The sequence below is a fragment of the Nocardioides cavernae genome, assembly GCF_016907475.1.
In the GTDB taxonomy this organism is placed as follows: Bacteria; Actinomycetota; Actinomycetes; order Propionibacteriales; family Nocardioidaceae; genus Nocardioides; species Nocardioides cavernae.
This window is the reverse complement of record NZ_JAFBCA010000001.1, coordinates 168,029-223,020: the sequence shown is the minus strand read 5'-3', so window position 1 is coordinate 223,020 and position 54,992 is coordinate 168,029. Positions and strand designations below refer to the sequence as shown.

The 54,992-nt window shown below is 72.8% G+C and carries 55 protein-coding genes (2 of these 55 running past the window's edge); 33 read left to right on the top strand and 22 right to left on the bottom strand.

Annotated elements, in window-relative coordinates; all coding sequences use genetic code 11:
• On the bottom strand, positions 1–1,313 hold the 5' portion of the coding sequence (locus JOD65_RS01115; RefSeq protein WP_191194155.1) for an ATP-binding protein. Its footprint begins 811 nt before the window's first position; 1,313 of the gene's 2,124 nt are visible here — the first part of the coding sequence; the start codon lies at positions 1,311–1,313; the stop codon falls past the left edge of the window.
• 181 nt (positions 1,314–1,494) lie between these two features.
• Here JOD65_RS01115 and JOD65_RS01110 point away from each other — a divergent pair, with 181 nt between their 5' ends.
• Positions 1,495–2,118: a hypothetical protein gene (locus JOD65_RS01110; RefSeq protein WP_191194156.1), complete on the top strand. Its 624-nt coding sequence runs from the start codon at positions 1,495–1,497 to the stop codon at positions 2,116–2,118.
• A 71-nt stretch (positions 2,119–2,189) separates the two neighbouring features.
• Here JOD65_RS01110 and JOD65_RS23545 read toward each other — a convergent pair whose 3' ends face one another.
• The 4 genes from JOD65_RS23545 to JOD65_RS01090 form a co-directional block, all read right to left on the bottom strand.
• Positions 2,190–4,604 carry an FtsX-like permease family protein gene (locus JOD65_RS23545; RefSeq protein WP_191194157.1) on the bottom strand — a complete coding sequence of 805 codons (2,415 nt, stop codon included), beginning with the start codon at positions 4,602–4,604 and terminating at the stop codon, positions 2,190–2,192.
• Positions 4,604–5,353, bottom strand: coding sequence for an ABC transporter ATP-binding protein (locus JOD65_RS01100; RefSeq protein WP_191194158.1), 750 nt, complete (start codon positions 5,351–5,353; stop codon positions 4,604–4,606). The genes JOD65_RS23545 and JOD65_RS01100 overlap by 1 nt, the downstream gene beginning before the upstream one ends.
• Before the next feature lie 204 nt (positions 5,354–5,557).
• Positions 5,558–6,250, bottom strand: a complete 693-nt coding sequence (locus JOD65_RS01095; RefSeq protein ID WP_307820871.1) for a response regulator — start codon at positions 6,248–6,250, stop codon at positions 5,558–5,560.
• Complete coding sequence (locus JOD65_RS01090; RefSeq protein WP_191194159.1) at positions 6,247–7,410, bottom strand: sensor histidine kinase; 1,164 nt, start codon at positions 7,408–7,410, stop codon at positions 6,247–6,249. The genes JOD65_RS01095 and JOD65_RS01090 overlap by 4 nt, the downstream gene beginning before the upstream one ends.
• 93 nt (positions 7,411–7,503) lie before the next feature.
• Between JOD65_RS01090 and sp36 the strand changes: the two genes are divergently transcribed.
• The 5 genes from sp36 to JOD65_RS01065 are packed head-to-tail and all read left to right on the top strand — an operon-like array spanning position 7,504 to position 10,392.
• Positions 7,504–7,659, top strand: coding sequence for a Sp36 family protein (gene sp36 / locus JOD65_RS01085; RefSeq protein ID WP_191194160.1), 156 nt, complete (start codon positions 7,504–7,506; stop codon positions 7,657–7,659).
• Between the two features lies 1 nt (position 7,660).
• The gene (locus JOD65_RS01080; protein WP_191194161.1) at positions 7,661–8,116 is read left to right on the top strand and encodes a RidA family protein; all 456 of its coding nucleotides are present in this window, start codon (positions 7,661–7,663) and stop codon (positions 8,114–8,116) included.
• Between the two features lie 9 nt (positions 8,117–8,125).
• Positions 8,126–8,986 (top strand): NUDIX hydrolase, encoded by an 861-nt coding sequence (locus tag JOD65_RS01075; protein WP_191194162.1) that lies wholly within the window; start codon positions 8,126–8,128, stop codon positions 8,984–8,986.
• On the top strand, positions 8,983–9,813 hold the full coding sequence (locus tag JOD65_RS01070) for an MBL fold metallo-hydrolase (protein ID WP_224747150.1): 831 nt from the start codon (positions 8,983–8,985) through the stop codon (positions 9,811–9,813). Before JOD65_RS01075 ends, JOD65_RS01070 begins: the two co-directional genes overlap by 4 nt.
• A gap of 42 nt (positions 9,814–9,855) precedes the next feature.
• Positions 9,856–10,392, top strand: coding sequence for a TIGR03086 family metal-binding protein (locus tag JOD65_RS01065; RefSeq protein ID WP_191194163.1), 537 nt, complete (start codon positions 9,856–9,858; stop codon positions 10,390–10,392).
• A gap of 95 nt (positions 10,393–10,487) precedes the next feature.
• Here the strand turns inward: JOD65_RS01065 and JOD65_RS01060 are convergent, their stop codons facing one another.
• The 3 genes from JOD65_RS01060 to JOD65_RS01050 all read right to left on the bottom strand — a co-directional run bounded on the left by JOD65_RS01060 (position 10,488) and on the right by JOD65_RS01050 (position 12,990).
• Entirely contained in the window at positions 10,488–11,756 is a 1,269-nt protein-coding gene (locus JOD65_RS01060) for a TolB-like translocation protein (protein WP_191194164.1), read from the bottom strand.
• Positions 11,753–12,244, bottom strand: coding sequence for a SigE family RNA polymerase sigma factor (locus JOD65_RS01055; RefSeq protein ID WP_191194165.1), 492 nt, complete (start codon positions 12,242–12,244; stop codon positions 11,753–11,755). Before JOD65_RS01055 ends, JOD65_RS01060 begins: the two co-directional genes overlap by 4 nt.
• 68 nt (positions 12,245–12,312) lie before the next feature.
• Positions 12,313–12,990, bottom strand: coding sequence for a Crp/Fnr family transcriptional regulator (locus JOD65_RS01050; RefSeq protein ID WP_191194166.1), 678 nt, complete (start codon positions 12,988–12,990; stop codon positions 12,313–12,315).
• Positions 12,991–13,143: 153 nt separating this feature from the next.
• Between JOD65_RS01050 and nth the strand changes: the two genes are divergently transcribed.
• From nth to JOD65_RS01030, 4 genes are all read left to right on the top strand, one after another.
• On the top strand, positions 13,144–13,872 hold the full coding sequence (nth, locus tag JOD65_RS01045) for an endonuclease III (RefSeq protein ID WP_307820869.1): 729 nt from the start codon (positions 13,144–13,146) through the stop codon (positions 13,870–13,872).
• Positions 13,869–14,495, top strand: a complete 627-nt coding sequence (locus tag JOD65_RS01040) for a TlpA family protein disulfide reductase (protein ID WP_191194167.1) — start codon at positions 13,869–13,871, stop codon at positions 14,493–14,495. The genes nth and JOD65_RS01040 overlap by 4 nt, the downstream gene beginning before the upstream one ends.
• A gap of 61 nt (positions 14,496–14,556) precedes the next feature.
• The gene (locus JOD65_RS01035; protein ID WP_307820868.1) at positions 14,557–15,309 is read left to right on the top strand and encodes an NUDIX hydrolase; all 753 of its coding nucleotides are present in this window, start codon (positions 14,557–14,559) and stop codon (positions 15,307–15,309) included.
• Between the two features lie 6 nt (positions 15,310–15,315).
• Entirely contained in the window at positions 15,316–16,491 is a 1,176-nt protein-coding gene (locus tag JOD65_RS01030; RefSeq protein ID WP_191195411.1) for a MarP family serine protease, read from the top strand.
• 70 nt (positions 16,492–16,561) lie between these two features.
• On the opposite strand, the gene JOD65_RS01025 is transcribed toward JOD65_RS01030, so the two are convergent.
• The gene (locus tag JOD65_RS01025; RefSeq protein ID WP_191194168.1) at positions 16,562–16,966 is read right to left on the bottom strand and encodes a phage holin family protein; all 405 of its coding nucleotides are present in this window, start codon (positions 16,964–16,966) and stop codon (positions 16,562–16,564) included.
• A 163-nt stretch (positions 16,967–17,129) separates the two neighbouring features.
• Here JOD65_RS01025 and nhaA point away from each other — a divergent pair, with 163 nt between their 5' ends.
• Positions 17,130–18,506 (top strand): Na+/H+ antiporter NhaA, encoded by a 1,377-nt coding sequence (gene nhaA / locus JOD65_RS01020; RefSeq protein ID WP_191194169.1) that lies wholly within the window; start codon positions 17,130–17,132, stop codon positions 18,504–18,506.
• 129 nt (positions 18,507–18,635) lie between these two features.
• Here nhaA and acs read toward each other — a convergent pair whose 3' ends face one another.
• The 4 genes from acs to JOD65_RS01000 form a co-directional block, all read right to left on the bottom strand.
• A complete protein-coding gene (gene acs, locus JOD65_RS01015) occupies positions 18,636–20,591 on the bottom strand; it encodes an acetate--CoA ligase (protein WP_191194170.1) in 1,956 nt (651 codons plus the stop codon).
• A gap of 122 nt (positions 20,592–20,713) precedes the next feature.
• Positions 20,714–22,321 carry a monocarboxylic acid transporter gene (locus JOD65_RS01010; protein WP_191194171.1) on the bottom strand — a complete coding sequence of 536 codons (1,608 nt, stop codon included), beginning with the start codon at positions 22,319–22,321 and terminating at the stop codon, positions 20,714–20,716.
• On the bottom strand, positions 22,321–22,662 hold the full coding sequence (locus JOD65_RS01005; RefSeq protein ID WP_191194172.1) for a DUF485 domain-containing protein: 342 nt from the start codon (positions 22,660–22,662) through the stop codon (positions 22,321–22,323). The genes JOD65_RS01010 and JOD65_RS01005 overlap by 1 nt, the downstream gene beginning before the upstream one ends.
• Before the next feature lie 167 nt (positions 22,663–22,829).
• A complete protein-coding gene (locus JOD65_RS01000) occupies positions 22,830–23,753 on the bottom strand; it encodes an MEDS domain-containing protein (protein ID WP_191194173.1) in 924 nt (307 codons plus the stop codon).
• Positions 23,754–23,972: 219 nt separating this feature from the next.
• Between JOD65_RS01000 and JOD65_RS00995 the strand changes: the two genes are divergently transcribed.
• Genes JOD65_RS00995 through JOD65_RS00975 form a run of 5 tightly spaced genes read left to right on the top strand, consistent with a single transcriptional unit; the run spans position 23,973 to position 29,889 of the window.
• On the top strand, positions 23,973–25,445 hold the full coding sequence (locus JOD65_RS00995) for an MFS transporter (RefSeq protein ID WP_191194174.1): 1,473 nt from the start codon (positions 23,973–23,975) through the stop codon (positions 25,443–25,445).
• 11 nt (positions 25,446–25,456) lie between these two features.
• A complete protein-coding gene (locus JOD65_RS00990; RefSeq protein ID WP_191194175.1) occupies positions 25,457–27,499 on the top strand; it encodes a molybdopterin oxidoreductase family protein in 2,043 nt (680 codons plus the stop codon).
• Positions 27,492–28,934, top strand: coding sequence for an FAD-dependent oxidoreductase (locus JOD65_RS00985; RefSeq protein WP_191194176.1), 1,443 nt, complete (start codon positions 27,492–27,494; stop codon positions 28,932–28,934). The genes JOD65_RS00990 and JOD65_RS00985 overlap by 8 nt, the downstream gene beginning before the upstream one ends.
• Before the next feature lie 53 nt (positions 28,935–28,987).
• Complete coding sequence (locus JOD65_RS00980) at positions 28,988–29,482, top strand: hypothetical protein (RefSeq protein WP_191194177.1); 495 nt, start codon at positions 28,988–28,990, stop codon at positions 29,480–29,482.
• Complete coding sequence (locus JOD65_RS00975) at positions 29,479–29,889, top strand: VOC family protein (RefSeq protein WP_191194178.1); 411 nt, start codon at positions 29,479–29,481, stop codon at positions 29,887–29,889. Before JOD65_RS00980 ends, JOD65_RS00975 begins: the two co-directional genes overlap by 4 nt.
• Here JOD65_RS00975 and JOD65_RS00970 read toward each other — a convergent pair.
• Positions 29,867–30,286 carry a GNAT family N-acetyltransferase gene (locus tag JOD65_RS00970; RefSeq protein WP_204810893.1) on the bottom strand — a complete coding sequence of 140 codons (420 nt, stop codon included), beginning with the start codon at positions 30,284–30,286 and terminating at the stop codon, positions 29,867–29,869. The two genes, JOD65_RS00975 and JOD65_RS00970, sit on opposite strands and share 23 nt — an antisense overlap.
• A gap of 68 nt (positions 30,287–30,354) precedes the next feature.
• On the opposite strand from JOD65_RS00970, the gene JOD65_RS00965 reads away from it, so the two are divergent.
• Positions 30,355–30,810 (top strand): SRPBCC family protein, encoded by a 456-nt coding sequence (locus JOD65_RS00965; RefSeq protein WP_191194179.1) that lies wholly within the window; start codon positions 30,355–30,357, stop codon positions 30,808–30,810.
• Here JOD65_RS00965 and soxR read toward each other — a convergent pair.
• Entirely contained in the window at positions 30,807–31,277 is a 471-nt protein-coding gene (gene soxR / locus JOD65_RS00960) for a redox-sensitive transcriptional activator SoxR (protein WP_191194180.1), read from the bottom strand. The two genes, JOD65_RS00965 and soxR, sit on opposite strands and share 4 nt — an antisense overlap.
• A gap of 49 nt (positions 31,278–31,326) precedes the next feature.
• Here soxR and JOD65_RS00955 point away from each other — a divergent pair, with 49 nt between their 5' ends.
• From JOD65_RS00955 to JOD65_RS00940, 4 genes are all read left to right on the top strand, one after another.
• The gene (locus JOD65_RS00955) at positions 31,327–32,025 is read left to right on the top strand and encodes an SDR family NAD(P)-dependent oxidoreductase (protein WP_191194181.1); all 699 of its coding nucleotides are present in this window, start codon (positions 31,327–31,329) and stop codon (positions 32,023–32,025) included.
• Positions 32,022–33,071: an S-adenosylmethionine:tRNA ribosyltransferase-isomerase gene (locus JOD65_RS00950; RefSeq protein ID WP_191194182.1), complete on the top strand. Its 1,050-nt coding sequence runs from the start codon at positions 32,022–32,024 to the stop codon at positions 33,069–33,071. Before JOD65_RS00955 ends, JOD65_RS00950 begins: the two co-directional genes overlap by 4 nt.
• A 73-nt stretch (positions 33,072–33,144) precedes the next feature.
• Positions 33,145–34,008, top strand: a complete 864-nt coding sequence (locus JOD65_RS00945; RefSeq protein ID WP_191194183.1) for an MEDS and STAS domain-containing protein — start codon at positions 33,145–33,147, stop codon at positions 34,006–34,008.
• Complete coding sequence (locus JOD65_RS00940) at positions 34,005–34,931, top strand: anti-sigma factor RsbA family regulatory protein (RefSeq protein ID WP_191194184.1); 927 nt, start codon at positions 34,005–34,007, stop codon at positions 34,929–34,931. Before JOD65_RS00945 ends, JOD65_RS00940 begins: the two co-directional genes overlap by 4 nt.
• Positions 34,932–34,938: 7 nt before the next feature.
• Here the strand turns inward: JOD65_RS00940 and JOD65_RS00935 are convergent, their stop codons facing one another.
• Positions 34,939–36,330: a sensor histidine kinase gene (locus tag JOD65_RS00935; protein WP_191194185.1), complete on the bottom strand. Its 1,392-nt coding sequence runs from the start codon at positions 36,328–36,330 to the stop codon at positions 34,939–34,941.
• Complete coding sequence (locus JOD65_RS00930; protein ID WP_191194186.1) at positions 36,327–37,985, bottom strand: NAD(P)/FAD-dependent oxidoreductase; 1,659 nt, start codon at positions 37,983–37,985, stop codon at positions 36,327–36,329. The genes JOD65_RS00935 and JOD65_RS00930 overlap by 4 nt, the downstream gene beginning before the upstream one ends.
• Before the next feature lie 282 nt (positions 37,986–38,267).
• On the opposite strand from JOD65_RS00930, the gene JOD65_RS00925 reads away from it, so the two are divergent.
• The 4 genes from JOD65_RS00925 to JOD65_RS00910 all read left to right on the top strand — a co-directional run bounded on the left by JOD65_RS00925 (position 38,268) and on the right by JOD65_RS00910 (position 41,847).
• Positions 38,268–38,471 carry a cold-shock protein gene (locus JOD65_RS00925; RefSeq protein ID WP_191194187.1) on the top strand — a complete coding sequence of 68 codons (204 nt, stop codon included), beginning with the start codon at positions 38,268–38,270 and terminating at the stop codon, positions 38,469–38,471.
• Positions 38,472–38,606: 135 nt separating this feature from the next.
• Entirely contained in the window at positions 38,607–39,293 is a 687-nt protein-coding gene (locus JOD65_RS00920; protein WP_191194188.1) for a phosphatase PAP2 family protein, read from the top strand.
• Positions 39,290–40,204 carry an NAD-dependent epimerase/dehydratase family protein gene (locus JOD65_RS00915; RefSeq protein ID WP_191194189.1) on the top strand — a complete coding sequence of 305 codons (915 nt, stop codon included), beginning with the start codon at positions 39,290–39,292 and terminating at the stop codon, positions 40,202–40,204. Before JOD65_RS00920 ends, JOD65_RS00915 begins: the two co-directional genes overlap by 4 nt.
• A 68-nt stretch (positions 40,205–40,272) precedes the next feature.
• The gene (locus tag JOD65_RS00910) at positions 40,273–41,847 is read left to right on the top strand and encodes an alpha/beta fold hydrolase (protein WP_191194190.1); all 1,575 of its coding nucleotides are present in this window, start codon (positions 40,273–40,275) and stop codon (positions 41,845–41,847) included.
• Between the two features lie 7 nt (positions 41,848–41,854).
• Here JOD65_RS00910 and JOD65_RS00905 read toward each other — a convergent pair whose 3' ends face one another.
• Positions 41,855–43,312: a phospholipase D-like domain-containing protein gene (locus tag JOD65_RS00905; protein WP_191194191.1), complete on the bottom strand. Its 1,458-nt coding sequence runs from the start codon at positions 43,310–43,312 to the stop codon at positions 41,855–41,857.
• A 100-nt stretch (positions 43,313–43,412) separates the two neighbouring features.
• Between JOD65_RS00905 and JOD65_RS00900 the strand changes: the two genes are divergently transcribed.
• The 4 genes from JOD65_RS00900 (at position 43,413) to JOD65_RS00885 (ending at position 47,981) form a co-directional block, all read left to right on the top strand.
• On the top strand, positions 43,413–43,841 hold the full coding sequence (locus tag JOD65_RS00900; RefSeq protein WP_191194192.1) for an SRPBCC family protein: 429 nt from the start codon (positions 43,413–43,415) through the stop codon (positions 43,839–43,841).
• A 92-nt stretch (positions 43,842–43,933) separates the two neighbouring features.
• Positions 43,934–46,528, top strand: a complete 2,595-nt coding sequence (gene nirB, locus JOD65_RS00895) for a nitrite reductase large subunit NirB (RefSeq protein ID WP_191194193.1) — start codon at positions 43,934–43,936, stop codon at positions 46,526–46,528.
• The gene (gene nirD, locus JOD65_RS00890) at positions 46,525–46,875 is read left to right on the top strand and encodes a nitrite reductase small subunit NirD (RefSeq protein ID WP_191194194.1); all 351 of its coding nucleotides are present in this window, start codon (positions 46,525–46,527) and stop codon (positions 46,873–46,875) included. The genes nirB and nirD overlap by 4 nt, the downstream gene beginning before the upstream one ends.
• Complete coding sequence (locus JOD65_RS00885; RefSeq protein WP_191194195.1) at positions 46,872–47,981, top strand: uroporphyrinogen-III synthase; 1,110 nt, start codon at positions 46,872–46,874, stop codon at positions 47,979–47,981. Before nirD ends, JOD65_RS00885 begins: the two co-directional genes overlap by 4 nt.
• Before the next feature lie 9 nt (positions 47,982–47,990).
• Here JOD65_RS00885 and JOD65_RS00880 read toward each other — a convergent pair whose 3' ends face one another.
• Both JOD65_RS00880 and JOD65_RS00875 read right to left on the bottom strand, forming a co-directional pair.
• Positions 47,991–48,458, bottom strand: a complete 468-nt coding sequence (locus JOD65_RS00880; protein WP_191194196.1) for a hypothetical protein — start codon at positions 48,456–48,458, stop codon at positions 47,991–47,993.
• Between the two features lie 89 nt (positions 48,459–48,547).
• On the bottom strand, positions 48,548–48,988 hold the full coding sequence (locus tag JOD65_RS00875) for an ester cyclase (protein ID WP_191194197.1): 441 nt from the start codon (positions 48,986–48,988) through the stop codon (positions 48,548–48,550).
• A gap of 106 nt (positions 48,989–49,094) precedes the next feature.
• Between JOD65_RS00875 and JOD65_RS00870 the strand changes: the two genes are divergently transcribed.
• The 4 genes from JOD65_RS00870 (at position 49,095) to JOD65_RS00855 (ending at position 51,023) form a co-directional block, all read left to right on the top strand.
• Positions 49,095–49,328 carry a hypothetical protein gene (locus JOD65_RS00870; RefSeq protein ID WP_191194198.1) on the top strand — a complete coding sequence of 78 codons (234 nt, stop codon included), beginning with the start codon at positions 49,095–49,097 and terminating at the stop codon, positions 49,326–49,328.
• A gap of 66 nt (positions 49,329–49,394) precedes the next feature.
• Entirely contained in the window at positions 49,395–49,874 is a 480-nt protein-coding gene (locus JOD65_RS00865; RefSeq protein ID WP_204810891.1) for a MaoC family dehydratase, read from the top strand.
• A 43-nt stretch (positions 49,875–49,917) separates the two neighbouring features.
• Positions 49,918–50,328, top strand: a complete 411-nt coding sequence (gene arr, locus JOD65_RS00860; RefSeq protein ID WP_191194199.1) for an NAD(+)--rifampin ADP-ribosyltransferase — start codon at positions 49,918–49,920, stop codon at positions 50,326–50,328.
• A 14-nt stretch (positions 50,329–50,342) separates the two neighbouring features.
• On the top strand, positions 50,343–51,023 hold the full coding sequence (locus JOD65_RS00855; protein WP_191194200.1) for a VOC family protein: 681 nt from the start codon (positions 50,343–50,345) through the stop codon (positions 51,021–51,023).
• A gap of 195 nt (positions 51,024–51,218) precedes the next feature.
• Here the strand turns inward: JOD65_RS00855 and JOD65_RS00850 are convergent, their stop codons facing one another.
• The gene (locus JOD65_RS00850) at positions 51,219–53,306 is read right to left on the bottom strand and encodes an AGE family epimerase/isomerase (protein WP_191194201.1); all 2,088 of its coding nucleotides are present in this window, start codon (positions 53,304–53,306) and stop codon (positions 51,219–51,221) included.
• Positions 53,307–53,748: 442 nt separating this feature from the next.
• Positions 53,749–54,992, bottom strand: the 3' portion of a protein-coding gene (locus tag JOD65_RS00845) for a sodium/solute symporter (protein WP_191194202.1). The gene runs 271 nt beyond the window's last position; the window shows 1,244 of its 1,515 coding nt (coding positions 272–1,515); its start codon lies beyond the right edge, outside the window — the gene reads right to left on this strand; the stop codon is at positions 53,749–53,751.

The window sequence follows — 54,992 nt, the reverse complement described above, 5'->3', positions numbered from 1 at the left end:
TGGACGGGGAGCACGAGCCGGCCGACGCGCTCGTCCTGGTAGGCGATGTCGATCTCCTGCACCTCGGCCGGAGGGGTGCCGTGCGAGGCGGAGAGCAGACCGCCGTCGGGGGTGAGCACCTCGACCCGCACGTGCCGGACCTTGAAGGTGTCTGCCACCGCGGAGGCCAGGGCCGGCAGCTGTTCGTCGACCGTCCCGATGGTCTCGAGCCGGGCCGCCAGCGCGGACACCGCGCCGTAGCGGTCGTTGCGGCGGCCCAGCAGCAGGCGGTGGACGAGCCCGCCGAGCCAGCCGCGGAGGGGGCCGTAGACGACGACGGCCAGCACGAGCACGACGAGCGTGACGTCACGCTGGTCGAGCCGGTCGCCGAGCAGCGCGGTGCCGGCAGCGAGCACGGCGAGGTCGATGCCGACGACGATCGCGGCGACGACGGCGGTGGTCAGGGTCCAGGCGACCAGGGCGTCGACGTCGCCGAGCCCCGGGCGCAGCAGCCCGACGGCCACCGAGGCGGCCAGCGTGATCACCGCGACGTCGAGGAGCACGGTGGTGAGGCCCCCGCTGACCGAGAGCGTCGCGCCCGCGAGCACGAGCAGGACACACATGATCCCCGCCCACAGCAGCCATCGCAGCTGGGTGCGCTCGCGGCCGCTACCCCGTCGGTACCTGACCCGCAGCAGCGCGACGGCGACCACGATCGACCCGAGGGTGAGCACCTGCCCGACCCGCAGCACGGCCTCCGCGACCGGGTCCGGGACCGGGAGGCCCACCAGCTCGGTCGAGACGCCCGGCACGGGCGTGGTGAAGACGACGTCGTCCGGCGCGAGGACGAGCATGACCGGCAGGGCGAACGACGCCAGCAGCACGCCCACGGACATCGCCCGCCAGCGACCGGCGAGGAGCCTCCCGGTCGGGTAGAGCAGCAGCACGGCCACCAGCCCGGACAGCAGGACGGCCCCGAAGCGCGCCACGAACCAGAACGCGGGGTCCGTGCCGGCCGAGCCGTGCGCGTAGCCGTGGGCGAGCCATCCGGACAGGGCGCCGTCGACCGACCAGACCACGGCGACCGCGCCGAGCACGCGTCCGACCGCGTCTCCCGGCCGCTCGAGCAGGACCCAGGTGGCCGAGGCGGCGAGCACCAGCCCGGGCAGGGCCACGGGGAAGGCGAAGCCGATGTCGGCTGCGGTTCGCTCGGCGTCGGTGTTGGTCAGGTCGAGCCACACCGACACGACCAGGCAGACGACAGCGACGAGCACGGGGACGTACGCCGCCACCGCGGCGCGCGACCGGGCGCGCCCGGCGGTCGTCGTACTCACGCGAGCAGTATCGCCGCGGAGGTGTCCCGCCGTCAGGGGACCGGAGTCCCGTGTCGACGGGACGACGGAGGGGACCGGCGACGGGACCGCTCTCCCTGCCCGGCGGGTCGTCGGGACGGCGAACCTTCTGGCATGCCGCAACCCGCGGCCGACCCACCTCCAGATGACAGGAGTCACGACCGTGACGATCTCGCACTCTCCTGCTCCCGCTCGCTCCGACGTCGCCACCGCGACTCCGGGGACCGCGACGAGCCCCACCCGCCCCTTCCTCCTCCACGGCCGGGTCCTCACCGCCGGCGCCGTGGCCTGGTCGGCCTCGATCCTCGCCGTCGGCCAGGACCCGCAGGGCACCACCGGCCTCGTCGTCTTCGGGCTCGGGTCCGGCCTGTTCCAGGTCGGCCTGCTGTTCCTGCTCCGCGTGCTGTGGCGCACCCGCGCCCTGGGTGACGGCCGGATCGCCCGTGGCGTGATCCGCGTCGAGACCTTCGCTCTCAGCCTGGCGATGGCGTCGACGTTCGTGGACGCCATCGGGGTCTCCGACCTCACCCAGCCGGGCTGGCTCGTGCTCGACCTCTTCTGGCCGCTGTCGATGCTGGGCATGTTCCTCATCGGCATCCGGATCGCTATCGCCGGCCGGTGGAAGGGTGCAGCCCGCTTCTGGCCGATGGTCGCCGAGAGCTGGGCGGTCGTCACCGTCCCCGCGCTCGGCATCTTCGGCGAGACCGTCGGCATGTACGTCGGCGCGGTCCACCTGCTCGTGGGCTACGCCGTCCTCGGCGTGCTGGTCAGCCGCAAGCGCGACTGACGATCACCAGCCGAAGGCCCCGGACCCCTCCCCCGAGGAGGTCCGGGGCCTTCGTCGTGGGCCCGTCGTGGTCAGTCGAGCGCCAACCCGGCCGCCGGCGTGACGCCGGCGGCACGGCGGGCCGGCAGGACGCACGCGGCCAGGCCGGCGAGGGCGGCGACCGCGGCGACGGCCCCGACCTGCCACACCGGGACGGTGAACGCGGCGTCGTCGACGACGGCGGTCACCATCACCTGCACCCCGACCCAGGCGAAGGCCAGCCCGATGGCGGTGCCCAGCAGTGTCGCGACCGACGACAGGAGCAGCCCCTCCACCGCCATGGCCCGCCCGAGCTGGCGGCGGGTCAGCCCCATCGCGCGGAGCAGGGCGTTCTCCCGGCCGCGCTCGAGCACGGAGAGCCCGAGGGTGTTGGCGATGCCGACGAGCGCGATCACGATGGCGACGGCCAGCAGGCCGACGACCGACCCGGTCAGGATGTCGACCTGGAGGTAGACCCAGCTCCGGTTGCCGTGGCCGCCGTCGAGCTCGGCGCCGGCGGCCCCGGCCAGTGCCGCGAGGTCGCCGGACAGGTCCTCGGCGTCCGCGCCGTCGCTGGCCCTGGCCCACACGCCCATCGGCTGCGGGTCGGGGGTGAGACTCGCCAGCGTGGCGGCCGAGACCAGGCCGGACCGGCCCCACCCGCTGGCGGTCTCGACCTCCACGGTGTGCTCGCGGCCGTTGACCGTGACGGTCACCTGGCCGTCCTCCCACACCCGCTCGGCCGTCCGCGCCGGCAGGTCCTCGACGACGTCGTAGGGCAGCAGCAGCACACCGTCCTCCGGTGCGAGGTCGGCCCCACCGCGTACGACGTCGGGAGCCCGGCCCGCGCCGAGGAGCGCGACCTCGACCCGGCCGATGGTCGCCGTGGCGCCGTCCAGCCCGACCGCCTCGGCCACACCCGGGGTGTCGGCCACCCGGTCGACGAGGTCGGGGCCCAGGGGCGCTTCGCCCGCCGTGATGGTGGCGTCGAGCGGGTAGGAGCGGTCCATGTCCTTGTCGATCGCGGTCCGCGAGGACGCCAGCCCGGTGAGGATGGCGGTGGTCAGGGTGACCCCGACGAGGAGCGACGCCGCGGTGGTCGCCGTACGACGCGGGTTGCGCACGGCGTTGCCGGTGGCCAGCCGCCGGACGGGGCCGGCCCCGGGGAGCCCGCCGACCACGCGGATCAGCCGCGGCACCAGCACCGGCCCCAGGAGCAGCACGCCGACGAAGGAGGCGATGCCGCCGGCGAGCATCGCGGGCACCGAGCTCGCGGTGACCGCGAGGACGAGCAGCGCGACTCCGGCCGAGACGCCCAGCGCGGCGAGCGCCAGGCGCCAGCGACCGGCAGCCGAGCGGACGTCCACGCCGGTGTCGGGACGGAGCGCGGCCAGCGGCGCGACCTTGGTCGCCGACCGCGTCGGCAGCCAGGCGGCGGCGAGCGTCACCAGCGTGCCGACGGCGAACGCCGTACCGGTCCACACCGGGTCGAGCGCGGCCGGCCCCATGTCGGTGAACCAGCGGCGGACGAGCGCGACGAGTCCTGCTCCGGCGAGGGCGCCGACGGCGACACCGAGGGCAGCAGCCGCCACCCCGAGCGCGAGGGCCTCGAGGCGGATCGCGCGGCGCAGCTGGCGGCGGGTGACGCCCACGCAACGCAGCAGCGCGAAGTCGCGCATCCGCTGGGCGAAGAGGATGGAGAACGTGTTGGTGATGACCAGCACGCCCACGAACAGGGCGATGACCACGAAGAGCAGCGCCATGATCGCGATGACGTCCACGCCGCGGGAGATCTCCGCCTGGCGCGCCGCCACCCAGTCGTCGGCCGTCTCGACCGTCGCGCCGCGGGCGACCCGGGAGGCCTGCGCCTCGGTGCCACCCCACGCCACGGCGTCGACCCAGAGGGTGTCCTCGAAGCGCCGCAGGTCCTCCCACGGCACGTAGAGCGCAGCGCCCATGGCCGCCGGGCTGTCGACGAGCCCGACCACCTCGACGTCGGTGGCCGCCGGTCCGCTCCCGATGCGGACGACGTCGCCGATGGCGACGTCGTTGCTCTTCGCGCGGTTGATGTCCGCCAGCGCCTCGCCCGCCGCGGACGGGAAGCGTCCGTCCTCGAGGGCCTGCCACTGCAGGCGCGGGTCGAGGGAGACCTCCGAGACGTCCACGGACTGCGCGAGCTGCACGCCGTCGCGGGTGACCGGCTCCATGGCGTAGCCCAGCGTGAGGGCGGGGAAGCCGCCCTCGGCGGCCGCGTCGACGAGGCGCTCGACCTCACGCGGGGCGTCCGGGCTGACGACCAGGTCGACGCCGCTGACGGGCGCTCCGGCGTCGGCGGTCAGTCCCGCCCGGGTGGCTCCGGTGAGCATGCCGATGACGACGATGAAGGCGACGCCGATCACGACGGCCACCGATGCGGCGACGTACCTCCGGGTGTGGTGGCGCATCGACGCCACCAGCACGGTGCGCATCAGGCGCCCCGACCGCGCAGCGCGGCGACGAGCTCGTCCTGGCCGGGGTCGGTCAGGTGGGCCGTGACGGCACCGTCGTGGATGACGACCACGTCGTCGGCGTACGCCGCCGCGTCGAGCTCGTGGGTCACCATCACGACGGTCATGCCGAGCTCGCGGACCGAGCGGCGCAGGTGGCCGAGCACCTCGGCGCTGGCCTCGCTGTCGAGGTTGCCGGTGGGCTCGTCGGCGAACACGATGTCCGGCTGGGTGACCAGCGCGCGGGCGATCGCGACGCGCTGCTGCTGGCCGCCGGAGAGCTGGCTGGGCAGGTGGCCGAGGCGGTCGGCGAGGCCGAGCACGCCGACGACCTGGTCGTAGCGCTCCCGGTCGACCGGGCGGCCCGCGAGCTCGAGCGGCAGGACGATGTTCTGGCCCGCGGTCAGCATCGGCAACAGGTTGAAGGCCTGGAAGACGAAGCCGATGTGCTCGCGGCGGAAGATCGTCAGCGCGGTGTCGTCGAGGCCGGCGAGGTCGCGCCCGGCGACGGTGACCGAGCCGGACGTGGCGGCGTCGAGGCCGGCCAGGCAGTGCATGAGGGTGGACTTGCCGGAGCCGCTCGGGCCCATGATCGCGGTGAAGCGCCCGGCGGGGAGGTCGAGGTCCACGCCGCGCAGGGCGTGGACGGCGTTGTCGCCGGCGCCGTAGGTGCGGGTCAGGCCGCGCGCGGTGGCGGCCGTCCCGGTGGTCTGGTCGAGTGTCGTCGTCATGGGGACAACGCTCGTCGGGACCGGCCCCCGGGTCGTCGGCCTCCGGCACGGACCGGGCGTCGGTCCGCGGTCGCACGCCGCTGGTCGTCGTACGACCGGGGGAGGACGCCGGCGCGGACTGTGCACCCGAGTCTCCCGCCTTGCACCCGAGATCTCGGTCGCCCAGTGGGAAAGTCACCGGATATCCGGGGACTTCATTGGGGCTCAGGCGGTGACGAGGCCCGTCTCGTAGCCGAGCACCACGAGCTGGACGCGGTCGCGCGAGCCGGTCTTGGCCAGCACCCGGCCGACGTGGGTCTTCACGGTCGTCTCGGCGACGACGAGGTGCTGGGCGATCTCGGTGTTGGTCAGGCCGCGGGCGATGAGGGTGAGCACCTCGACCTCGCGCTCGGTCAGCGGCGCGAGCCGGTCGTCGTACGCCGTCGGCTCGGCGGGGTCGGGAAGGGCGGCGAAGTGGTCGAGCAGCCGTCGGGTGGTGCTGGGCGCGACGACAGCGTCGCCGGCCATCACCGCTCGGATCGCGCCGAGCAGGTCGGGCGGGGCGGCGTCCTTGAGGAGGAACGCCGAGGCGCCCGCGCGGATCGCGGCGAAGGCGTACTCGTCGAGGTCGAAGGTCGTCAGCACGATCACCCGGGGCGCCCGGCCCTGCTCGAGCAGCCGCCGTGTGGCCTCGACGCCGTCGACGCGCGGCATCCGCACGTCCATCAGCACGACGTCGGCGGCCGTGACCGCGAGCCGCTCGAGCGCCTCGCCGCCGTCGCCGGCCTCCCCGACGACCTGCATGTCGTCCTGGCTGTCGACGAGCATCCGGAAGCCGGCGCGCACCATCTGCTGGTCGTCGACGAGGAAGACCCGGATCGGTCCGGCGTGATCCCCGGCTGCGTCGGTCTCGCTCACAGCGGCAGCCTCGCAGACACCGCGAACCCGCCACCCGGCGCGGGTCCGGCCTCCAGCGTCCCGCCGTGGACGGACGCGCGCTCGCGCATCCCGACCAGTCCGAGGCCGCGACCGTCCGCACGGGCGGCCGCGCCCCGCCCGTCGTCGCGCACGTCGACGGCGACGCCGCGGTCGACGGCGACGCGCACGTCCACCGTGGCGTCCGGCCCCGCGTGCTTGCGCACGTTGGTGAGGGCTTCCTGGACGATCCGGTAGGCCGCGAGCCCGACGCCGTCGGGCACGTCTGGCGCGGGCTCCGGCAGGTCGGCCGCCACCCGCATGCCGGCGGCGCGTGCCTCGTCGACGAGGTGGCGTACGTCGCCCAGACCCGGCTGCGGGGTCACGCCGGTGTCGCCCTCGCGGAGGAGGCCCAGCAGCCGCCGCATCTCGGTGAGCGCCTCGCGGCCGGTGGCGGAGATCGTCTCGAGGGTGCCCACTGCGACGTCGGGGTCCTTGGCGGCGGCGTACCTCGCGCCGTCGGCCTGGACGACGATCACCGACAACCCGTGGGCGACCACGTCGTGCATCTCGCGGGCGATCCGCGAGCGCTCGTCACGCGCGGCCAGCTCCACCTCGCGCTCGGCCATCCGCTCGGCCTGCTCCGCACGCGCGACCAGCGAGGCGACGTACCTCTCGCGGGACTGGGCCGCCCACCCGAGCGCCCACGCGGCGGTGACGATCGCGCCGATCGTGACGGTGTAGGGCGCAAGGTTGCCCGGGGTGAGGTCGCCGGCACCGAAGCCGAAGAGCCATCGCGTCGCGGCGACCAGCGCACCGGCGTACCCGACGAGCAGCGCCGTCACGCCCTGCCAGCGCGGCGACCAGCGGGCGACGGAGTAGACCGCGACCGGGAAGGCGAGCTGCCCGACGGCGGGCTGGTCGAAGGCCGCCGCCTGGAGGGCGGACGCCGCCGCGACCACGAGGAAGACCGGCCACGGGTGGCGCCGGCGCCACAGGAGCGGCAGCACCTCGGCGACGGTGAAGACGGTCGCGACCGGCTGGCCGGCCACGGCGTGGCCCAGGCCACCCACGACGAGGACGAACGCGACGATGAGCCGGTCGAGCCAGCGTCGCCCGCGCGGCCCCAGGCGCCACGGGTGCTGGTCCCGTTGATCGCGCATGGTGCAGACGGTAGACGCCGCACCGCGCTGACGGCGTCAGACCACGGGAGGACGCTGCGCTGTGCCCGGTCGGGCCCGAGTAGGGTGCGATCCATGACCCAGTGGGAATACCAGGTGGCGCCGATTCCGCTCCACAACGAGGCCCTGATGCTCAACAACTTCGGCCAGGACGGCTGGGAGCTGGTGGCCATCCACACCAACGCGCAGGGCGGCCTCGTGGCGTTCCTCAAGCGCGCGAAGGCGGCCTGACATGGGCGCGGAGGCTCGTCTCGCCGAGCTGGGCATCACCGTCCCCGAGGTCGCACCGCCCGTCGCGGCCTACCAGCCCACCGCGCGCACCGGCAACCTCGTCTTCACCGCCGGCCAGCTGCCCGCCCGCGACGGCGAGATGCTCGCCATCGGCAAGCTCGGCGCCGAGGTCAGCGACGAGCAGGGCTACGAGTGCGCGCGCCAGTGCGCCCTCAACGCACTCGCGGCGGTCAAGGCCGAGATCGGCTCGCTCGACGACGTCAAGCGCGTCGTCAAGGTCGTCGTGTTCGTCGCCTCGACGCCCGACTTCACCGGCCAGCCCAAGGTCGCCAACGGTGCGTCCGAGCTGCTCGGCGAGGTCTTCGGCGACGCCGGCAAGCACGCCCGCTCGGCCGTCGGTGTCTCCGTGCTCCCGCTCGACGTGCCCGTCGAGGTCGAGATCATCGTCGAGGTCTGAGGGGCTGACGTGCAGCGTCTCCCGCTGCCTGACGCCCTGGTCGCCCAGGCGCGGTCGTACGCCGAGGGCGGCGCGACGCCAGCCGAGCCGCGCGATGCCGCGACCGTGGTGCTGCTGCGCCCCGGCGCCGCAGGCCCTGACGTCTACCTGCTGCGCCGCCAGACGTCGATGGCCTTCGCCGGCGGCATGTGTGTGTTTCCCGGCGGCGGGGTCGACCCGCGCGACTTCGACGACGAGCTCGTCGACCGCGGGCTCTGGGCCGGTCCGTCGCCGGCCGCGTGGGCCTCGCGGCTCGGCTGCGACGAGCCGAAGGCCCGCGCGCTGGTCTGCGCTGCCGTGCGGGAGACCTTCGAGGAGTCCGGGGTGCTGCTGGCCGGTGCCGGTCCGGACTCGGTCGTGGCCGACACCACCGGTGACGACTGGGAGGCCGACCGCGTCGCGCTGGAGTCGCGCGAGGTCTCGCTGACCGCCTTCCTGGAGAAGCGCTCCCTCGTGCTCCGCACCGACCTCCTCGGCGCCTGGTCGGGCTGGCTGACCCCGGTCTTCGAGCCGCGGCGCTACCGCACCTGGTTCTTCGTCGCCCGGCTGCCCGAGGGGCAGGTGACCCGCGACGTGTCGAGCGAGTCGTCGTCGGTCATGTGGGCCGGCGCCATGGACGCGGTGTCACTCGTCGAGCGGCAGGAGATCCTGATGCTTCCCCCGACGTGGCTCACGTGCCTGGAGGTGGGGCAGTTCGCCGACCCGGCGGCAGTCCTCGTCGAGGCGAGCGGGCGGAGCGTCGAGATGTTCATGCCCGAGGTCGTCGCCGACGGCGACGACTTCATCCTCTCCACCCCGCCGGCCTATGCGGCGCTGATGGCTTCTCGATGACCGACCCCATGACCGGTCAGGGCTGGTCCGGCGGGAGCTTCGGCGACACCGGCACCTGCGTGCTCGCGCCCAACGCCGACGTGATGACCCTCGACGGCACCAACACGTGGGTGCTCCGCGACCCCGACTCGTCGCGCTCGGTCGTCGTCGACCCCGGACCGTCGATCGCGGCGCACCTCGATGCGATCGACGCGGCCGCCGGTGACGTGTCCGTGGTGCTGCTGACCCACCACCACGCCGACCACAGCGAGGCGGCCCGGGAGTACGCCGAGCGGCACGGGTGCGGCGTACGCGCGCTGGACCCGGCCTACCGGCTCGGCTCCGAGGGCCTCGGCGAGGGCGACGTGGTAGCCGTCGGCGGGCTGGAAGTGCACGTGGTCGCGACCCCCGGCCACACGTCGGACTCGCTGTCCTTCGTCGTGCCGCAGGACCGGGCCGTCCTGACCGGCGACACGGTGCTGGGTCGCGGCACGACCGTCGTCGCGCACCCCGACGGCCAGCTCGGGGCCTACCTCTCGTCGCTCCAGCGGCTCCACGCGCTCTGCGGCGAGCAGGGGATCACCACGGTGTGGCCCGGCCACGGCCCGGTGATCGACGACGCGCTCGGTGCCCTCGACTTCTACCTCGCCCACCGCCAGCAGCGGCTCGAGCAGGTGCGCTCCGCCCTGCGGGACCTGCACGCGGTCGAGCGGGAGGGCGGGTCGTTCCCGCACGAGACGCTGCCCCGCGCGATCGTCGAGGTCGTCTACGCCGACGTCGACCCGGTGCTGTGGGGCGCGGCGGAGCTGTCGGTGCGCGCCCAGCTGGCGTACCTCACCGAGCACTGAAGGCCTCTTGCGCGGTCGCGCCGCGCACGATGAAGTGGATGCATGGCAAACCCTCACCAGGCTGTCGTGGTCCTCTCCCGCGCGATCGACCAGGCCGGCGACGTGCTCGCCTCGATCCACCCCGACGAGTGGGACAGGCCGACCCCGTGCGGCGACTGGTCCGTGCGCCAGCTCGCCGCGCACCTCGCGGTCGCGCCCGAGCACTTCCTCCAGCAGGCCCGTGGCGAGGAGGTCGACTGGGTCGCCGAGCCCGAGGTTGCCGACGGCCAGTGGGCCGGCCACTTCCGCAACCACGGGGACGACCTGCTGCACCACTGGCACGAGCAGCCCGACGACCAGGCGGCGCAGGCCGACTGGCAGAGCGCCGAGCTCGGGGTGCACACGTGGGACCTGGTCCGGGCGCTCGGTCGTCCGCAGCGCCTCGACGACGAGGTCGCCGAGCGCGGGCTGGCCTTCATGCAGCAGGGCCTGACCCCCGACAACCGCGGCGAGGTCTTCGGCCCGGCGGTCGACGTCCCCGACGACGCCCCGGCCTACGACCGGCTGGTGGCGTTCGCCGGTCGCGACCCGCGCGCCTGAGCCGGTGCGGCTCCGGAGACGCGCGGACACAAGTCCGGCCACCGTGAGGCTCCCACGCTCCGGCCAGGCCCACGGGCCGGCTTCTGTCCGCGCGTCTACGACCGCCGGCGCCAGAGCCGTCGCAGCGCCAGGAGCACGGCGATGGCAGCTGCCACCCCGAGGCCGATGAACAGCGACAGCTCGATGCCGAAGGGCGCCGGCGGGGAGTCGGCGGCGAAGTCGTGGGTCAGCTCCTGCGAGGAGGTGCCGTCGAGGTCTGGTACGAGGTCCACCGCGAGGCTGACGCGACCGGCGATGCTCGCGTCGATCGAGCCGACGGATCGGCGCCACGTGCTGGTCGTTCCGACCTGCGGCGTCGTGACCACGAGCTCGGCGTCCTCGTCCTCGGCCGGCCACACCTGCAGGAGCTGGAGCCGATCGTCGAGCCAGCCGAGCGGGATGGTGGCGCCGGAGTCGAAGGTCCCGTCCGGGAACGGGTGCGTGAGCACGGCGCCGTCCGAGAGGCGCAGGGTGGAGGACGCGTCGGACGGCCCGGAGCGCAGGGCGACGAAGCGGGCGTCGGGGGAGAAGAGGCCGGGGCCGACGCCGGTCGCCCTGGTGATGAGCTCCGGCTCGCCCGCGGCCAGTCGGTAGAGCCCTCCGTTCGCACGACCGAGGACGACGTTCGCGGCGTTGCCGACCGCCAGGCTCGTGACGTTGCCCTCGACGCGCTCCCTCAGGTCGATGTCCGCCCCGGGCACCGGAAGCCGTCCGACGTGGGCGCCGCCGTCGGCGTCGCCCAGCCAGCCCAGCCACTGCGAGTCGGGCGACCACGTGAGCTCGCGGAGGGCGAGGTCGCCGGCCGGGTGCACCTCGTCGCTCCGCTGCCGACCGGTGGTCAGCTCCAGCACGCCGATGGTGGCACCACCGTCGCCGGTCTGCTGCCACGCGAGGTTCATCCCGTCCGGCGAGAGGGCCAACGCCTGGCCGTCCTCGCTCCAGCCCGGGAGGTCGAGCCGGTGCGCCACCCCGTCGGCCGCCGTGACCACCACCGGGACCCGCTGCGAGGTCGAGATGAACGCCGCCGCCCCGCGCCCCACCGCGAGGTCGGTCGTGGGCTCGAGGTCGGCCGGGATGTCGTCGATCCTGCGGGGGACGGCGCCGACGCCGACGTCGCCGGTGGACGCCGTGCGTGCCTCGCGGTCCGGCTGGAGGGCGAGCGCGCCCGCGCCGGCCACGACCGCGACGACAGCGACGGCGGCCGCGCCGGCGGCGACGCGCGTACGACGACGGGCGCGGCGACCGCGGTCCCACGCGGAGGGGTCGGGGGAGAAGGTCTGGGTGCGGGCGAGGGCGTCGAGCTCCTCGCGCAGGTCGGTGCTCATACGTCTGCTCCCACCAGGTCGGCGAGCTCGGGGGCCAGGACACGCAGCCGCTGGAGGGCCTGGCGCGACATGGACTTGACCGCGCCGCGGGAGATGCCCAGTTCGGCGGCCGTCCGGACCTCGGTGAGGTCCTCGAAGTAGCGCAGCACCAGCACGGTGCGCTGGCGCGGGGTGAGCCGACGCAGGGCCTGCTCGAGGGTGAGTCGCACGGTCGGGTCGGTTGCCGGCACCGGGGCGTCGTACGACTGCAGCGGCATCTCGGCGAGCCTGCGGCGCCGCCACCAGGAGATGTTCTGGTGGTACATCGTGCGTCGCACGTAGGCCTCGGGCGAGGTCTCGATGCGCTCCCAGTGCCGGGCCGCCTGCACGAGCGCGGCCTGCACCAGGTCCTCGGCGAGGTGGTGGTCGCCGGTGAGGAGGTACGCCGTGCGCGCGAGGGCGGGTCCACGCGCGTGGACGAACTCGTCGAACCCGGATCGATCGGTCATCTGGCACCCCCTTCACGACGTACGACGCACAGGTGCGCCGCTGCGGGGGTCAGCTGAGCCGGACTATTTCAGCGGGCGCGGCGGGACAGGCGCTCGAGGTCCATGATCACCACGGAGCGGGGCTCCAGGCGCAGCCAGCCGCGCGAGGCGAAGTCGGCGAGCGCCTTGTTGACCGTCTCGCGGGAGGCGCCGACCAGCTGGGCGAGCTCCTCCTGGGTGAGGTCGTGGTGGACGTGGACGCCGTCGTCGGCGGTGCGGCCGAAGCGGTCGGCGAGGTCGAGCAGCGCCTTGGCGACGCGGCCGGGCACGTCGGAGAAGACGAGGTCGGCGACGACGTCGTTGGACTTGCGCAGGCGACCGGCGAGCTGCGAGAGCAGGCCGCGCGCGACCATCGGGCGGCCGTCGAGCCACTTGAGGAGGTCGTCGTGCGACAGCGACGCGAAGGTGGCGTCGGTGACCGCGGTGACGGTGGCCGAGCGCGGGCCGGGGTCGAAGAGGGAGAGCTCGCCGAACATCTGGCCGGGGCCCATGATCGCGAGGAGGTTCTCGCGGCCGTCGGAGGACGACCGGCCGAGCTTCACCTTGCCCTCGGTGACGACGTAGAGCTTGTCGCCCGAGTCGCCCTCGTGGAAGAGCACGTCGCCACGACGGAGCTTGGTCTCGGCCATCGAACCGCCCAGCGCCGTCGCTGCCTCGTCGTCGAGCGAGCTGAACAGCGGTGCCTGCCGAAGCACGTCGTTGTCCACGTCAATCCTCCCGGTGGGGTGCGTCCCGACGGGTGCTGCTCGGGATCCGGGACGATCCTAGCCGTGGTCCGGCTCACAACGGACACTCCGTGCGGGTGAGCCGCCGTTTGCGCCGGCTTCGGCGGTGTCGGAGCCGGACCGTAGGCTGAGCGCGTGCCCGCCCCCGCCCGCAAGGTCGTCGAGATCCCCAAGCCCGACACGTCCTTGGTGCGCCGGGCGCGCAAGATCGACCGGATCCTCGCGGACACCTACCCCGACGCCCGCGCCGAGCTCGACTTCACCAACGCGTTCGAGTGCCTGGTCGTCACCGTGATCTCCGCCCAGACGACCGACCGCCGGGTCAATGCCGCCAGCCCCGCGCTGTTCGCGGCCTACCCGACGCCCGAGGCGATGGCAGCTGCCCCGCGCGAGCACATGGAGCAGCTCCTCGGCCCGCTGGGCTTCTTCCGCCAGAAGACCGACGCGCTGCTCAAGCTCAGCCAGGCGCTCGTGGACACCTTCGGTGGCGAGGTGCCCTCGCGCCTCGAGGAGCTCGTCACCCTGCCCGGCGTCGGCCGCAAGACCGCCAACGTCGTGCTCGGGAATGCCTTCGACAAGCCCGGCATCACCGTCGACACCCACTTCGGCCGGCTCGCGCGACGCTTCGGCTGGACCGAGGAGACCGACCCGGTCAAGGTCGAGCACGCCGTCGGCGCCCTCTTCCCCAAGCGCGACTGGACGATGCTGTCCCACCACCTCATCTGGCACGGTCGCCGCCGCTGCCACGCCAAGAAGCCCGCGTGCGGCGCCTGCCCGGTCGCCCGGCTGTGCCCGTCGTTCGGCGCGGGCCCGACCGACCCGATCGAGGCGGAGAAGCTGGTCACGACGCAGGGACCTGCATGAGGAAGCTCCTCCTGGCGCTGGCGCTCGTCCTGTGCGTCGCCGCGGGCGCCTTCGCCTGGTCGTCGATGAGCGACAGCGGACCCATCGCCGTACGCCCTCCCGACGTCGACGTCGACACCCCGGCGCTGCGTGAGGCCAAGGCGCGCATCGGCATGGAGGACTGCACGCCCGGCACCGGCGAGCCGGTCGACGGCGGGCTGCCCGACATGACGCTGCCCTGCCTCGGCGGCGGTCCCGACGTCGCGCTCGCCTCGCTGCGCGGTCCGATGATGATCAACCTGTGGCAGGCGCGCTGCGAGCCCTGCCGGCTGGAGATGCCGGCGCTGGAGGAGTTCCACCAGCAGTACGGCGACCGGGTCCGGCTCGTCGGCATCGACTTCAACGACGTCCACCCCGACGGCGCGCTCGCGCTGGCCGAGGAGACCGGGGCCACCTACCCCTCGATCGCCGACCCGGGCGGCGAGCTGATGGTCGAGGACGCCTTCGCGATCGCCCGCCGCGGGCTGCCGGCGTTCGTCTTCGTCGACGAGACGGGCAAGGTCGTCGGCCAGGACTCCGGCGGCGTGGAGTCGGTCGACGAGGTCCGCGAGCTGGTCGCCGAGCACCTGGGAATCGATCTGTGAGCACCCCACGACGTTCTTCTCCTCCGCTGCGCGCCCCCGAACCACGCCGCGGGGACCCCGCGTGAACACCTCCTTGCCGGGCTGGCTGACGCCCGTGGTCGAGGCCGCCGCCTCCATCACCGTCCACGAGCTGACCCGCTTCATGCCGCCCGCGGACAGCGACCCCCGGCGCGGCGCGGTGCTCATGGTCTTCGCCGACCGCGACGCCGACCCGGCCGCCCCCGACGACCTCGCGCACCGCGGTGAGCTCCTGCTCACCGAGCGCAACCACCACATGCGCTCCCACCCGGGGCAGGTGTCGTTCCCGGGCGGCTCGCTCGACGAGGGGGAGACCCCGGTCGAGGCGGCCCTGCGCGAGGCCCACGAGGAGATCGGGCTCGTGCCGGCCGAGGTCGAGGTGTTCGGCGAGCTGCCCGAGCTGTGGCTGCCGCCGAGCAACTTCGCGGTGACGCCGATCCTGGGCTACTGGCGCGACCGGGGCGAGGTGCGCATCGAGAGCCCCGAGGAGGTCCACGAGATCCACCACGTCGCGATCGCCGACCTGCTCGACCCCGACAACCGCATCACCGTCCGCCACCCGAGCGGCTGGCTCGGCCCCGGCTTCCTCATCGGTCCCCGGCGCGACGTGATCCTGTGGGGCTTCACCGCCGGCATCATCGCCCGGTTGTTCAGCTATCTCGGGTGGGCGCAGGACTGGGACAGGGCGCGGGTGCGTGACCTGCCCGACCACATGCTGCAGGGTGTCCCCAGAGGCACCGACCTCGCCCCCAACACCCCGCAGAACACCCCCCAGAACACCCGGCTCGAGGAGTAGCACGTGATGAACGTCCTCGACTGGTGCCTCGTGGCGCTCGTGGGGATCTATGCCCTCTCGGGCTACTGGCAGGGATTCATCACCGGCGCCAGCGCCACCGCCGGCCTGCTGCTCGGCGGCCTGGCCGGCATCTGGGTCGCGCCCCTCGCGCTGGGTGACGCCGCCCCGTCGCTGTGGGTCTCACTGGGCGCGCTCTTCATCGTGATCATCTCCGCCTCGCTCGGCCAGGCGCTCTTCCAGTACGTCGGCGCACGGCTGCGCGACCGCATCACGTGGCAGCCGATCCGGGCCGTCGACGCCATCGGCGGCTCGGTCCTGAGCGCCGTCGCCGTCCTGCTCGTCGCGTGGGCGCTCGGCGTCGCGGTCTCCGGCACCCGCATCGGCGCGGTCACGCCCCTGGTCCGCGACTCGACGATCCTGGCCAAGGTCGACCGGACGCTGCCCGCCGACTCCGACAAGGTGCTGCAGACGTTCAACAACGTCGTCGGCACGACGTTCTTCCCGCGCTACCTCGAGCCGTTCGCGCCCGAGCGGATCGTCGCGGTCCGCCCCGGCGACCCGCGCATGCTGACCGATCCCGACGTGATCGCCGCCGAGGCCAGCGTGGTCAAGGTCCGCGGCACCAACGGCTGCGGCGGCGGCGTCGAGGGCACCGGCTTCTTCTACGCACCCGGCCGGCTGATGACCAACGCCCACGTCGTCGCGGGCGTCACCCGACCCGAGGTGGAGGTCGGCGGCACCTCGGTCACGGCGTCGGTCGTGCTCTACGACCCCGCCCTCGACATCGCCGTCCTGTCGCTGCCCGACACCGGGTCGCTCCCGCTCGCCTTCGACACCGAGGTCCAGCCCCGCGACCCGGTCGCCGTGCTGGGCTACCCCGAGGACGGTCCCTACGACGTCGAGTCCGGCCGGGTCCGCTCCGAGCAGCGGCTGCGCTCCCCCGACATCTACGGCGAGGGCACCGTCATCCGCCAGGTCTTCTCCCTGCGGGCACTGATCCGGCCGGGCAACTCCGGCGGCCCGATCGTGACGTCGGCCGGCGATGTGGCCGGCATGGTCTTCGCCGCCTCGGTCAGCGACCCCGACACCGGCTACGCGCTCACCGCGGACCAGGTGGCCGAGTCAGCGGCCGACGGCGTCACCGCGACCTCCCCGGTCGACACCGGCACCTGCGTGCGCTGACTCTCGATACGGCGCCTCGTTCCTCGGCGCCTGCTCGATCACCGAGCCGTAGGCCCCGGCCGGGCGTGGGTCAGGGACGACCCTTGAGCGCCTGCGGGATCTGCCGGCCCTGCTCGATCGCGCGCTCGGGCGCCTTGACCTTCTTGACCTGCCGGAGGCCGATGTACGCGAGCAGCGCGGCGATGAGGACGTAGACGAAGAAGACGACGAGGAACGCCCAGTGCAGGTCGAGGCCCTCGCCGTTCCAGTTGAGGAAGTAGGCGAACGCGACCGACAGCATGATGATCGCGAGCAGGGCGATGAACGCCGCTCCGGCGAAGAGGCCGACGCCGACACCACCGTGCTTGACGCTGACCTTGAGCTCGCTCTTGGCGAGCTGGATCTCCTTGGAGACGAGCGAGGAGATGTCGCGCTGCGCGTCCATGACGAGCTTGCCGAGCGTCGGATCGGTGTCCTTGACCGGTTCGTTTGCCATGCGGTGCTGTCCTTCGGTGTACGCCGGGGGCTGAGTGCTGCGACCCTACCAACGGGCCTGTCTACACTGGGGTCTCAGGTGAGCCGGGAAGTCTGGTCGGCCCGTGGCGAGTCTGTCCGCGGTGATGATGCTTCGACCACCCCCGGAAGGACCACACCTCGCGATGGCCCCGCCCCCCGACCGCCCCCACCTCGACGACCTCTGGAGGTCCGGGCCCGTCTACAGCGCCAGCGACAGGCCGCTGGCCCGGCTGGTCGCACGCCCGGTGCGCGAGTTCCTGCGCGTCGAGGCGGCCGGCTCGATCCTCCTGCTGCTCGCCGCCGCGGCCGCCCTGATCTGGGCCAACAGCCCGTGGTCGTCGTCGTACGACGCGCTCTGGCACACCCACCTGACCCTCGACGTCGGCCCGCTGCACCTCGACGAGTCGCTCCAGCACTGGGTCAACGACGCCCTGATGGTGATCTTCTTCTTCGTCGTCGGCCTGGAGATCAAGTACGAGCTGGTCAACGGTGACCTGCGCGACCCGCGGACCGCGGCCCTGCCGATCATCGCCGCGGTCGGCGGGATGGTGGTGCCCGCTGGCATCTACCTCGCGCTCAACCCGCCCGGCAGCGCCGGCAGCGCCGGCTGGGGCATCCCGATGGCGACCGACATCGCCTTCGCGGTCGGGGTGCTGGGCGTGCTCGGGCGGCGGATCCCGTCGGCGGCGCGGCTGTTCCTGCTGACGCTCGCGATCGTCGACGACATCGGCGCGATCCTGGTGATCGCGGTGTTCTACACCGGCGACCTCTCGCTGACCTGGCTCGCGATCGCCCTCGGCCTCCTCGGCCTGATGGTAGTGGCCCGCATGCTGCGGATCTGGAGCATCGTGGTCTACGCGGTCCTCGGCGTGGGGGTGTGGTTCGCCCTGCTCGAGTCCGGCGTGCACGCGACCCTGGCCGGCGTCGCGATCGGCCTGCTCGCCCCGGCGACGCCGCTGCTCAAGGAGGAGGTCGCGCGCGAGTTCGCCGCGCGCGCCCTGGAGGACCGCCTCCTCGACGCCGACGAGCTCGCCCGGCTGCGGTTCCTGCTCCAGGAGTCGGTGTCGGTGGTCGAACGGCTCATCAGCGCGCTGCACCCGGTGTCGGCGTACGTCGTCCTGCCCGTGTTCGCGCTCGCCAACGCGGGCGTCGAGCTGGGCGCCATCGGCGAGGTCCTCACCCAGCCGGTGGGCCTCGGCATCGTGCTGGGCCTGGTGCTCGGCAAGCCGATCGGCATCGTCGCGACCTCCTTCGTCGCCGTACGCCTCGGCATCGCGAAGCTGCCCGAGGACACGCCCTGGTCGATGGTCGTTGGCCTCGGCGCCGTCGCCGGCATCGGCTTCACGGTCTCGATCTTCATCGCCGGGCTGTCGTTCCCCAGCGCCGACCTGCTGACGGAGGAGGCGAAGATCGCGATCCTGCTGGCCTCGCTCATCGCCGCGGTCGTCGGTGTCGTGCTGCTGCTCGCCGCCACCCGCGGTCGCCCGACCCCGATGTCTGAGGACGCCGTGGACGACTGAGGCCGATTCCGGTACGCCACGCCCTCAGACATCGCCCGCTTCGGCGGTATCCAGGGACGTCCTGGTAGGTCGGAAGGCCGAAACACCTACCAAGACGTCCCTAGATACCCGGGCGGAGGACGAGGACGGTCAGTCCTCGGCGGAGGCCGAGGTCTCCTTGGACTTGATCAGGTCCATGACGGTCGAGTCGGCGAGGGTGGTCACGTCACCCACCTCGCGGTCCTCGGCGACGTCCTTGAGCAGGCGGCGCATGATCTTGCCGGAGCGGGTCTTGGGCAGCTCCGGCACGACCATGATCTGGCGCGGCTTGGCGATCGCCCCGATCTCCTTGGCGACGTGCTTGCGCAGCTCCTCGACGATGTCCTCGCCGCCGTCGCCGGCGGAGTCGCGGAGGATGACGAAGGCGCACACGGCCTGGCCGGTGGTCTCGTCCGCCGCTCCGACGACCGCCGCCTCGGCGACCTTGGGGTGCGACACGAGCGCCGACTCGATCTCGGTCGTCGAGAGGCGGTGGCCCGACACGTTCATCACGTCGTCGACCCGGCCGAGCAGCCAGACGTCGCCGTCGTCGTCGAGCTTGGCGCCGTCGCCGGCGAAGTAGAGGCCGGGCCAGCGCGACCAGTAGGTCTCCTTGAACCGCTCGTCGTCGCCCCAGAGCGTACGCAGCATGGCGGGCCACGGCTCCTTCAGCACGAGGTAGCCGCCGTTGCCGTTGCCCACGGACTTCGCGTCGTCGTCGACCACGTCGGCCGAGATACCGGGCAGCGCCTTCATCGCCGAGCCGGGCTTGCCGGCGGTCACGCCGGGCAGGGGGCTGATCATGATCTGGCCGGTCTCGGTCTGCCACCAGGTGTCGACGACGGGGCAGCGGTCGCCGCCGATGACCTCGCGGTACCAGATGTAGGCCTCCGGGTTGATCGGCTCACCGACGGACCCGAGCAGGCGCAGCGACGACATGTCGTAGCCGTCGGGGATCTCGCGGCCCTGCTTCATGAAGGTCCGGATCGCGGTCGGGGCGGTGTAGAAGATCGTCACCTTGTAGTCCTGCACGATCTGCCACCAGCGGCCCTTCTCGGGGGTGCCCTCGTACATCACCTGCGTCGCGCCGTTGGCGAGTGGCCCGTAGACCATGTAGGAGTGGCCGGTGACCCAGCCGACGTCGGCGGTGCACCAGTAGACGTCGGTCTCCGGCTTGAGGTCGAAGACCTCCCAGTGCGTGAACGACGTCCCGGTGAGGTAGCCGCCGGTGGTGTGCAGGATGCCCTTCGGCTTGCCCGTGGTGCCCGAGGTGTACATGACGTAGAGCGGGTGCTCGGAGTCGTGCATCTCGGCCTCGTGGTCGGCCGACGCGCCGTCGACGGCCTCGTGCCACCACACGTCGCGCGAGTCGTCCCACGCGACGTCCTGGCCCGTACGACGTACGACGAGGACGTGGCGCACCAGGTCGCCGGTCTTCTCGACGGCCTCGTCGACGGCCGGCTTGAGCGCGCTGGCGGCTCCGCGGCGGTAGCCACCGTCGGAGGTGATCACGACGTGGGCGTCGCAGTCGGTGATGCGCGAGGCGAGGGCGTCGGCGGAGAAGCCGCCGAACACGACGGTGTGCGGGGCGCCGAGGCGGGCGCAGGCGAGCATCGCGACGACGACCTCGGGGATCATCGGCATGTAGATCGCCACCCGGTCGCCCTTCTGCACGCCGAGCTCGGTCAGCGCGTTGGCGGCCTTCGAGACCTCGTCCTTGAGCTGGGCGTAGGTGATGTCACGGGTGTCGTCGTCGGGCTCGCCGACCCAGTGGATCGCGACCTTGTCGCCGTTGCCGGCGTCGACGTGGCGGTCGACGCAGTTGACGGAGGCGTTGATGGTGCCGCCGACGAACCACTTGGCGAAGGGCGGGTCGGTCCAGTCGAGGACCTGGTCCCACTTCCGGCCCCAGTCCAGCCGTTCGGCGGCGTCGGCCCAGAACGCCTCGCGGTCGGCGTCGGCGCGGGCGTACGCCTCCTCCTGGACGTTGGCGTCGGCGGCCATCTCGGCCGGGGGCTCGAAGCGCCGGTCCTCGTGCATCAGGTTCGACAGGGTCTGCTCGGACAAGGCTCTCTCCTCGGGCGGGGCAGGTGCTGGGTCAGGTGCTGATCAGGGGCGGGGAACGAGGGAGGTGACCCCCTCGCCGAACCTACTCCGGCTCGGCGAGGGGGTCACCGGTGCTGCTGGACTCAGTGCTGGACGGCCTGCTCGGCGCCGGCGCCGGTGAGGGCGCGGACCTCGAGCTCGGTGTAGCGCTCCTCGGCGTCCGGCTCACGCTTGGAGATCGTGCCGATGTAGCCGAGCAGGAAGCCCAGCGGGATCGAGACGATGCCCGGGTTGTTGAGCGGGAAGATCGACCAGTCGGAGTCGGGGAACAGCGAGGTCGGGAGACCCGACACGACCGGCGAGAGCAACACCAGCCCGACGGCGGAGATGAGGCCGCCGTAGATGCTCCACACGGCGCCGCGGGTGTTGAACCGCCGCCAGAACATGTTGAAGATGATCGCCGGCAGGTTCGCCGACGCCGCGACCGCGAAGGCCAGTGCCACGAGGAACGCGATGTTGAGTCGCTGGGCCGGGATCGACAGCGCGATGGCCACCGCGCCGATGACGAACGCGGCGATCCGGGCGACCCGCACCTCGTCCTTCTCGGTGATGGGCTGGTCCTTCTTGATGACGCCCTTGTAGAGGTCGTGCGCCACCGAGGAGGAGCTGGCCAGCGTCAGGCCGGCGACCACGGCGAGGATGGTCGCGAAGGCCACCGCTGCGATGAGCGCCAGCAGGACCGCGCCGCCCGTGGAGCCGTCGCCACCGCCGACGGCTTCGGCAAGGAGCGGTGAGGCGAGGTTCTGGTTGCCCCCCTCGAGCGGGTCCACCTGGTCGCGGTCCAGAAGGGCAGCGGCACCGAAGCCGAGGACCAGCGTCATCAGGTAGAAGGCGCCGATCAGGCCGATGGCCCACAGCACCGACTTCCGTGCGTCCTTCGCGGTCGGCACGGTGTAGAAGCGGATCAGGATGTGCGGCAGGCCGGCGGTGCCGAGCACCAGGGCGAGCCCGAGGGACAGGAAGTCGATCTTCGACGTCAGGCTCGCGCCGTACTGCAGACCGGGCTGCAGGAACGCCTCGCCCTTCCCGGAGTTCTCCGCGGCCGCGCCGAGGAGGGAGGAGAGGTTGAAGTTGAACTCGACCAGCACCAGGACCACGATCAGCGCGGAGCCGAGCATCAGCAGCACGGCCTTGACGATCTGGACGTACGTCGTGCCCTTCATGCCGCCGACCACGACGTAGAAGATCATCAGCGCGCCGACGCCGATGATGGTGATGTTCTGGACCGCCTGGCTGTCCACGCCGAGGAGCAGCGCGACGAGCGTGCCCGCGCCGACCATCTGGGCGAGCAGGTAGAAGATCGACACCACGACCGTCGAGACCGACGCCGCCGTGCGGACCGGGCGCTGGCTCATCCGGAACGCCAGCTGGTCGGCCATCGTGTAACGACCCGCGTTGCGCAACATCTCTGCGACGAGCAGCAGCGCGACGAGCCACGCGACGAGGAAGCCGATGGAGTAGAGGAAGCCGTCGTAGCCGTAGACCGCGATGGCGCCGGAGATGCCGAGGAACGACGCCGCCGACATGTAGTCGCCGCCGATGGCGAGACCGTTCTGGAAGCCCGAGAACGACCGTCCGCCGGAGTAGAAGTCGGCGGCCGTCTTGGTCTGGCGGCTCGCCCAGAAGGTGATGCCGATCGTGAGGGCGACGACCGACAGGAACAGGAACGTAGTGAGGACCTGGGTGTCCATCAGGCGTCGTCTCCCTTGCGGTAGTCCGCCTCGAGCTGGCGGGCCAGCGGGTCGAGCTTGGCGGCGGAGAAGCGGGCGTACATCCAGGCGAGGCCGAACGTCGTCACGAACTGGAGGAGGCCGAAGATCAGCGCCACGTTGATGTGGCCCCAGACCTGCGTCGACATGAAGTCGCCCGCCCAGCTGGAGAGGATGACGTACAGCAGGTACCAGGCCAGGAACGCGACCGTCGCCGGGAACACGAAGCCGCGGTAGCGACGCCGCAGCTCGGCGAACTCGGGTGTCGCATGCAGCCGGTCGTAGATGGGATCGTGGCGCGCGGCCTGCTCTTGCTGTGTCACGGATCGGGTCCTTCCGAGCGCGGGATGGCCACGGGGTGTGACCGCCGTCACCGTGGCACCGGTCACTCGCCGCGCGGGAGGGGTGCGCGTCGCCGCGTCGGTCGATGGGCGTCGTCGGTCGCCCAGCGGTCGGTGTCGTACGACGAACGGTCGGAGCGTGCGTCGGGTCAGGCGCTGAGCTCGGCCCAGGCGACCTTGCCGCTCGCCGTGGAGTCACAGCCCGAGCGGCGTGACAGGACAGCGACGATGGCCATGCCCCGGCCGTCCTGGTCACCGGGCAGTGCGCGGTGGTAGCGGGGCCACGCGCTCGACCCGTCCTCCACCGACACGCGTACGACGTCGCCGGTCCGCGCGAGCGAGGCCCGGAACGGCGAGCTGCCGTGGGTGACCGCGTTCGTCGCGAGCTCGGACGTGATGAGGACGGCATCCCCGACGAGGTGGTCGAGGTCCCAACCGGCGAGGGTGTCCCGCACGAAGCCGCGGACCGAGCCGACCGCGGCAGGGACGGGCAGGTGCACGCCCGAGCGGACGACGTCGTCGTCGGCCTTGGCCCCACCGTGGGGCGGGTGCAGCCCGGCCAGGCTGACGTGGTCGTGGAGACCGCACATCCGGGCCACATCGCCGAGCTCCGCGTCGGCGAGCAAGGACCCCGGGTAGGCGCACAGCAACCGGATCGGGTGTCGCGCTATCGCGCTGTTCCAGAGCAACTCCAGCTCGATGGCGGCCGCCACCTCGCCCCGTTCCCAGAGCATGGCGACCATCTCCCCGAACGCGCTCACGCCTGGTCCGCCCACCGGGACCAGGGACGCGAGGAAGGCTGAGAACAGTCCCGGGTCGGGGCGCCCGTCCACCAGGAAACGCGCCATCGCCTCGTCGGCGTCGAGCGTGGTCAGGCGGCCGTCCCGGCGCGCCCGGTCGACGTCGACCCCACGCGCGGACAGGAGCGCATCCACCGCGTGGCGGTGCGCAGGGCGGCTGACGGTGACGACCGGAACGCCCTCGTCGAGCGAGGTCGCGACGAAGTCGGCGACGTGGGCGACGAGCGACGCGGCCTCGTCATAGGCCGCGACCGCGTGCACTCGGTCGGTCATCGAGCAGAACCCCTCACCACCACCGAGCCGAGCCCTCGGTCCCACGTCTGTCCCTGTTTCCCCTGGGATTGTGCACCCTCCAGCCTCGTGCGGGAAGGGAGGAACGATCAAGGCTTGACCGCGTCTCGACCTCACGTCGTGAGGTCGTGAGGAGAAGTTGACGACTCCGCCACTGGAGCGGCAGGCCGGGTGACACACCGGGAGCAGACGCTCGTCGACATGAGCACCCCCGCCACGGACAACCGCCGCGCGCGTCGCTGGATCGAGGACTGGCGCCCGGAGGACGCCGAGTTCTGGGAATCGACCGGACGCGCGGTCGCCCGCCGCAACCTGGTGTGGTCGATCTTCGCCGAGCACGTCGGCTTCTCGGTCTGGCTGATCTGGAGCGTCTCGTCGGCGTTCCTGCTCGCGCAGGGCTTCGCGTTCACCCCGCAGCAGCTGTTCCTGCTCGTCGCGCTTCCCAACCTCGTCGGCTCGCTGCTGCGGCTGCCCTACACGTTCGCGGTGCCGAAGTTCGGCGGGCGCAACTGGACGATCGTCAGCGGTGCGATGCTGCTGGTGCCGACGCTGCTGTTCGCGTACGCCGTGCAGGACCCGACGACGCCCTACTGGGTCTTCTGCCTGATCGCCGCGACCGCGGGGGTGGGTGGCGGCAACTTCGCCTCGTCGATGGCCAACATCAACTTCTTCTACCCCTCCGACAAGAAGGGCGCGGCGCTCGGGCTCAACGCGGCCGGCGGCAACCTCGGTGTCTCGCTGATCCAGCTGCTGCTCCCGGTCATGGTGGGCGGCGCCGGCATCTTCGGCCTCGTGCAGGCGTCGGGCGGCGGCATCCACCTCGAGCGGGCGGCGTACGCCTATGCGGGCCTGGCGATGCTGGCGACGGCCGCCGCGTGGCTCTGGATGGACAACCTGGCGACCGTGACGTCGTCGCCACGGGAGCAGATGCAGGTCGTGAAGCAGCGTCGGACCTGGCAGCTGTCACTGCTCTACATCGGCACGTTCGGGTCGTTCATCGGCTACTCGGCCGCGATGCCGCTGCTGATCAGGCTCAACTTCTGGGTGCCGGAGCCTGCCCCGCTCGGTACGGGTATCTACTTCGCGTTCTACGCCTTCCTCGGCGCTGGTGTCGGCTCGCTGACCCGTCCGTTCGGCGGGTGGATGGCCGACCGCTGGGGCGGCGCTCGGGTGACCCTGGCGTCGTTCGTCGCGATGGTCGTCTTCACCCTCGGGGTGCTGTGGACGGTCAACCAGCTCACGCCCAACCCGGGCGCCGACCCGGCCGTCGCGAGCGCCAACGCCGCCTGGTTCCCGCTGTTCCTCGGCTTCTTCCTCTGCATCTTCGCCGCCACCGGCGTCGGCAACGGCTCGGTCTACAAGATGATCCCCGCCCTCTGGAAGGCCTCGGCGGAGCGCGCGACCGCGCCGGGCACGCCGGAGCGGGCTGCCGCACTCACCTCGGCCACCCGGCAGTCGTCCTCCGCGCTCGGGGTGATCGGCGCGGTCGGTGCCGTGGGCGGCTTCCTGGTCCCGCTCGCCTTCGCCGCCCCCTGGGTCGGCGACCCGCTCACCGCGACGCGTGCCGCCTTCACGGTCTTCACCGCCTACTACGTCGGCTGCGCCACACTCACCTGGGTGCTCTACCTGCGTCGACCGGTGCGGGCCCACGGGCTCGCCGCCGCTGAAATCTGACGGGAGATCTGATGACCGCGACGCAGACCGAGACCCACTGCCCCTACTGCTCCCTGCAGTGCGGGATGCGCCTGGCAGGTCGGCGCACGCCCGAGGTGTCGGCCTGGGAGGAGTTCCCCGTCAACCGCGGGGCGCTGTGCCGCAAGGGGTGGGCCGCGGCCGGGCTGTACGGCGGTCGCGAGCGGCTCACGTCGCCGCTGGTGCGCGACCGGGAGACCGGCGAGTGGTCGGCCGTCTCGTGGGACGACGCCCTCGACCGGGTCGCCGCCGGGATCCGCGCCGCCCAGGTGGCGGGCGGATCGGACGGGGTCGCGGTGTTCGGCGGTGGTGGGCTCACCAACGAGAAGGCCTACTCCCTCGGCAAGTTCGCGCGAGTCGCGCTCGGCACCTCGCAGATCGACTACAACGGTCGCTGGTGCATGAGCTCGGCCGCCTCGGCGGGCATCCGCGCCTTCGGCCTCGACCGCGGGCTGCCGTTCCCGCTCGCCGACGTCGAGGAGACCGACGTGCTGGTGCTCGTCGGCTCCAACCTCGTCGAGACGATGCCGCCCGCAGCCCGCCACCTCGACCGGCTGCGCGAGCGGGGCGGCAAGGTCGTCGTGATCGACCCGCGGCGTACGCCGACCGCGGACCGCGCCGACCTGCACCTCCAGCCGGTGCCGGGCACCGACCTCGCGCTCGCGCTGGGGGTGCTGCACCTGCTCGTCGCCGCCGGCGCGGTCGATGCGTCGTACCTCGCCGAGCGCACCACCGGCTGGGAGGACGTGCGCGACTCGGTCGCCTCCTGGTGGCCCGAGCGCGTCGAGCGGGTCACCGGGATCGACGCGCACGAGGTGCGGGCGCTGGCGGAGATGCTGGGAGCGAAGTCCCGCGTCATGGTGCTCACCGCGCGCGGGGCGGAGCAGCACTCGACGGGCACGGACACCGTGCTGGCCTGGATCAACGTCGCCCTCGCGCGGGGCATGGTGGGCAGGCGCGGTGCGGGCTACGGCTGCCTGACCGGCCAGGGAAACGGCCAGGGCGGGCGCGAGCACGGGCAGAAGGCCGACCAGCTGCCCGGCTACCGGCGCATCGACGACCCCGCCGCCCGCGCGCACGTCGCCGGCGTGTGGGGTGTCGACCCCGACGCGCTGCCCGGCCCCGGGCGATCGGCGTACGAGCTCCTCGACGCGCTCGGCACGCCCGACGGGCCGTCCGCGCTGCTGGTGCTCGGCTCCAACATCGTCGTCAGTGCGCCGCGCGCGACCCACGTGACCTCGCGGCTGGAGGCGCTGGACCTGCTCGTGGTGTGCGACGTCGTGATGTCGGAGACCGCGGCGCTGGCCGACGTCGTGCTGCCGGTGACGCAGTGGGCAGAGGAGACCGGCACGATGACCAACCTCGAGGGTCGGGTGGTCCTGCGGCAACGCGCGATCACGCCACCGTCGGGCGTGCGGACCGACCTCGAGGTGCTCGCGGGACTGGCCGAGCGGATCGGCTCGCAGGCGTCGTTCCCGACCGACCCGGAGGAGGTCTTCGTCGAGCTCGGCCGTGCGTCGGCGGGCGGCCCGGCCGACTACTCGGCGATCACCTACGACCGGATCCGCGACGAGCAGGGCGTCTTCTGGGGCGGCGAGCGGCTGTTCGCCGAGTCTTTCGCGCACGCCGACGGCCGGGCCCGGATGCACGCCGTCGAGCACCGCGGGGCGGCCGAGCAGCCGTGCGCGGACTACCCGATCCACCTCACCACCGGACGCGTGCTGGCGCAGTACCAGTCCGGTGCCCAGACCCGGCGGGTCCGCTCGCTGCCCGACGACGGCCCCTTCGTCGAGATGCACCCGCTGCTCGCCGGGCGCCTCGGCGTCAGGCAGGGCGACGCGGTGCGCGTCGCGACCCGGCGTGGCGAGATGACCGCCCCCGCGAAGGTGGTGCCGACGATCCGGCCGGACACGGTCTTCGTGCCGTTCCACTGGGTGGGGGCAAACCGGCTGACCAACGACGCCCTCGACCCGGCGTCCCGGATGCCGGAGTTCAAGGTGTGCGCCGCCCGCCTCTCACCGGTCGCGCATGCCTGAGCGGGTCGTGGTCGTCGGCGGCGGGATGGCGGCCGCCCGGCTGGGCGAGCACCTCGCCGGCGACGAGCGGTTCGCGGTCACGGTCCTCGCCGACGAGGCGAGCCCGCCGTACAACCGCATCCTGCTGTCGGCGGTGCTCGAGGGGACCCACGCGGCCGACGCGCTGACCCTGCGGTCGGCGGAGTGGTACGCCGAGCACGGCATCGACCTGCGCCTCGAGGCCCGCGTGCTCGAGGTCGACCGGGACGCCCGCGAGGTCGTGCTGGTCGACGGGCAGCGCGTCGCCTACGACCGGCTCGTCCTGGCCTGCGGCTCGATCCCCACCCTGCCGCCGATCCGCGGGCTGGTCCGCCGCGACGGCACCCTCGACCCGCGCGTCCACGCGTTCCGCACCCTCGACGACTGCCGCCGGCTGGACGCGGCCACCCGCTCGCTGGTCGAGGGGTCGGCCGCCCCGCTGGTCGAGGAAGGGCGGAGCCCTGTCAGGAGACCGAGGGCCGTCGTCGTGGGCGGCGGGTTGCTCGGCCTGCAGGTCGCGCGGGCGCTGGCGGTGCGCGGGCTGCTCACCGAGGTCGTCGAGGGGGCCGACCACCTCCTCGCCAGCCAGGTCGGCTCCGGTGCGGGGGCCGTTCTCGCCCGCGACCTGCGACGGCTCGGGACCGAGGTCTACACCGGCGCCCGCGCCGTCCGGCTCACCGGCGACGGGCTGCAGCTCGACAACGGCTACGTCCTGCCCTGCGACCTCGTCGTCCTCACCGCCGGGGGCCGGCCGTCGACCGCGCTCGCCCGCCGCGCCGGCCTGATGGTCCGTCGCGGGGTGGTGGTCGACCACACCCTCACCAGCGTCACCGACGACCGGGTGCACGCCATCGGCGACTGCGCCGAGCACCGCCGTCGTACGACCGGCTTCGTCCCTCCCGCGTGGGAGCAGGCCGAGGTGCTCGCCCGCCTGCTGCGCGGCGAGGAGGCGTCGTACGACGGCAGTCGGAGCGTCGCGCGCCTGCGCGCCACCGGCCTCGACGTCGCCGTGCTCGGCGACCCCGAGCGCGCGGAGGGCGAGGTCGTGGAGGTGACCAACCCGATCGCCGGCTCGCACCGCCGCCTCGTCGTGCACGGCGGGCGGATCGTCGCCGCGGCGCTCGTCGGCGACCTGTCCCGCGTCGGGCTCATCACCCAGCTCTACGACCGCGGGACCCTGCTCGGCCCCGACGAGCCCGGCCAGCTGCTCCTGCCCGAGGCGGCGGACGCCCCGGCGCCGCTGCCCGACGAGGCGGAGGTCTGCGCGTGCGCCGGCGTGACCGCGGGCGAGGTCCGTGCCTGCGCGTCGATGAGCGAGTGCGTCGACCGGACCCGGGCCACGACCGGCTGCGGCGGGTGCGCGGACGTCGTACGTCGCCTGGTCGAGGACAGCCCGGCGCCGGTCGCGGTCGGCTGACAACTTCTCCGCACGTCGCCGCGTCCCACGGGGGTACCGGAGGAGGGTGGCAGGTGAGCAGACGGGTCCTGGCTGGCGCGGCCGCGCTCCTCGTCGGCTTCTTCGGCGGCATGCAGCTGCACCAGGTGGTGGCGTCGCCCGACGGTCCGCAGCCGATGGTCCGCGCGATCGACCCGAGCGCGCACCGCGACGAGGAGGTGGTCTTCGAGGACTGTCCCCAGGCCGCGATGGCGCCGCCCTACCCGGTCAACGAGAACGGCATGTCCTACGGCTCCGGCGCCGGCATCGACGAGGACGACCCGGGGCCCGACCTGGTCGCCGCCTACGGCACCAACGGGAGGTGCGGCTTCGTCCGAGCCTCCGACCGGCAGCAGGACCTGCCGCGCAGCCCGGAGGAGGCGGCGGCCGACATGGCCGACGTCGACCCGGCAGGCCGCGACATCCCGCTCTACGCGCAGGACGGCGTCACCGTGATCGGCAGCTTCCACATCGGCCCGGGCAGGGTCTTGACCTCAGGTGCACCCGAGGCCCCACGATCGACTCCATGACCGATGCCCAGATCGCCGTCCAGGAGCTCCGGATCACCCTGACCGTCGACGACTTCGACGCTGCCGTACGTCTCTACCGCGACGCGCTCGGCCTGCCCGAGGTGGCCGACTGGAGCAGCGACCGGGGGCGGGTGCTGCTGCTCGACGCCGGCCGCGCGACGCTCGAGCTCTTCGACGAGGCGCAGGCCGCGATGGTCGACGACCTCGAGGTGGGGGAGCGGGTCTCGGGCAAGGTCCGCCTGGCACTCCAGGTGCCGGACGCCGACGCCGCTGCCTCGACGCTGGTGGCCGCCGGCGCCACGGCTGTCGCGCCCGCGGTGGACACCCCGTGGGGCGACCGCAACGCTCGCGTCGCCGCACCGGACGGCATGCAGCTGACGCTGTTCACGCTGACGGGGGAGTCCTGATCATCCAGAGGTCCGGGTCGGGCACCGGCTCGAAGCCGTGGCCCGCATAGACATCGTGGGCGTCCCTGGTCTTGAGCAGGGTGCGGCCGACGCCGAGCTCGTCGACACGCTGCGCGACCGCGGCGACCAGCCGATTGCCCAGCCCGCGTCCGCGGTGGTCGCGGTCGACGTACACGTCGCACAGCCAGGCGAAGGTGGCGTGGTCCGTGACGACGCGGGCGTACGCCACCTGCCGGCCGTCCTCGGTGAAGGCGCCGACGTTCAGCGAGTGCTCCGCGGCCGTCGCGACGGCCTCGCGGCTGCGCCCCAGGGACCAGTACGCGTCGGTGCTGAGCCAGTCGTGGACGAGGTCGAGGTCCATGGCGGCGAGGTCGGTGCGGATCGCGTAGTCGGTCACGCCCGCATCCTCGTCGATCGGGCTGGACCGGGCTTGAGCGCCGGTCGGCGCTGGCCGATCATGGCGAGATGGGCGACGTCGAGTTCGAGATCGAGCGCACGGTCGCGGCGCCGATCGGCGAGGTCTTCGCCCGACTCGCCGACATCGAGGGGCACAACGCGTGGGTGCTCGGGCGGGGCAGCATCCTGCGCGGGACGCGGCAGACGTCGCCCGGCCCGGTGGTCGTGGGCACGACCTACGAGGACCGCACCCGGATGGGGACGATGCCGGGCGAGATCGCCGAGCTCGACGCCCCGAACCGGGTCGTCTACCACTGGTGGGACCGCAGCTCGTCGGGACGGACGAGGATGGAGGGCTGGCCCGGCTACACCCTCGAGGCAGTCGGCGAGGGGGCGACGCTCGTACGACATGACGTGCGGCTGCGGGCCAACGGCATCCGCGCGCTCGGTACGCCGGTGCTGAGGATCATCGCCCACCGTGAGCGGACGGCGACCATGGACGCGCTCGTGCGCTCCTTCGCCTAGCGCCTCGTCGGGTGCGGTCGGCGCAGGGAGTCGGGCAGCAGCCGGGCGCCCGACCCGCGCTCGCCGTGGACGTCGTCGGGGTTGGAGAAGACACAGGACCGCAGGCTCAGGCAGCCGCAGCCGATGCAGCCGTCGAGGCCGCTCTTGAGCCGCTGCAACGCCGCGATCTGCTCGTCGAGACGGCGGCCCCAGTGCCGGGAGATGCGCTGCCAGTCGGCCTTCGTCGGGGTGCGGTTGCCGGGCAACCGGCCCAGCTCCTCGCGGATCTCCTCGATGGTGAGGCCGACGTTGGACGCCGCGCGGATGAAGGCCAGCCGCCGCAGCACGTTCCGCTCGAACCGTCGCTGACCGCCACCGGACCGGTGTGCCTCGATGAGCCCCTCGGCCTCGTAGTAGCGGATCGCCGACGCGGCGAAGCCGCTGCGCCGCGAGATCTCTCCCATCGGGAGCAGGTCTCTACCATCCATCGTGCTCACCCCTTGAACTCAAGTTCACTTTAACTTGAACCATGGTGCCATGACGACGAAGACGACGGGAATGGTGGCACTGGTCACCGGGGGATCGACCGGGCTGGGGCTGGCGCTGAGCGCCGGGCTGGCGAGGCAGGGCTGGCAGGTGATCACGGACGGGCGCAGCGAGGAGAAGTTCAAGGGTGCAGCGCTCCCCGAGGCGGTGACGGTGGTCGTCGGCGACCTCACCGACGCCGACCACCGCGACCGCCTCCGGACGGAGGTGGAGCGCCACGGTCGGCTCGACCTCCTGGTCCACAACGCCAGCACCCTGGGCCCGCTGCCGATGCGCCCGCTGGCCGAGGTCGACATCCCCGACCTCATGCACGTCTGGCGGACCAACATCGGCGGCCCGCTGGTCCTCACGTCGGCGCTCCTGCCGTGGCTGCGCGAGGCGGACGGCGTGCTGCTGTCGATCAGCTCGGACGCGGCGGTCCAGCACTACGAGACGTGGGGGCTCTACGGCGCCAGCAAGGCGGCGCTCGACCACGTGACCCTGACCTACGCCGCCGAGACCGGCCTGCGGGCCTACGCCGTCGACCCCGGCGACATGCGGACGGCGATGCACCAGGACGCCTTCCCCGGCGAGGACATCTCGGACCGGCCGCTGCCGGAGACCGTCGTACCGCGCCTCCTCGCGCTGGTGGAGGCGCGGCCGGAGTCGGGTCGGTACGCCGCTGCCGACCTCGGAGGAGTCCTGGGATGACGCTCCTGCACGAGACGCCGCACACCCGCTTCTCACCATCGGCCTTCGCCCCGCAGCCGGCCGAGGACCGCGGCCTCGCGCGTGACGAGGTGCGCCTGCTGGTGGCGACACCGGACGGCCTGTCGCACGGACGCTTCCGCGACCTGCCCGACCACCTGCGCGCGGGCGACGTGCTGGTCGTCAACACGTCGGCCACGGTCGCTGCCGAGGTCGACGCCGACCTCGACGGGCGCCCGGTCGTGGTCCACGTCGCGCACCGCCTCGACGACGGCGACGCCGTCGTCGAGATGCGGACCGCGCCCGACGCGGCCCGGGCGCTCCTGACCGCGAGCACCGGCGAGGTGGTGCGTATCGGCGACGTACGCCTGGTCCTCCGCGAGCCGTGGCCCGGCGCGGCGTCGTCCCCGACGGGCACCGGCAACCGGCTCTGGCGCGCGTCGGTGCGCGGCGACCTGGACCGGCAGCTCGCCTGGAACGGCCGCCCCATCGCCTACGGCTACCTCGACCATCGCTACCCGCTCGAGGACTACCAGACCGTGTTCGGGACGCGGCCCGGCAGCGCCGAGATGGCGTCGGCCGCGCGGCCGTTCACCCACGAGCTCGTCACCCGGCTGGTCACCGCGGGCGTCCAGGTCGCGCCCGTCACGCTGCACACCGGGGTGTCGTCGCAGGAAGTCGGAGAGGCGCCCGGCCCGGAGTGGTTCGAGGTCACGCCCACGACCGCGCGCGTCATCAACCAGGCGCGGGCCAACGGCGGGCGCGTCGTCGCCGTCGGGACCACGGCGACCCGCGCGGTCGAGTCCACCGTGCGCGGGTCGACCGTGGTCGCAGGTCGCGGATGGACGGACCGGGTCGTCACGCCTGCCGCCCCACCCCGGGTCGTGGACGGCCTCGTCACCGGCTGGCACGACCCGATGGCGTCGCACCTCCTGCTCGTCGAGGCCGTCGCGGGCGCGCGCCTCACGCAGGCGGCGTACGACGCTGCGGTCGCCGAGGGCTACCTCTGGCACGAGTTCGGCGACTCGGCGTTGCTGCTGCGCAGGTGAGCGCGGGGCCGCCACGCCAATATTCCGACGAAACTGCGGGTTCCGCACCGCTTCGTGGTCCTACATTGGGCCAATGATTCTCGGGTCACACCGCGCGTCTGCCGACCTCGGTTCGCTCGAGCCGGGGACGCACCTGTGCGCGCTCGAACCCGACGCGACCACGCTCGGCCGGGTCGCCGCGACCTTCGTCGGGCAGGGCCTCGCCGCTGGCGACCAGCTTCTCTACGTCGCCTCCGAGGACCAGGTCGACGGCCTCGTCCGGAGCCTGTCGGAGCACCTCGACACAGGGCACGCCCTCGCCACCGGCCAGCTCCTGACCAGCTCGTTCGAGGACGCCTACGGATCGTCGCGGCCCGAGCACCTCGACACGGTCGCCGACGGCTTCCGGCTCGCGGCACAGCAGGCGCAGAAGCGCGGGTTCCCCCGCCTCCGCGTCGCCGCCCGGATGGACGACCTCGCCGCGCTGCTGGGCTCCGTGGACGACGTGGCGGCCTGGGAGCGGATGTCCACGCGCCTCCAGCGCGAGCTGCAGGTCAGCTCGGTCTGCCTCTACGACACGAGCCGGCTCGAGTCCGGCGAGACAGCGACGATCGCGCGCGAGCACGACGGCCTGGCCCCCGCGTTCGAGGTCTCCCCCATCGCCACGTTCCTCGCGGTGGACGAGCCGTGGGGCGTGCGCGTCACGGGAGAGGTGGACGTGACCAACCGCCGGCTCCTCCATCGGCTGGTGCTCTCGCGTGCCGCGGTGACACCGAGGCTGCGCGTCGACCTGGAGGGCGTGACGTTCGCCGATGCGGGCACGGTCGCCCGCCTCCGCTCCATCGCCGCCGCCCTCCCCGAGGGAGGCCAGCTCGTGCTGGCGCGCGTGCCGGCCGTCGTACGCCGCATCCTTGACGCCACCGGTCTCGGGCACGAAAGATTGAGGCTCGAGCCATGACCATGCCAGCCACGCACACGAGCCTCCTCTACGACAGCGACCGTCACTACGCGTCGGAGGCCGGGAGCTTCGTGCGCGACGGCCTCGAGCAGGGGCACCGCGCCCTGGTCATGGCGCCGCCGTCGCGTCTGGAGCTGCTGCAGTCCGAGCTCGGTCGCGACGCGGCCGAGGTCACGTTCGTCGAGGACGACATCGCCTACGAGCCGCAGTGGAGGGCCTACCGCGTCCTCCTCGACTTCGCGGCCGAGGCGCCGGAGGTCCGCTCCTGCGTGATCGCCGAGCAGACCCTGGAGACACGCTCGCCTGCCGAGCTCGTCGACTACCGCCGGCTCGAGTCCGCGATCAACGTGGTCTTCGCCGAGGCGGCGGTCGACCTCCTGTGCCCCTACGACGCGGGCCGGCTGCCGTCGGACCTCCTCGACATCGCACGGCACGCCCACAACGGCCTGCGGGTCGAGGGGAGCGTGGCCCCGAACCCCGCCTTCGCGGATCCGATGGCCGTCCTGGCCGGCCTGTCGGACGTGGCGCCGCCGCCCCCGGGGGCCACCACCCTCGAGTGCTCCCGCCACTCCGACCTCGCGGCGACCCGCCGGCTGGTCCGCGCGCGCGGCGCTGAGATCGGACTCGACCCGGACCTGGCCGCCGACGTCGAGCTCGCGCTCACCGAGGTGCTCACCAACGCCCTCCTGCACGGCTCGCCGCCCGCCCTCGTCCACCTCTACGAGGAGGCCGACATGTGGGTGTGCCACGTCCAGGACGGCGGCCGCCTGCCCGTCGACCCCCTCGCGGGCGTCCTACCACCCGCCGAGCCGTCCGAGCACGGCTACGGGCTGTGGCTGGCGCGACAGCTCGTCGCGGCCGTCGACGTCGGCACCGACCGCACCGGCACGCACGTGCGGCTGCACGCGCGGATGCCCGGCTGACCCGGCCTCAGCCCGAGGGTGCGTGTCGCGGGAGTCGCACCGCCACGACCGTGTGCCCCGGCTCCGACCGGACGTCGATCGCCCCGCCGTGCCGCTCGACGACGATCCGCCGCGAGATGTCGAGGCCGAGGCCCGTCCCCTTGCCGACCTCCTTGGTCGTGAAGAACGGCTCGAAGGCGTGGGCGGCGACCTCGTCGGTCATGCCCGCCCCGGTGTCGCAGACCTCGACCACGACGTGGCGCTCGTCCGCGTGGGTCCGCAGGGTGAGGGTGCCGGAGCCGTCCATCGCGTCGACCGCGTTGTCGATGAGGTTGGTCCACACCTGGTTGAGCTCACCGGGGTTCGCCGTGACGGCCGGCACGGAGTCGTCGTAGTCGCGCACGACCGTGACACCGCCGCGCAGCTTGTGGCCGAGCATGATCAGGGTGCTCTCCAGGCCGTCGACGACGCGGACGTCCTGGACGGCGGCGCGGTCGAGCTGGGAGTAGGACTTCACGGCGGAGACGAGGTCGGAGATGCGCCGGGTGGCGTCCTGCGCCTCCGCGATGAGCACCGCGGTCGTCACAGAGCTCGCCACCCACTCGAGGCCGGCCTGGAGGGCGGTGCCCGGCAGGGCCGACGCCACGCGGTCGAGCCACGCCGGCGAGACGCCCGCCGCTGCCAGCGCCGGGGCGATCACCCAGTCGCGGTCGACGGCGTGCTCGCCGAGCCAGTCGAGGAGCGACTCCTCGAGGTCGGCGAGGGCGACCCCGGTGGGCGCGGACGCGACGTCGATCGAGCGGCGCAGCTCGTCGAGAGCGACGAACTGGGACGCCGAGATCCCCTCGCCCGCGAGCTGCTGGAGCGAGGCGAACGTGTCGTCGCTCGACTGCTGGAGCGCGCCGACGGACCGGACGGCCGCTGAGGCCGGGTTGTTGATCTCGTGGGCGAGACCGGCCGCCAGGGTGCCCAGCGCGACGAGCGCCTCGCGCTGGCGGGCGTTGTGCTCGATGCGTCGGGCCGTGCCTATGAGGCCGCGCAGCAGGTGGACGGCGAAGGGGAACCAGTCCTCACCGACGCGTGCCAGCTCGGGTGCCGTCAGTCGGAAGACGCGCGTCGGCTCGACCACCCGCGCCGACCCCATGTAGATGCCGTGCTCGTCCCACGCACGGAAGCCCCCGGCCCACTGCCCGGCGGTCTCCATGGTCGCCATCACCGCCTCCTCGTGGCCGATGCGGCGCACGAGGTCGATGCGACCGGACAGGAGCACCCACCAGTCGTCGGCCGGGCGGCCCTCGTCGAAGAGGTGCGCCCCCGGCTCGTACGTCTCCTCCGTGCCCGCCGCTGCCAGCTGCGTCACCTGCGCGTCGGTGAAGCCCGCGAGGATCGGGACGGCACGCAGCTCGTCGGCCAGCGTCATGTCGTGGCCAGGTAACGGTGGACGAGGTAGACCGACATCGCCCCCTCGCCGACGGCCGACGCGACCCGCTTCATCGAGTCGCGGCGCACGTCGCCGGCGGCGAACACGCCGGGCACGCTGGTCTCCAGCGCGAAGGGGCCGCGCTCCAGCGGCCAATCGTCGTCGGCCGGGAGGTCGGGTCCGGTCAGCACGAAGCCCCGGTCGTCGCGGGAGACGACGTCGCCCAGCCAGTCGGTGCGCGGAGCCGCCCCGATGAAGACGAACACCCACCCGGTCTCGACCTCCTCGACGCGTCCCGCGGCGCGGTCGCACAGCGTGATCGCCTCGAGGTGCCCGTCGCCGCGGGCTCCGACGACCTCGGTCTGCAGCCGCACCTCGATCGTGGGCGCGGCCAGGATCCGGCCGACGAGGTACTGCGACATGGATGTCTCGAGGGAGTCGCTGCGCACCACCAGCACGACCCGCGCCGCGTAGCGGGCGAAGTTCAGCGCTGCCTGCCCGGCGGAGTTGGCCGCACCCACGACGTAGACGTCCTCTCCGGCCGTCTGCACCGCCTCGCTCGCGCTGGCGCCGTAGTAGAGCCCGCGCCCGACGACCTCGTCCAGCCCGGGTGCTCCCAGGCGTCGGTAGGACACGCCGCTGGCGACCAGCACGGCCCGGGCCTCGATGTCCGCCGAGCCGTCCAGGAGCACGGCGCGCACCGGGCCGCGCGTCTCGAACCCGACGACGTCGCGCGCCAGCACCATCTCGGCGCCGAATCGCCTCGCCTGGGCGACCGCCCGGTGGGTGAGGTCCGCCCCGGACAGACCGTTGGGGAAGCCGAGGTAGTTCTCGATGGACGCGCTCTGTCCCGCCTGCCCGCCGGGTGCGTCGCGCTCGACGACCACGGTCGCGAGCCCCTCGCTGGCGGCGTACACCGCTGCGGCGAGGCCGGCGGGGCCGGCACCGACGATGCAGAGGTCGTAGAGGGGCCGCTCCGCGCGCGTGCGCAGCCCGAGCGCACCGGCGAGCTCGACCATGGTGGGGGAGCGCAGCGCCGCACCGTCGGGCAGCGCGACGACGGGAAGGTCGTCGGCGCCCGCCTTCGCCAGCTCGAGCAGCCGGGTCGCCTCGTCCGCGGACCCGGCGTCACCGACCTCGAGCCAGCGGTAGGGCACGTGGTTGTGGGTGAGGAAGGTCTTGACGTCCACGGTCCGCTCGGACCACCGGTGCCCGACGACACGAACCTCGGAGTCGCGGTCGGGGTGGGCGTTGGCCCAGTCGCGGAGCAGCTCGTCGAGCACCGGGTAGAGCCGGTCCTCGGGCGGGTCCCACGGCTTCATCAGGTAGTAGTCGAGCGCGATGTCGTTGATCGCGCGGATCGCCACGTCGGTGTCGGCGTACGCCGTCAGGAGCAGCAGCTTGGAGTCGGGGGACTGCTGCCGCACCTCCCGCAGCACCTCGATGCCCGTCATCCCCGGCATCCGCTGGTCGGAGACGACGGCGGCAACCGGTCGGTCCTTCAGCAGCTGGTCGGCGAGGATCTCGAGCGCCTCCTGCCCCGACGTGGCCCGCAGGACCCGGTAGTCCTGGCCGTAGCGCTGGCGGAGGTCGCGCACGACGGCGGCCACCACGGCCGCGTCGTCGTCGACCGCGAGGATGGCGGGCTTCGCCATCGGCACCTCCCCGTTCGTTGCCGTCCCCGGACGCTACTGCCGCCGTGGCGCCGCACACAGGTGGTCAAGACCAGCTCACGACGTCGCCGAGGGCTGACATTCGCGGCCGGTGGCGTAGGATCGTCCTGTTGAAGGGACGGCTCCACGTCGCCCAGGCCGCGCACCATGCGCGGCCCGTATCTCGTTTTCCCTGGTTTTCGGTTCGCTGGACAATCAGCACGGATGGATGTCTTCAGCGGCTCGGCGGCACCTCGTCGCCGGCAGAGAACAAAGGAACAGATCATGGCTCAGGGCACCGTCAAGTGGTTCAACGCTGACAAGGGCTTCGGCTTCATCGCGCAGGACGGCGGCGGCGAGGACGTCTTCGTGCACTTCTCCGCGATCCAGTCCGGCGGCTTCAAGTCGCTCGACGAGAACCAGAAGGTCGAGTTCGACGTGACGCAGGGCCCCAAGGGCCCGCAGGCCGAGAACGTCAAGGTCGTCTGACGCACCCCGAGGAGCCCCGACCGCCCTGCGGTCGGGGCTCCTCGCGCGTCCGGCGCCTGCCCGGTCGGCACCTCTCGTGGTGATCGTCCTTCGGGGTGGACGACGTCGCCCCCGATCTGGGGCAGGCTCTGCGGCGTGAGCTCGTCGACTGAGCGGCGCGAAGCCGCGCGCACCCTGGCCCTCGTCTGGGTCGTCCTCGTCCTCGGCGTCCTGGCCACGGGTTGGCTGCTCACCGGACCGTTGGCCTCGGTGGTCGATCCCTGGGACGACGGCGTCGTGCGCTGGCTCGAGGAGCGCCGCACGCCCGGCCTCGACACGGCCGCGGCCGCAGGCAGCGCGATCGCCGACACCATCGTCGGGGTGGGACTGGCGGTGGCGGTCGGCCTCGCCGGCTCGTGGTGGCAGCGCTCGTGGCGCCCGCTCGTCTACTTCACCGTGCTCGTCGGGGGGTACCTCGCCCTCTACGTCGTCGTCACCCACCTGGTCCCGCGCGACCGCCCGCCGGTGGAGATCCTCGACCCCGGGCTGGTGCCCGACCACAGCTTCCCGTCCGGTCACATGGCCACCTCGATCGTCGTCTACGGCGGGATCGTGCTGTGGGTGTCCGCGGTCGCACCACGCTGGCGTGCCTGGGTCTGGCCACTGCTCCTCGCACCGCTGGTCGTCGCCCCCTCGCGGCTCTACCAGGGCGCCCACCACCCGACCGACGTGATCACCAGCCTGGTCGCCGCCACCGTCTGGCTCCTGGTGGTGGCCCGCGTGCTCCTCCCGGGGGAGGCGCGAGAGGAGCGTCAGGACCGCGCTGTCATGGTGGAGACATGACCTCCTTGCCGACCTCTGCGATCATCGTCGTGACCGGTGCCAACGGACTCGTGGGCAGCCGCGTCGTGTCCGCGTTGGGCGACCGCGGGGCGACCGTGCGCGCCGTCGTACGCCGGGTGGGCACCGCGCCGCAGCACCCCGGCGTCGAGGAGCACGTCGGCGACTTCGCCGACCCGGCGTTCGCGGCGACGGTGGTGGCCGGCGCCGACGCCCTCGTCACCACCGTCCACCCGCTGGGCAGCGGACGCGACGACCAGCGCCGGGTCGGGCTCGACGGCACCGTGGCCATCGCCGAGGCGGCGGTCGACGCCGGCGTCCCCCTGCTCGTGCACGTCTCGACCGCCGGCGTCTACGACCGCAGCCCGGAGGTCGGCGACGTCGACGAGTCCGCCGCTCTCGTGCCGGACGACTCGTCGGCCTACGGCGTGGTGAAGCGCGACGTCGATGCCGCGCTGGCGCGGATGGAGGGCACGACCCGGGTGCTGCTGCGTCCGCCGGCCATCCTCGGCCCCGGCGACACCTCGGTGTGGAACACCGTCCGCCCCGCGCAGATGAGGGACGACGAGGGCGAGCGGCACGCCAACCCCGACCAGACCTTCGCGTGGGTGCACGTCGACGACCTGGCGAGCATCGCCGCCGACCTCGCCACCGGTGCCATCGCGACGGCTGCCGACCCGGAAGCGGGTCCGGTCGAGGGCGGCTGCACGCCGGTCAACGTCGCCGGCGGCCCCGCCACGCAGCGCGACTACCTGGGCGCCGTCACCGAGGCGCTCGGCGTCGAGCCGACCTGGGACGAGGGGCCGGCGTGGGGCGGGCAGATCGTCGCCGAGCGCGCCCGGCGCTGGGGCTGGGCGCCGCGCGTCCACCTCGCCACGGCGCTGAAGGAGCTGAAGGCCGGCCTGCGGGGATGAACGCCCCGGCGTAGCCCGCCGACCGCCTGCTCGTTGGTGCCTGTGACCCCCGTCGCAGGAGAGATGCCATGCCCACGCTGCTGCACCGACCCACCGCCCGACTCCTTCCCCGGTTCCTGGCCGCCGTCGTCGCCGGCCTGCTCGCGGCCGCGGCCGCGCCGCTCGTCGGTGCGCCGGCCGCTGCGGCAGACACGGTCACCGCGACCGACGGCTGCCTGCAGAGCGTCCCGGACCCGGGCACCACTGCACCGGTCGACATCTGCTTCACGCTCTTCCGGCCGGCGGGTGCGACGAAGGACAGTCCGGTGCCGATGGTGCTGCACAGCCACGGCTGGGGCGGGAGTCGTACGACGGATCCCGCGGCGTTCGCCTACCTGACGGACTCCGGGTTCGGCGTGCTGAGCTTCGACCAGCGAGGCTTCGGCGAGAGCGGCGGCAGGGCCCACATCGAGAACCCCGACGTGGAGGGCAGGGACGTCCAGGCGATCGTCGACCTCGTCGCTGCCCAGCCGTGGGTGAAGACGCAGGGCCCGGGCGACCCGGTGCTCGGCGCGATCGGTGGGTCCTACGGCGGCGGCTACCAGTTCGTCGGGGCGCTCAGCGAGATCCGTGACCGCGGGGCGACCCGCTTCGACGCGCTGGTCCCCGAGATCACCTGGTTCAGCCTGACCGAGAGCCTGTTCCCGCAGGGCGTGCCGCGCACGGAGTGGGCGGCGGCGCTGACCGCGGCCGCGCTACCGACCGACGCCCTCCCGCCGCGGGTGGTGCAGGGCTTCGTCGAGGCGACAGCGACGGGCAACGTGCCGACGTACCTCCACGACTTCCTCGACCGCAACGGCCCCGAGTGGCACCTGCGGCAGGGTCGTCGGCTCGACGTGCCGGTGCTCTTCGGCCAGGGCGCGACCGACAACCTGTTCCCCCTCGACCAGGGGCTGAAGAACTTCGGCCGGGTGCTCACCGACAAGGCGCGCTCGAGGAGCATCTTCGTCGGCTACAACGGCGGGCACACCCTGCCGGCCGTGCTGCCGGCCGGGACCAACCTCGACATCCCGCTGGCCACGGCCGACGCATGCTCGACGACGCTGGGCAGCCCGGACTTCGCCGACCTCGGCCTCCGGTTCCTGCAGCAGAACCTCCAGGGCAGGCGGACCGGGCTGACCGGATTCGGCCGCTACCACCTGACCACCGCGGCCGGCGACCGCTGCGTCAGCGTCCCCGCGGTCGCGCCCACCACCTCCGTCGAGCTCGGCGAGGTCGTCACCACGGTCGGCGCCGGTGCTCCGCTCGCCTACCCGATCGCGCAGGGCCCGCTCACGATCGCCGGGTCGCCCACCCTCGACGCCCGGCTCACCGCCCTCGGTCTCGACAACCGCGCGTTCCTCGGACTGTCGGTCGGGACCAGCCCGCTCGACGCGCGGATCGTGCAGAACAACATGCTGCCGATCCGCGAGAACGGCATCGCGATCGACAAGCCGCGGCGTGGTGTCGAGCTCCCGTCGGTCGCCGTCGACGTGCCCGCCGGGCAGACGCTCTTCCTGACCGTCGCGCCGGTCTCCGACATGTCGGTCGGCTTCGGCAGCCGGGTGGTCGGAGCGATGCGGATGAAGGACGTGGTCGTCCACCTGCCGGTGACGAGCCGGTGAGGGACCCTCAGAAGTCCGTCGTCCCGCGCAGCCGCCGCGGCCTTCCGTCCGGGTCGTAGGCGTAGCGGTAGGCCGGCCTGGCCCACAGCGTCGTACGACGTGGGAGCGGGGGCGGCTCGTGCACCTGGACCCGGCTCCCGGGAGCGCCGACGCGTGAGGTCCACAGGTCGACCGGGTCGTCGAGCTCGGCGAGCCGCTGGTCGTCGTCGGGCAGGCCGAGGTGCTCGGCCCACAGCGAGGTGCGCAGCTCGCGCGGCAGCTCGCCGTCCGGGTCGACCACCGCGCAGGTGAGCTCGGAGTCGTGCGTCCACGAGCGGAGGTTGAGGTTGTCCGAGCCGATCGTCATCCACTCGTCGTCGACGATGCAGACCTTGGCGTGCACGTAGATCGGGGTGCCTTCGGCGTTGTGGAGGTCGTACATCATGAAGCGGTCGCCGCCGGCCTCCTTGAGCCGTTCCCACGCGACGCGCTGGCCGTGCTGGATCGGCGGGCCGCCGACGCGGGTGTCCTCCTCCGGGTGGCGCGGCACCACCGCGATCACCTGCAGGGCCGGCTCGCGGCGCAGCGCGTCGGCGAGCGTGGTGGCCACCAGGTCCGACCAGAAGTACTGGTCCTCGACGTAGACGAGCCTGCGAGCCCTGCTGAAGGCGCGTGAGTAGGCGCGCGCGATCGACCGCTCGCCGTCGGGTGCGAACGGGTAGCGGGGTCGCTTGAAGGGGTAGGTCCGCAGGATCTGCACCTGGTGCCGGCCGGCCTCCGGCGGCGGGTCCCAGCGCTCGGGCAGCTGCTCGGGACGGCGCGGCATCCGCGCGACGCGGTGCGCGACGGCGCGGTAGGGGTTGCGGTGGTCGAGCGGGGTCGCGTCGTCCCACCGCTCGGTGAAGGTGTCGAGCACGTGCGCCACCGCCGGTCCGCGGATCTCGGCCATCGCGTCGTGCCAGGGCGGAGCGTCGCCGTACCTGTCGTCGAGCGGTGGTGCCTGCGGGTCGCCCGCATGGTCGGCGTCGTCGCGCCGGCCGTGGCACAGGTCGATGCCACCGACGAACGCCACGTCCTCCTCGGGCCGACCCTTGCGGCGTACGACGAGGAGCTTCTGGTGGTGCGAGCCGCCCTTGCGCACGCGCTCGTCCAGCAGCGCCTCGCCGCCGCACTCGTTGATGATCCGGCCGAGGTGGCTGTTCTCCTCGCCGTTGAGCCGGCCCGGGTGGGAGCGCCACATCAGCGCCCGCACCTCGACGCCGCGAGCGGCCGCGTCACGGAGCAGCTCGGCGACCGTCGGTCCGTCCTCGGCTAGCCGCTCGTCGGCGTCGCCGCGCCAGTCGGTGAAGAAGATGCGGTCGCCGGCCGCGGTCGCCTCGACGAGCTGGACGAGGCGTGCGAAGTAGGCGGCGCCGTGCACACGCGGGACCACCAGGTTGCCGGAGGTCCAGGGGCGCTCCGTCTCCGGCAGGAACCACTCGCTCACCCCCTCAGGTTCCCAGCAGCTCGCGTTTCAGTCACCGTGCGGCGGTGGAGGTCCTGCGGCGCCTCTGTCGCGGGGGAGCGCGCGGGTGCAGACTCGGCGCATGCCCGGTCTCGAGCACACCGTGACGATCGACGCACCACCGGAGCGGGTCTGGGGGTTGCTGGTGGACGTCGAGCGCTGGCCGGAGCGGATCCCGACCGTCGACTCGGTCGAGCGCCTCGACGAGGGCCCGTTGACGGTCGGCTCCCGCACGCGCCTGCGGCAGCCGAAGCTCCCGGAAGCGGTGTGGACGGTCACGGAGCTCGACGAGGGTCGCTCGTTCGTGTGGGAGTCGCGGTCGCCAGGGGTTTCGATCACGGCCAGCCACCTGGTGGAGCCGCAGGCCGGGGCCACCCGCCTGACGCTGGCGGTCACGATCTCGGGCCCCATGGCTCCGGTCGGCTGGCTGATGACGAAGGGGCTGACGAGGCGCTACGTCGAGACCGAGGCTGCGTCGCTCACGCGGGCGGCGGAGGACGGCGCCGGCTGACCGGGCGGCGGCGTGAGGTCGTGCCAGCCAGTTTTCACGGCCGAAACATTCGCGGACGCCGCCCACAACATCGACTTCCTACCGTCCTCGGCATGACCAAGCGCCAGCGGATCGTCGTCGTCGGGCACGGCATGGTGGGCCACCGGTTCGCCCAGGCCGCCGTCGAGCGCGGCCTCACTGAGACCCACGACGTCGTGATCTTCGGCGAGGAGCCGCGCGCGGCCTACGACCGGGTCGCCCTCACGAGCTGGTTCGGCTCCGGCTCGGACGCCCTGTCGCTCCTGCCCGGCGGGGAGTACGACGACCCGCGGGTGCGGCTGGTGCTCGACAGCGTCGTGACCGAGATCGACCGCGCCGCGCGGACGGTGACGGTCGTGTCGCCGCCGTCGGCCGTGGATGACCTCCTGGCGAACCCCGGCGCCGTCACCGTCCACGAGTACGACGTGCTGGTGCTCGCCACGGGTGCGGCGCCGTTCGTCCCGCCGGTCGAGGGCCGCGGCAAGGACGGTTGCTTCGTCTACCGCACCATCGAGGACCTCGAGGCGATCCGGGCGGCCAGTGCCGCGGCGACCAGCGGCGTCGTGATCGGCGGCGGGCTGCTCGGTCTGGAGGCCGCCAACGCGCTCGTCCAGCTCGGCCTCGACACCCACGTCGTCGAGATGGCGCCGCGGCTCATGCCGGTCCAGCTCGACGGCGCTGCGGGCGCGACGCTCGTGCGGCACATCGAGCGCCTCGGCGTCTCCGTGCACACCGGCGTGGTGACCGAGGCCATCCTCGGAGACCACAGCGAGGGCGGGGCGGCGGTCACCGGGCTCCGACTTCGGCAGGCCGGCACCGAGGCGGGCGCGCCGACGGAGGTCGTCGACGCCCAGGTCGTGGTCTTCTCCGCCGGCATCAGGCCGCGCGACGTCCTGGCCCGCGAGTGCGACCTCGAGGTGGCCCCCCGCGGCGGCGTGCTCGTCGACGAGCAGTGCCGCACCGCCGACCCGCACGTCTTCGCGATCGGTGAGTGCGCGGCTCCCGGCGGCACGATGTACGGCCTGGTCGCCCCTGGCTACGCGATGGCCGAGGTCGTCGTCGATGCGCTCCTCGACGGCCCCGGCACCTTCACCGGCGCCGACATGTCCACCAAGCTCAAGCTCCTCGGCATCGACGTGGCCAGCTTCGGCGACGCGTTCGCGACGACCGACGGCGCGCTCGAGCTGACGTACGCCGACGCGGTCGCCGGCGTCTACAAGAAGCTCGTCGTCAGTGACGACGGTCGGCGGCTGCTCGGCGGGATCCTCGTGGGCGACGCGTCGGCGTACGGCGTGCTCCGGCCGATGGTCAGCAGCGGGCTCGCGCTGCCCGACAACCCCGAGCAGCTGATCCTGCCCGCCAGCAGCGGCGTGCAGCTCGGCATGCCGGACGAGGCGCAGGTCTGCTCGTGCAACGACGTGACGAAGGCCGACATCCTCCACGCGGTCACCGAGCAGGGCTGCGAGACCGTGGCGGACGTCAAGCAGTGCACGCGGGCGGGCTCGACGTGCGGGTCGTGCGTGGCGACGGTGAAGAACGTCATCGAGGACCACTTCGCGAGCGTCGGCAAGGTCGTCGACAAGGGCCTGTGCGAGCACTTCCGGCTCACCCGGCAGGAGCTCTTCGACGTCGTGGCGGTGCACGGCTACCGGCGCTTCGACGACATCGTCGCCGCCCACGGCACGGGCCGTGGCTGCGACGTCTGCAAGCCCGCGATCGCCAGCATCCTGGCCAGCCAGACCAGCTCCCACATCCTCGAGCCGGCGACCGCGGAGCTGCAGGACACCAACGACGCCTACCTCGCGAACATCCAGCGCAACGGCACCTACTCCGTCGTCCCGCGCATCCCCGGCGGCGAGATCACGCCCGACAAGCTCATCGTGATCGGCGAGGTGGCGCGCGACTACGGGCTCTACACGAAGATCACCGGCGGGCAGCGGATCGACCTCTTCGGCGCCCGGATGGAGCAGCTGCCCGCGATCTGGCGGCGGCTGGTCGACGCGGGCTTCGAGTCGGGGCAGGCCTACGGCAAGTCGCTGCGCACGGTGAAGTCGTGCGTCGGGTCGACCTGGTGCCGCTTCGGCGTGCAGGACTCGGTGGGGCTCGCGATCGCGCTGGAGCTGCGCTACCGCGGCCTGCGCAGCCCCCACAAGCTCAAGGGAGGGGTCAGCGGCTGCGCCCGCGAGTGCGCCGAGGCGCGCGGCAAGGACTTCGGCGTGATCGCGACGGAGAAGGGGTGGAACCTCTACGTCGGCGGCAACGGCGGTGCGACGCCGGCCCACGCGCGGCTGCTCGCGGGCGACCTCTCGACCGAGACGCTGGTGTCCTACCTCGACCGCTTCCTCATGTACTACGTCCGCACCGCCGACCGGCTCCAGCGCACCTCGACCTGGATCGACCAGCTCGACGGCGGGCTCGATCGGGTCCGGTCCGTCGTCGTCGACGACTCGCTCGGCCTCGGCGCGGAGCTGGAGTCGGAGATGGCGCGCCACGTCGGCGGCTACGAGGACGAGTGGCGCGCGACGCTCGAGGACCCGGCCAAGCTCGCCCGGTTCGTGACGTTCGTCAACGCGCCGGACACCCCCGACCCGTCCATCGCCTTCACGACCGAGCGCGACCAGATCCAGCCGATCGCTCCGGCCCTCATCCCCGTGGGAGCACCCGCATGACCACCGTCGCCGTCTCCCTGACCCCGGTCTGCGCGGCCGACGCGATCCCGCTGGAGGGCGGGGTCGCCGCCCTGGTCGACGGAGCGGCCGTGGCGGTCTTCCGCTCCTTCGACGGGTCGGTCTTCGCCCTCTCCAACGTCGACCCCTTCAGCGGTGCGTCGGTGCTCTCGCGCGGCATCGTCGGCACCCGCGGCGACGCGCCGGTGGTGAGCTCGCCGATGTACAAGCAGGCCTTCGACCTCCGCACCGGCGCCTGCCTCGACGACGCGGCGGTGCGGGTGACGGCGTACGACGTCACGGTGGTCGACGGCGTCGTGCACGTCGGGCCGGCCCGGGTGGTCTCGTGAGCCTCCCTCTCTCGGGATTCCGGATCGGGGTCACGGCTGCCCGCAAGGCCGAGGAGCAGGTGGCCCTGCTGGAGCGCCGCGGCGCCACGGTCGAGTGGGCGGCGGCGCTGTCGCTCGAGCCCAACCACGTCGACCTCGGCGAGCTGCTGGCCGCGACCAAGGAGGTCATCCTCGGACCGGTCGACTTGTTCCTCGCCACGACCGGCATCGGCATGAGGACCTGGCTCTCGGCGGCCACCGACGCCGGGCTGTACGACGACCTGGTCGCCGCGCTCGGCTCCGCGGAGATCCTGGCCCGCGGCCCGAAGAGCGTCGGCGTGCTGCGGGCCAACGGCCTGCGCGAGCTCTGGGCGCCGGAGTCGGAGTGCTTCGAGGACGTGCTCGCCCACCTCCGTGGCCGCGACCTGACCGGCAAGCGCATCGTCGTGCAGGAGCACGGCCAGTCGCTGTCGATGGCCGCCCACGCGCTCCGCAGGCAGGGTGCGTCGGTGGTGACCGTGCCGATCTACCGGGTGGCGTCGGCGGACGACCCGTCGCCGATGTTCCACCTGATCGACCTGATCGCCGACCGCGAGCTCGACGCGGTCACCTTCACCTCGGCGCCCGCGGTCGCCGCGCTGATGGAGGCCGCCTTCTCCGTCGGCCGCCGCGACGACGTGATCAGTGCCTTCCAGTCCGACGTCGTCGCCTCCTGCGTCGGCCCGGTGACCGCGGCGGCGTTCGAGATGTGGGGCGTCCCGACGATCGTCCCCGACCGCTCCCGCCTGGCCGGGATGGTCAAGCAGCTGGAGACCGAGCTCCCGACGCGACGGGACGGGATCGACGTACGCCTCGCCGACGGGCGGACCCTCATCGTGCACACGGACTCGCTCCTCCTGGACGGGGTGCCGGTCGAGCTGTCACCCGCGCCGCTGTCCGTCCTCCTGTCGCTGCTCGTCAACCCCGGCCATGTCGTGTCCCGCCGCGCGCTGCTGGCCGCGCTGCCGTCCGGTCAGGCCGGCTCCGAGCACGCCGTCGAGATGGCCGTCGCCCGGTTGCGAGCGGCCATCGGGACGAAGGCGGTGCTCACCGTGGTGAAGCGGGGCTACCGGCTCGCGGTGGGGTGAGCCGCCGCCTCAGGTCTCGCCGCCGATGTCGAACTCGTACGCCTCGAAGACAAGGTCGGCGCCCCGCTGCCGGTGCCGGACGAGTCGTCCGAGGAGGGCCGTGGCCGAGCTGCGTACGCCGTCCACGTCCGCGACGACGTCCGGTCCCGCCACCCGGGTCAGCAGGTCGTCGAGCTGACCACCGACCAGCAGGTGGTCCCGCGTGAGGCCGTCCACGGCACCGGCCAGTCGCGGCGAGGTCTGGAGGAGCTCGAGGTAGAGCCCCTTCGGCCCCTCGGTGAGGTCGACGTGCGCGCGGAAGTCGCCCGAGACCTCGGCCAGGGCGGCCTCGACACGTTGGGTCCACCGCGAGAGGTCGGAGACGGCCGGCGACGCCAGGGCGTCCTCCAGCGCACTCATCGACTCGCGCAGCTCGGCACGGTGACGCCGCAGCTCCTCGAGGAGCTCCCGGTCTGATGCTGACGGGCTCTCGTCCACCGACTCCTCCGGCCTGCGCGATCGCAGCTGACCAGTGTCGGGGTGTGCCCCCCGGCGGTGAGCCGACGCCGATCGTGCGTGTTTCGTGCCTACTGCTGGGATGCCATCTGGTCGGCCGTGAGGCCGAGCTGAGCCATCATGGATCCGGTGTCGAAGTACGTCTTCTGACTCTGGACCTTGCCGTTCTTGAACTCCATGACGTCACAGAGCTGCAGGGTCATCGACCGCCCGGTGGCGGGGATGTCACCCATGCTCGTCGCCAGGGTCCCGGTGTGGGTGCCCCGTCCGGTGAACTCGACCACCACGTAGTCGCCCGACGCGATCACCCGGTCCACCGTCACCTTGCCGTCCGGGAAGCCGTCGGCCCACATCGTGTTGTACGCGTGTGAACCCTCGATGCCCTCGAACGTGTCTCCCGAGCCGACGATGGTGATCGTCGCGTCCGGGGCTGTCGCCTCGGCCATCTCGTCGAAGTTCCGCTCGTTCCATGCTTCGTGCAACCTGCGTGCGAGGTCTGCGTTGTCTGCCATCTGAGCCTCCGCTCCGGCGCCAGCTCACTCGACCTCACGCTAGACCCGACACCACGCGATTTGAAGGCTGGAATCCGTGGAAGTGGGTACCTTCGAGGAGAATGAGGTGAGCGTGATGTTCAGGTCCCGATACATGCCCTGCGACGAGTGCGGCGCGTCGGTCGACCGGGCAGCCGGTCGGGAGCACGAGTGTTCATCGGAGCGTCGGACCGACTTCGAGATGTTCGGGCTCCGGGGCGAGGTCGCGCAGCTGGAATCGGGCGTACGCCACTACCTCGCGACGGCTGGCGGGCGTTTCGAGGCCTGGCTCGCCGCGCGGCACGTACGCGGGCGGTCCTGACAGGGTCTTGCGGCGCCTGCACCGGCGACCGACGATGGTCGGGAGTCCGCACACAGGAGGTGCGTGGTGGCCGGTGACCGGGTCGTGGCACCCAGCGCGGAGGACGTGCTCGCCCTGGTGGGCCGCGCGGTGGGCCCCTCCGAGTGGCTGGTCGTCGGGCAGGATCGCGTGGACGCCTTCGCCCGCTCGGTCGACGACTGGCACTGGGCGCACAACGACGTCGAGGTCGCGTCTCGCGGACCGTTCGGCGGCCCCATCGGGCACGCACACCTGACGTTGAGCCTGGTCCCGCACCTCTTCGCGTCCCTCGTCGGCTTCGCCGAGGGAGAGGACGCGATGTTCTACGGCTACAACCGGGTGCGGTTCCCCACCGCCGTGCCCGTCGGCTCCGCCATCCGGATGCGGGCCGACCTCGTCGACGTGGTCGACATCGGCGGCGGCGAGCAGCTGACCGTGGACCTCACGGTCGAGATCGACGGGGTCGAGCGTCCGGCCTGCGTGGCCCAGGCACTCTTCCGGCACTACCCGGTGCGTGCTCCGGACTGAGGGCATCAGCGCTCGGAGGGCTGCGTCCACCTAGGCTGGGACGGTGAGCGACGTGCTGGACGACGGGCCGTTCTTCCACGGCACCAAGGCCGACCTGCAGCCGGGCGACCTGCTGACCGCGGGCTTCCGGTCGAACTACCGGCCCGAGGTCGTGATGAACCACATCTACTTCACCGCCCTGCACGACGGCGCGGGCCTCGCCGCCGAGCTCGCGGCGGGCCACGGCGAGCCCCGGGTCTACCAGGTCGAGCCGACCGGATCCTTCGAGGACGACCCCAACGTCACCGACAAGAAGTTCCCCGGCAACCCGACGCGGTCCTACCGCAGCACCGAGCCGATCCGCGTCGTCGCCGAGGTGGAGGACTGGCCCCGGCTCGCGCCGGAGGCCCTGCAGGCGTGGCGCGACCGGCTACGGGTGATCCTCGAGGACGAGCGCGGCGAGATCATCAACTGACCTAGGTTGGGCGGATGGCTGCCCGACTGCACGCGCTGACCGTCCTCGCCTCGGACCCCGGGGCCCTCGCCTCGTTCTGGGGCGACCTGCTCGGCTGGCAACGCTCGGGGCTCGAGCTGCGGCCGGACGCCGATGCACCGATGCGGCTGGCGTTCGAGGCGGCGGACCTCCCACGGGCCCGGCTGAACCAGGTCCACTTCCACCTGACCAGCTACACCGCCTCGCAAGAGGCGAACGTCGCCCGCGTGCTCGAGCTGGGTGGGTCGCACCTCGACGTCGGGCAGCTCCCCGAGGAGGACCACGTCGTCCTCGCCGATCCGGAGGGCAACGAGTTCTGCGTGATCGAGGAGACCAACAACTGGCTCGCCGGCATGGGGTTCCTCGGTGAGGTGGCGGCGGACGGCACGCGCGAGGTCGGCCTCTTCTGGGCTGCGGCCCTCGACTGGCCGCTGGTCCACGACGAGGACGGCGAGACCGCGATCCAGCCGCCGCAGGGCGGGATGAAGATCGCCTGGGGAGGCCCGCCGCTCAACGAGCGCGCCGACCGGAACCGGATGCACCTCGTCCTGGTCGCCGATGACCTCGACGTCGAGGTCGAGCGGCTGGTGTCCCTCGGCGCCTCCGTCGTGGCGCGAAGCGACGACGTCGAGATGGCCGACCCGGACGGGAACGAGTTCCGCCTCCGCCGGGTCTGATCGCTGCACGTGCGGCGGATGCGGCCGCTGCAGGCCGCGATCGAGGGCCACAACCGCCGCACGTGCGCGAGGAGGCGCCTACCAACGTAGGCAGTTCGCGGCGCGCGACGGCTGGCTGAGCGTGAGGTGGGGGTCCGGACGTCCGAACTGCCTTCACGGTGCCGGAACCGCAGCGCTGGACTCCTGCGGCCCTGATCAGCGGCGTTGGTCGTGGGGCACGGCGCACGCGGCCTCGCCAAGGGCGGTGTTCCCGGCCGCGTCGGTGACGAGGGCCGATACGCGGTACGTGCGGCCGTCCCCCCGGCCGTTCCTGGACGCCCGCACCTCGGCCGTCCCCCCGTCGACCCGGACGTCGTCCGGGTCGGTCGGCTCGTCTGCGGTCACGGCGACCTGCACGCCGGCCACACGGGACAGTGCATCGGTTCCCGTCACCTGCGCGACCTGCACCATTCTGCGATCGGGAGGCCACAGCGTGCAGGGCTGCGACGGAAGTCCGGTCAGCGTGGGACTCGTCCGGTCGATGCGGATCTCCAGCACGTGCGGTGGCTCGGTGTTGCCCAGGCGGTCCACCGCCCAGTAGGTCACGCGCCGCACGCCTTCTCCCGACATCTCCGGCAGAGTCACCGCGTCGCCTGGGCCGATGACGGCGGCGGGCGGTGTGGTCCCGCTCCGGTCCTCCACCAGGACGTGGATCTCCTGGACGCCCACACCTGCGTCGGCGGCGGAGAGTGCGACCGTGACGTCCTCGCGGTTCCACCCCTCCGCGTTCGGCTCCGGAGACACGACGGCCCGCGTGGTCGGCGCGGTCGTGTCGTCGGGCGCCGGGAACGGTGGCGGGCTGGCCGGCCCGACGCCGGTGAACTCGACCTCGACCAGGCGGTGACCGGGCAGCGCCGGGATCTCGTCCCGCACGACTCGCCGTTCACCGGTCGCGTCGAACCAGTACGGATCCGCCTGCGCGGTGAGCGCCTGGGTCGTGGGGAAGGCGTAGTGGAGACGTGCCGGTAGGCCCTCCAGGGCCCGGCCGTGGAGGAACATGATGAGCGCGTGCTCGCTGACGTGGTACATGTTCTTGCCGAAGCCCGTCTTGCGCATGTCCGCGAGCGCCGGATTCCTTGCCGGGCGGAAGTACGTCTCGCGGGCTGGCCGGATGCGGTCCACGAAGACGCTCGTCCAGCTGGCGGCGCTGGCGGCCAGCCAGTCCTGGTGAGCGAATCCGTTGCCGAGGTCGAGGGCCGCCAGCGTCTGGTCGGCCTCGTCGTGCATCCACCACTCACTGTCCCGCTCGGTGCCGGCGCCGATGGGGCCGGAGCGTCGCTGGTTCCACCGCGCCGCGGGTGCGTCCCATGCCCGCTGCAGGAGCGCCTCCCTGTCGGCGGACAGGCCCGACCACGGCCGGTCCGGGAACACGGCGTTCGCGTTGAGGATGAGCTCGTGGCTCTTGATGGAGTGGCCGAAGTCGGTGTCCCCAGAGCCGAACCGGCCGACGAGTCCGGTTCGTCCCCAGAACCACCACGACTCCGCGCCGGTGCCCCTGTGCCGGGCGATCAGCTGCTCGGTCACCACGCGGAGGTCGTCGCGGAACTGGGCCCGGCGGGCCGGGTCGCTCAGCAGGTCGGCGTTGGGCAGCAGGAGGGCCGACCCCGGGACGAGGTAGTTGGTGATGTCCCCGCCGTTGTCACCGAGGTCGACCTCCTCCGAGAGGTCGTACTTCAGGGCGTCCTTGATGCGGGAGGTCGCGGGGTCGTAGTAGTGCTCGAAAAGGAAGTCGCGGACCTCGAGGAGGTCGGCCTCCACCTCGGGATCACGGGTCACGTTGTAGTACATCCCGAAGGCCAGACCCAGCGAGGCCACGTCGAAGACCCGCTTGGGATCATCGGGGGCGTACGGGCTGCCGTCCTTGTTCAGCTGGCCGTACCAGCCGCCGTGCTCGGCATCCCGGGCATACGCGTTGATCCAGTCGATGCCCGCCTTGGCATAGGTGAGGTACCTCGGTTCGCCGGTCAGGAGGAACGCGACCGAGTAGCCGTACACGCCGCGAGCGAGTGTCGAGAGCCCGCGGCGCTCGTCGGCCAGCAGCTCGCCGTCCAGGCCTCGCCACGACGGGAAGTTGCCGAGCGGCTCGCCGAGGGCCTCCGGCATGTCCCAGTAGGGCATCAGGTCCTGGCGGTGGTGCTCCAGCCAGCTGTCTCCTCGGAGCGCGTCAGGGACCTCGGGAGCCGTGATCGCAGCGAGTCGAGCCGAGCTGCTGCCTTCGCTCGTCGAGGAGCCCAACGCCGTCATTGCCGTGGCCAGTGTGACTGACAGGAATGCGCCTCGGGTCAGGCCGGCCCGGCTGGTCATCGGACACACCCGCTGCGCAGGACGTCGTTCGCGTGGATGCCCATCGACGTTTCCCTCGATCTCCCCGAGGCGCCGGCCCGTACGAGTCCGGAGCCGCCCCACCCTCGGCCGGCATCAACGGCCGCGACGCGTCCAGCGTCCCAGCCACTGCCGGCCCTGGGCTGAGTGCTCCCGCGCCATCACCACTGTGCGCCTCTTCGCGTGCCAGCGCCAGTGGCCGACGTGACTCCTGCCCGGCACCGCCACACCCGTCGGTCTGACCGTTGCTCACCGCGAGCGGCCGAGCACCATGCAGGCAGTTCATGGCGCGCGGAGGTCGGCTGAGCGCGAGGTCGGCGGCCGGACGTCCGAACTGCCTTCATGGTGCCCGCGGGACCCAGCGTCAGCGCTGGAGCTCGACGGCCTCGGGGGTGTGGAGGCGGACCATGAAGCGCCCGGCGTGGGCGGGCACGGAGTCGCGGGTCAGGCGGGAGACCACGACCATCGTGAGGAAGGCCGCCGGCACCGACCAGGCGGCGGGCTGGCCCAGCATCGCCGAGGCCCAGCCGGGGGAGGGGGACGTGGCGAGCGTCCAGGCCACGGCGAAGCCTGACCCCAGCCCGCCGACCAGCAGCCCGGCGACCGCGCCGACGGGCGTGAGCCCGCGCCACCAGATCCCGAGCATCAGCAGCGGAGCGAAGGTAGAGGCGGTCACCGCGAAGGCCAGGCCGACGGTGCGCGCCACGGCGACGTCCTGTGCGGGCAGCGACAGCAGCAGGGGTACGACGACCGCGATCGCGGCCGCGACCCGGAAGGCCGCCACCCCGCCGAGCCGGCGAGAGCCCCACCGCCGCCCGGTCACGTCCTGCGACAGCACCCCGGCCACCGCGATCGTGAGGCCGGAGCTGGTGGAGAGGAAGGCGGCGAAGGCGCCGGCAGTGACGAGCCCGGTCAGCACCGCGCCCACCGCACCGCCCACCATCAGCGACGGCAGCTCGAGCACGAGCACGTCCGACCTTCCGTCGATGAGCGACGGGGCGTAGATGCGGCCGAGGGCGGCGTACACGGGCGGCAGGACGTAGAAGATGCCCAGCAGCCCGAGCACCGCGAGCGTCGTACGTCGAGCCGCGCGGCCGTCGGGGTTGGTGTAGAACCGCACGACCACGTGCGGCAGGCCCATCGTGCCGAGGAACGTCGCGACGATGAGGGAGTACGTCGTGTAGAGCCCGATGCCGCCGCCGGGGGAGGCCAACGGGATCGACCACGAGTCCGGGGCGGCTGCAGCGGGGTCGGCCGCGCCGTCCGCCAGCCACACGGCCAGCAGCACGAAGACCGGCACCAGCAGGGCGGTCAGCTTGAGCCAGTACTGGAACGCCTGCACGAAGGTGATCGACCGCATCCCGCCCGGGCTCACCGACGCGAGCACCACGATGGCGACGACCAGCGAGCCCGCCCACGGCGGCGCGCCGATGGTGGAGCGCAGGGTCACGCCCGCGCCCTGGAACTGGGGCAGCAGGTAGAGCCAGCCGATGGCGACGACCAGCACCGAGCAGAGCTTGCGCACGCCCCTCGACCCCAGCCGCGCCTCGGCGAAGTCGGGCAGCGTGTAGGCGCCCGAGCGGCGCAGGGGAGCGGCGACGAGCACCA

What these genes read in the sequence shown, in the direction of transcription:
- JOD65_RS23545 (WP_191194157.1), bottom strand. Translation starts at nt 4,604, where the DNA reads ATGCGCACCGTGCTGGTGGCGTCGATGCGCCACCACACCCGGAGGTAC.
- JOD65_RS01100 (WP_191194158.1), bottom strand. Translation starts at nt 5,353, where the DNA reads ATGACGACGACACTCGACCAGACCACCGGGACGGCCGCCACCGCGCGC.
- JOD65_RS01090 (WP_191194159.1), bottom strand. Translation starts at nt 7,410, where the DNA reads ATGCGCGATCAACGGGACCAGCACCCGTGGCGCCTGGGGCCGCGCGGG.
- sp36 (WP_191194160.1), top strand. Translation starts at nt 7,504, where the DNA reads ATGACCCAGTGGGAATACCAGGTGGCGCCGATTCCGCTCCACAACGAG.
- JOD65_RS01080 (WP_191194161.1), top strand. Translation starts at nt 7,661, where the DNA reads ATGGGCGCGGAGGCTCGTCTCGCCGAGCTGGGCATCACCGTCCCCGAG.
- JOD65_RS01070 (WP_224747150.1), top strand. Translation starts at nt 8,983, where the DNA reads ATGACCGACCCCATGACCGGTCAGGGCTGGTCCGGCGGGAGCTTCGGC.
- JOD65_RS01065 (WP_191194163.1), top strand. Translation starts at nt 9,856, where the DNA reads ATGGCAAACCCTCACCAGGCTGTCGTGGTCCTCTCCCGCGCGATCGAC.
- JOD65_RS01060 (WP_191194164.1), bottom strand. Translation starts at nt 11,756, where the DNA reads ATGAGCACCGACCTGCGCGAGGAGCTCGACGCCCTCGCCCGCACCCAG.
- JOD65_RS01055 (WP_191194165.1), bottom strand. Translation starts at nt 12,244, where the DNA reads ATGACCGATCGATCCGGGTTCGACGAGTTCGTCCACGCGCGTGGACCC.
- JOD65_RS01040 (WP_191194167.1), top strand. Translation starts at nt 13,869, where the DNA reads ATGAGGAAGCTCCTCCTGGCGCTGGCGCTCGTCCTGTGCGTCGCCGCG.
- JOD65_RS01030 (WP_191195411.1), top strand. Translation starts at nt 15,316, where the DNA reads ATGAACGTCCTCGACTGGTGCCTCGTGGCGCTCGTGGGGATCTATGCC.
- JOD65_RS01025 (WP_191194168.1), bottom strand. Translation starts at nt 16,966, where the DNA reads ATGGCAAACGAACCGGTCAAGGACACCGATCCGACGCTCGGCAAGCTC.
- nhaA (WP_191194169.1), top strand. Translation starts at nt 17,130, where the DNA reads ATGGCCCCGCCCCCCGACCGCCCCCACCTCGACGACCTCTGGAGGTCC.
- JOD65_RS01010 (WP_191194171.1), bottom strand. Translation starts at nt 22,321, where the DNA reads ATGGACACCCAGGTCCTCACTACGTTCCTGTTCCTGTCGGTCGTCGCC.
- JOD65_RS01000 (WP_191194173.1), bottom strand. Translation starts at nt 23,753, where the DNA reads ATGACCGACCGAGTGCACGCGGTCGCGGCCTATGACGAGGCCGCGTCG.
- JOD65_RS00995 (WP_191194174.1), top strand. Translation starts at nt 23,973, where the DNA reads ATGAGCACCCCCGCCACGGACAACCGCCGCGCGCGTCGCTGGATCGAG.
- JOD65_RS00990 (WP_191194175.1), top strand. Translation starts at nt 25,457, where the DNA reads ATGACCGCGACGCAGACCGAGACCCACTGCCCCTACTGCTCCCTGCAG.
- JOD65_RS00985 (WP_191194176.1), top strand. Translation starts at nt 27,492, where the DNA reads ATGCCTGAGCGGGTCGTGGTCGTCGGCGGCGGGATGGCGGCCGCCCGG.
- JOD65_RS00975 (WP_191194178.1), top strand. Translation starts at nt 29,479, where the DNA reads ATGACCGATGCCCAGATCGCCGTCCAGGAGCTCCGGATCACCCTGACC.
- JOD65_RS00965 (WP_191194179.1), top strand. Translation starts at nt 30,355, where the DNA reads ATGGGCGACGTCGAGTTCGAGATCGAGCGCACGGTCGCGGCGCCGATC.
- soxR (WP_191194180.1), bottom strand. Translation starts at nt 31,277, where the DNA reads ATGGATGGTAGAGACCTGCTCCCGATGGGAGAGATCTCGCGGCGCAGC.
- JOD65_RS00955 (WP_191194181.1), top strand. Translation starts at nt 31,327, where the DNA reads ATGACGACGAAGACGACGGGAATGGTGGCACTGGTCACCGGGGGATCG.
- JOD65_RS00950 (WP_191194182.1), top strand. Translation starts at nt 32,022, where the DNA reads ATGACGCTCCTGCACGAGACGCCGCACACCCGCTTCTCACCATCGGCC.
- JOD65_RS00945 (WP_191194183.1), top strand. Translation starts at nt 33,145, where the DNA reads ATGATTCTCGGGTCACACCGCGCGTCTGCCGACCTCGGTTCGCTCGAG.
- JOD65_RS00940 (WP_191194184.1), top strand. Translation starts at nt 34,005, where the DNA reads ATGACCATGCCAGCCACGCACACGAGCCTCCTCTACGACAGCGACCGT.
- JOD65_RS00935 (WP_191194185.1), bottom strand. Translation starts at nt 36,330, where the DNA reads ATGACGCTGGCCGACGAGCTGCGTGCCGTCCCGATCCTCGCGGGCTTC.
- JOD65_RS00930 (WP_191194186.1), bottom strand. Translation starts at nt 37,985, where the DNA reads ATGGCGAAGCCCGCCATCCTCGCGGTCGACGACGACGCGGCCGTGGTG.
- JOD65_RS00925 (WP_191194187.1), top strand. Translation starts at nt 38,268, where the DNA reads ATGGCTCAGGGCACCGTCAAGTGGTTCAACGCTGACAAGGGCTTCGGC.
- JOD65_RS00915 (WP_191194189.1), top strand. Translation starts at nt 39,290, where the DNA reads ATGACCTCCTTGCCGACCTCTGCGATCATCGTCGTGACCGGTGCCAAC.
- JOD65_RS00910 (WP_191194190.1), top strand. Translation starts at nt 40,273, where the DNA reads ATGCCCACGCTGCTGCACCGACCCACCGCCCGACTCCTTCCCCGGTTC.
- JOD65_RS00900 (WP_191194192.1), top strand. Translation starts at nt 43,413, where the DNA reads ATGCCCGGTCTCGAGCACACCGTGACGATCGACGCACCACCGGAGCGG.
- nirB (WP_191194193.1), top strand. Translation starts at nt 43,934, where the DNA reads ATGACCAAGCGCCAGCGGATCGTCGTCGTCGGGCACGGCATGGTGGGC.
- nirD (WP_191194194.1), top strand. Translation starts at nt 46,525, where the DNA reads ATGACCACCGTCGCCGTCTCCCTGACCCCGGTCTGCGCGGCCGACGCG.
- JOD65_RS00875 (WP_191194197.1), bottom strand. Translation starts at nt 48,988, where the DNA reads ATGGCAGACAACGCAGACCTCGCACGCAGGTTGCACGAAGCATGGAAC.
- JOD65_RS00855 (WP_191194200.1), top strand. Translation starts at nt 50,343, where the DNA reads ATGGCTGCCCGACTGCACGCGCTGACCGTCCTCGCCTCGGACCCCGGG.
- JOD65_RS00850 (WP_191194201.1), bottom strand. Translation starts at nt 53,306, where the DNA reads ATGACGGCGTTGGGCTCCTCGACGAGCGAAGGCAGCAGCTCGGCTCGA.